53 protein-coding genes (2 of these 53 running past the window's edge) are annotated in these 57,330 nt (G+C 61.6%); 20 read left to right on the forward strand and 33 right to left on the reverse strand.

Going from position 1 to position 57,330, the window contains the following annotated elements; all coding sequences use genetic code 11:
• The 4 genes from dgcA to etfB form a co-directional block, all read left to right on the forward strand.
• Positions 1-49, forward strand: the final stretch of a protein-coding gene (gene dgcA / locus FIV39_RS16945; protein ID WP_053130936.1) for a dimethylglycine demethylation protein DgcA. The gene continues 2,012 nt to the left of window position 1, outside the view; only the last 49 of its 2,061 coding nucleotides appear in the window; the start codon falls outside the window, past its left edge; its stop codon occupies positions 47-49.
• Positions 50-162: 113 nt separating this feature from the next.
• Positions 163-2,106: a dimethylglycine demethylation protein DgcB gene (dgcB, locus tag FIV39_RS16950; protein WP_090401730.1), complete on the forward strand. Its 1,944-nt coding sequence runs from the start codon at positions 163-165 to the stop codon at positions 2,104-2,106.
• Positions 2,106-3,326: an electron transfer flavoprotein subunit alpha gene (gene etfA / locus FIV39_RS16955; RefSeq protein WP_090401731.1), complete on the forward strand. Its 1,221-nt coding sequence runs from the start codon at positions 2,106-2,108 to the stop codon at positions 3,324-3,326. The genes dgcB and etfA overlap by 1 nt, the downstream gene beginning before the upstream one ends.
• Positions 3,327-3,336: 10 nt before the next feature.
• Positions 3,337-4,107 carry an electron transfer flavoprotein subunit beta gene (etfB, locus tag FIV39_RS16960; protein ID WP_090409857.1) on the forward strand — a complete coding sequence of 257 codons (771 nt, stop codon included), beginning with the start codon at positions 3,337-3,339 and terminating at the stop codon, positions 4,105-4,107.
• Between the two features lie 136 nt (positions 4,108-4,243).
• On the opposite strand, the gene FIV39_RS16965 is transcribed toward etfB, so the two are convergent.
• The 14 genes from FIV39_RS16965 to gbcA form a co-directional block, all read right to left on the reverse strand.
• Positions 4,244-6,163, reverse strand: a complete 1,920-nt coding sequence (locus FIV39_RS16965) for a secretin N-terminal domain-containing protein (RefSeq protein WP_090401732.1) — start codon at positions 6,161-6,163, stop codon at positions 4,244-4,246.
• A 17-nt stretch (positions 6,164-6,180) separates the two neighbouring features.
• Positions 6,181-6,672, reverse strand: coding sequence for a hypothetical protein (locus FIV39_RS16970; RefSeq protein ID WP_090401733.1), 492 nt, complete (start codon positions 6,670-6,672; stop codon positions 6,181-6,183).
• Complete coding sequence (locus FIV39_RS16975) at positions 6,669-7,205, reverse strand: hypothetical protein (protein ID WP_090401734.1); 537 nt, start codon at positions 7,203-7,205, stop codon at positions 6,669-6,671. The genes FIV39_RS16970 and FIV39_RS16975 overlap by 4 nt, the downstream gene beginning before the upstream one ends.
• Positions 7,206-7,211: 6 nt before the next feature.
• Complete coding sequence (locus FIV39_RS16980; RefSeq protein ID WP_090401735.1) at positions 7,212-7,769, reverse strand: hypothetical protein; 558 nt, start codon at positions 7,767-7,769, stop codon at positions 7,212-7,214.
• Positions 7,766-8,491, reverse strand: a complete 726-nt coding sequence (locus FIV39_RS16985; RefSeq protein WP_090401736.1) for a hypothetical protein — start codon at positions 8,489-8,491, stop codon at positions 7,766-7,768. The genes FIV39_RS16980 and FIV39_RS16985 overlap by 4 nt, the downstream gene beginning before the upstream one ends.
• Positions 8,472-10,109: a GspE/PulE family protein gene (locus FIV39_RS16990; RefSeq protein ID WP_090401737.1), complete on the reverse strand. Its 1,638-nt coding sequence runs from the start codon at positions 10,107-10,109 to the stop codon at positions 8,472-8,474. The genes FIV39_RS16985 and FIV39_RS16990 overlap by 20 nt, the downstream gene beginning before the upstream one ends.
• Before the next feature lie 4 nt (positions 10,110-10,113).
• The gene (locus tag FIV39_RS16995) at positions 10,114-11,298 is read right to left on the reverse strand and encodes a type II secretion system F family protein (protein WP_090401738.1); all 1,185 of its coding nucleotides are present in this window, start codon (positions 11,296-11,298) and stop codon (positions 10,114-10,116) included.
• Entirely contained in the window at positions 11,295-11,759 is a 465-nt protein-coding gene (locus FIV39_RS17000; RefSeq protein WP_090401739.1) for a transglycosylase SLT domain-containing protein, read from the reverse strand. The genes FIV39_RS16995 and FIV39_RS17000 overlap by 4 nt, the downstream gene beginning before the upstream one ends.
• Positions 11,760-11,765: 6 nt before the next feature.
• Complete coding sequence (gene gspG, locus FIV39_RS17005; protein ID WP_090401740.1) at positions 11,766-12,197, reverse strand: type II secretion system major pseudopilin GspG; 432 nt, start codon at positions 12,195-12,197, stop codon at positions 11,766-11,768.
• 209 nt (positions 12,198-12,406) lie between these two features.
• Complete coding sequence (locus FIV39_RS17010) at positions 12,407-13,906, reverse strand: lytic polysaccharide monooxygenase (RefSeq protein ID WP_090401741.1); 1,500 nt, start codon at positions 13,904-13,906, stop codon at positions 12,407-12,409.
• Between the two features lie 72 nt (positions 13,907-13,978).
• Positions 13,979-14,485 carry a type II secretion system protein gene (locus FIV39_RS17015; protein ID WP_186731534.1) on the reverse strand — a complete coding sequence of 169 codons (507 nt, stop codon included), beginning with the start codon at positions 14,483-14,485 and terminating at the stop codon, positions 13,979-13,981.
• Entirely contained in the window at positions 14,472-14,852 is a 381-nt protein-coding gene (locus FIV39_RS17020) for a type II secretion system protein (protein WP_146371561.1), read from the reverse strand. The genes FIV39_RS17015 and FIV39_RS17020 overlap by 14 nt, the downstream gene beginning before the upstream one ends.
• A complete protein-coding gene (locus tag FIV39_RS17025) occupies positions 14,827-15,321 on the reverse strand; it encodes a prepilin-type N-terminal cleavage/methylation domain-containing protein (RefSeq protein ID WP_090409862.1) in 495 nt (164 codons plus the stop codon). The genes FIV39_RS17020 and FIV39_RS17025 overlap by 26 nt, the downstream gene beginning before the upstream one ends.
• An 883-nt stretch (positions 15,322-16,204) precedes the next feature.
• Positions 16,205-17,500, reverse strand: coding sequence for a glycine-betaine demethylase subunit GbcA (gene gbcA, locus FIV39_RS17030; protein ID WP_090401743.1), 1,296 nt, complete (start codon positions 17,498-17,500; stop codon positions 16,205-16,207).
• Positions 17,501-17,783: 283 nt separating this feature from the next.
• Here gbcA and gbcB point away from each other — a divergent pair, with 283 nt between their 5' ends.
• Positions 17,784-18,884 carry a glycine-betaine demethylase subunit GbcB gene (gene gbcB, locus FIV39_RS17040; RefSeq protein WP_090401745.1) on the forward strand — a complete coding sequence of 367 codons (1,101 nt, stop codon included), beginning with the start codon at positions 17,784-17,786 and terminating at the stop codon, positions 18,882-18,884.
• Between the two features lie 148 nt (positions 18,885-19,032).
• Here gbcB and FIV39_RS17045 read toward each other — a convergent pair whose 3' ends face one another.
• Complete coding sequence (locus FIV39_RS17045; RefSeq protein WP_090401746.1) at positions 19,033-20,073, reverse strand: threonine aldolase family protein; 1,041 nt, start codon at positions 20,071-20,073, stop codon at positions 19,033-19,035.
• A gap of 90 nt (positions 20,074-20,163) precedes the next feature.
• Between FIV39_RS17045 and FIV39_RS17050 the strand changes: the two genes are divergently transcribed.
• From FIV39_RS17050 to fdhA, 8 genes are all read left to right on the forward strand, one after another.
• Positions 20,164-20,892: a TraX family protein gene (locus FIV39_RS17050; protein ID WP_090401747.1), complete on the forward strand. Its 729-nt coding sequence runs from the start codon at positions 20,164-20,166 to the stop codon at positions 20,890-20,892.
• Between the two features lie 251 nt (positions 20,893-21,143).
• Positions 21,144-22,397 (forward strand): serine hydroxymethyltransferase, encoded by a 1,254-nt coding sequence (glyA, locus tag FIV39_RS17055; RefSeq protein ID WP_090401748.1) that lies wholly within the window; start codon positions 21,144-21,146, stop codon positions 22,395-22,397.
• Between the two features lie 22 nt (positions 22,398-22,419).
• Positions 22,420-23,670, forward strand: a complete 1,251-nt coding sequence (locus FIV39_RS17060; protein WP_010207084.1) for a sarcosine oxidase subunit beta — start codon at positions 22,420-22,422, stop codon at positions 23,668-23,670.
• 15 nt (positions 23,671-23,685) lie between these two features.
• A complete protein-coding gene (locus tag FIV39_RS17065) occupies positions 23,686-23,988 on the forward strand; it encodes a sarcosine oxidase subunit delta (RefSeq protein ID WP_090401749.1) in 303 nt (100 codons plus the stop codon).
• Entirely contained in the window at positions 23,985-27,002 is a 3,018-nt protein-coding gene (locus FIV39_RS17070; RefSeq protein ID WP_090401750.1) for a sarcosine oxidase subunit alpha, read from the forward strand. Before FIV39_RS17065 ends, FIV39_RS17070 begins: the two co-directional genes overlap by 4 nt.
• A 129-nt stretch (positions 27,003-27,131) precedes the next feature.
• Positions 27,132-27,764 carry a sarcosine oxidase subunit gamma gene (locus tag FIV39_RS17075; protein WP_090401751.1) on the forward strand — a complete coding sequence of 211 codons (633 nt, stop codon included), beginning with the start codon at positions 27,132-27,134 and terminating at the stop codon, positions 27,762-27,764.
• A 168-nt stretch (positions 27,765-27,932) separates the two neighbouring features.
• Entirely contained in the window at positions 27,933-28,790 is an 858-nt protein-coding gene (gene purU / locus FIV39_RS17080; protein ID WP_005792124.1) for a formyltetrahydrofolate deformylase, read from the forward strand.
• Positions 28,791-28,911: 121 nt separating this feature from the next.
• A complete protein-coding gene (gene fdhA / locus FIV39_RS17085) occupies positions 28,912-30,111 on the forward strand; it encodes a formaldehyde dehydrogenase, glutathione-independent (RefSeq protein WP_090401752.1) in 1,200 nt (399 codons plus the stop codon).
• 404 nt (positions 30,112-30,515) lie between these two features.
• Here fdhA and FIV39_RS17095 read toward each other — a convergent pair whose 3' ends face one another.
• The 3 genes from FIV39_RS17095 to FIV39_RS17105 all read right to left on the reverse strand — a co-directional run bounded on the left by FIV39_RS17095 (position 30,516) and on the right by FIV39_RS17105 (position 32,732).
• Positions 30,516-31,490: a hypothetical protein gene (locus tag FIV39_RS17095; RefSeq protein WP_090401754.1), complete on the reverse strand. Its 975-nt coding sequence runs from the start codon at positions 31,488-31,490 to the stop codon at positions 30,516-30,518.
• 118 nt (positions 31,491-31,608) lie between these two features.
• Entirely contained in the window at positions 31,609-31,869 is a 261-nt protein-coding gene (locus FIV39_RS17100; protein ID WP_244176259.1) for a hypothetical protein, read from the reverse strand.
• A 404-nt stretch (positions 31,870-32,273) separates the two neighbouring features.
• Complete coding sequence (locus FIV39_RS17105; protein ID WP_090401756.1) at positions 32,274-32,732, reverse strand: anti-sigma factor; 459 nt, start codon at positions 32,730-32,732, stop codon at positions 32,274-32,276.
• 137 nt (positions 32,733-32,869) lie between these two features.
• On the opposite strand from FIV39_RS17105, the gene FIV39_RS17110 reads away from it, so the two are divergent.
• Positions 32,870-33,442: a DUF2780 domain-containing protein gene (locus tag FIV39_RS17110; RefSeq protein WP_090401757.1), complete on the forward strand. Its 573-nt coding sequence runs from the start codon at positions 32,870-32,872 to the stop codon at positions 33,440-33,442.
• On the opposite strand, the gene FIV39_RS17115 is transcribed toward FIV39_RS17110, so the two are convergent.
• On the reverse strand, positions 33,439-34,326 hold the full coding sequence (locus FIV39_RS17115) for an acyltransferase (RefSeq protein WP_090401758.1): 888 nt from the start codon (positions 34,324-34,326) through the stop codon (positions 33,439-33,441). The genes FIV39_RS17110 and FIV39_RS17115 overlap by 4 nt on opposite strands.
• Positions 34,327-34,498: 172 nt before the next feature.
• Here FIV39_RS17115 and rloA2 point away from each other — a divergent pair, with 172 nt between their 5' ends.
• From rloA2 to creD, 4 genes are read left to right on the forward strand one after another with little or no spacing between them, the layout of a single operon-like run.
• Entirely contained in the window at positions 34,499-34,999 is a 501-nt protein-coding gene (rloA2, locus tag FIV39_RS17120) for a retropepsin-like aspartic peptidase RloA2 (RefSeq protein ID WP_090401759.1), read from the forward strand.
• Positions 35,000-35,008: 9 nt separating this feature from the next.
• Positions 35,009-35,677 carry a two-component system response regulator CreB gene (gene creB, locus FIV39_RS17125; protein ID WP_090401760.1) on the forward strand — a complete coding sequence of 223 codons (669 nt, stop codon included), beginning with the start codon at positions 35,009-35,011 and terminating at the stop codon, positions 35,675-35,677.
• Positions 35,677-37,116: a two-component system sensor histidine kinase CreC gene (gene creC, locus FIV39_RS17130; protein ID WP_090401761.1), complete on the forward strand. Its 1,440-nt coding sequence runs from the start codon at positions 35,677-35,679 to the stop codon at positions 37,114-37,116. The genes creB and creC overlap by 1 nt, the downstream gene beginning before the upstream one ends.
• A gap of 51 nt (positions 37,117-37,167) precedes the next feature.
• Positions 37,168-38,541 (forward strand): cell envelope integrity protein CreD, encoded by a 1,374-nt coding sequence (gene creD, locus FIV39_RS17135; RefSeq protein ID WP_090401762.1) that lies wholly within the window; start codon positions 37,168-37,170, stop codon positions 38,539-38,541.
• 186 nt (positions 38,542-38,727) lie between these two features.
• Here the strand turns inward: creD and FIV39_RS17140 are convergent, their stop codons facing one another.
• The 8 genes from FIV39_RS17140 to FIV39_RS17175 all read right to left on the reverse strand — a co-directional run bounded on the left by FIV39_RS17140 (position 38,728) and on the right by FIV39_RS17175 (position 47,826).
• On the reverse strand, positions 38,728-39,357 hold the full coding sequence (locus tag FIV39_RS17140; RefSeq protein WP_090401763.1) for a glutathione S-transferase: 630 nt from the start codon (positions 39,355-39,357) through the stop codon (positions 38,728-38,730).
• A 174-nt stretch (positions 39,358-39,531) separates the two neighbouring features.
• Positions 39,532-39,714, reverse strand: coding sequence for a hypothetical protein (locus FIV39_RS17145; protein ID WP_090401764.1), 183 nt, complete (start codon positions 39,712-39,714; stop codon positions 39,532-39,534).
• Positions 39,711-40,814, reverse strand: a complete 1,104-nt coding sequence (locus tag FIV39_RS17150; protein ID WP_090401765.1) for a PepSY-associated TM helix domain-containing protein — start codon at positions 40,812-40,814, stop codon at positions 39,711-39,713. Before FIV39_RS17150 ends, FIV39_RS17145 begins: the two co-directional genes overlap by 4 nt.
• 150 nt (positions 40,815-40,964) lie before the next feature.
• Positions 40,965-43,397, reverse strand: coding sequence for a TonB-dependent siderophore receptor (locus FIV39_RS17155; RefSeq protein ID WP_090401766.1), 2,433 nt, complete (start codon positions 43,395-43,397; stop codon positions 40,965-40,967).
• A 218-nt stretch (positions 43,398-43,615) separates the two neighbouring features.
• Entirely contained in the window at positions 43,616-44,584 is a 969-nt protein-coding gene (locus FIV39_RS17160) for a FecR domain-containing protein (RefSeq protein WP_090401767.1), read from the reverse strand.
• A complete protein-coding gene (locus FIV39_RS17165; RefSeq protein ID WP_053131018.1) occupies positions 44,581-45,099 on the reverse strand; it encodes an RNA polymerase sigma factor in 519 nt (172 codons plus the stop codon). The genes FIV39_RS17160 and FIV39_RS17165 overlap by 4 nt, the downstream gene beginning before the upstream one ends.
• Positions 45,100-45,199: 100 nt before the next feature.
• On the reverse strand, positions 45,200-45,907 hold the full coding sequence (locus FIV39_RS17170) for a 3'-5' exonuclease (RefSeq protein WP_090401768.1): 708 nt from the start codon (positions 45,905-45,907) through the stop codon (positions 45,200-45,202).
• On the reverse strand, positions 45,904-47,826 hold the full coding sequence (locus tag FIV39_RS17175; protein ID WP_186731539.1) for a putative nucleotidyltransferase substrate binding domain-containing protein: 1,923 nt from the start codon (positions 47,824-47,826) through the stop codon (positions 45,904-45,906). The genes FIV39_RS17170 and FIV39_RS17175 overlap by 4 nt, the downstream gene beginning before the upstream one ends.
• Before the next feature lie 247 nt (positions 47,827-48,073).
• Here FIV39_RS17175 and FIV39_RS17180 point away from each other — a divergent pair, with 247 nt between their 5' ends.
• Positions 48,074-48,520 carry a response regulator gene (locus FIV39_RS17180; protein WP_090401770.1) on the forward strand — a complete coding sequence of 149 codons (447 nt, stop codon included), beginning with the start codon at positions 48,074-48,076 and terminating at the stop codon, positions 48,518-48,520.
• A gap of 174 nt (positions 48,521-48,694) precedes the next feature.
• Here FIV39_RS17180 and FIV39_RS17185 read toward each other — a convergent pair whose 3' ends face one another.
• Positions 48,695-50,872, reverse strand: a complete 2,178-nt coding sequence (locus FIV39_RS17185; RefSeq protein ID WP_090401771.1) for a malate synthase G — start codon at positions 50,870-50,872, stop codon at positions 48,695-48,697.
• 266 nt (positions 50,873-51,138) lie between these two features.
• Here FIV39_RS17185 and FIV39_RS17190 point away from each other — a divergent pair, with 266 nt between their 5' ends.
• Entirely contained in the window at positions 51,139-51,651 is a 513-nt protein-coding gene (locus FIV39_RS17190; protein WP_090401772.1) for a glycine cleavage system protein R, read from the forward strand.
• A gap of 219 nt (positions 51,652-51,870) precedes the next feature.
• On the opposite strand, the gene rarD is transcribed toward FIV39_RS17190, so the two are convergent.
• The 5 genes from rarD to FIV39_RS17215 all read right to left on the reverse strand — a co-directional run.
• Positions 51,871-52,755: an EamA family transporter RarD gene (gene rarD, locus FIV39_RS17195; RefSeq protein WP_090401773.1), complete on the reverse strand. Its 885-nt coding sequence runs from the start codon at positions 52,753-52,755 to the stop codon at positions 51,871-51,873.
• Positions 52,756-52,948: 193 nt separating this feature from the next.
• Positions 52,949-53,923, reverse strand: a complete 975-nt coding sequence (locus FIV39_RS17200; protein WP_090401774.1) for a serine/threonine protein kinase — start codon at positions 53,921-53,923, stop codon at positions 52,949-52,951.
• A 179-nt stretch (positions 53,924-54,102) separates the two neighbouring features.
• Positions 54,103-56,001: a PhoX family protein gene (locus FIV39_RS17205; RefSeq protein WP_090401775.1), complete on the reverse strand. Its 1,899-nt coding sequence runs from the start codon at positions 55,999-56,001 to the stop codon at positions 54,103-54,105.
• A gap of 79 nt (positions 56,002-56,080) precedes the next feature.
• The gene (locus tag FIV39_RS17210; RefSeq protein ID WP_090401776.1) at positions 56,081-56,845 is read right to left on the reverse strand and encodes a TOBE domain-containing protein; all 765 of its coding nucleotides are present in this window, start codon (positions 56,843-56,845) and stop codon (positions 56,081-56,083) included.
• 52 nt (positions 56,846-56,897) lie between these two features.
• Positions 56,898-57,330: the 3' portion of a ComF family protein gene (locus tag FIV39_RS17215; RefSeq protein ID WP_090401777.1), read on the reverse strand. It continues 305 nt past the right edge of the window; 433 of the gene's 738 nt are visible here — the last part of the coding sequence; its start codon lies beyond the right edge, outside the window — the gene reads right to left on this strand; its stop codon occupies positions 56,898-56,900.

Genomic DNA, 57,330 nt, shown 5'->3' on the forward strand with positions numbered 1-57,330 from the left:
TACCCATGCCGCCATCTATGACGCACTCCGGCTTTGCAAGGATTTTTGACGGCATAGCTACGAGCCGCAAGCTACGAGCTGCAAGAGCAAAGCCCGGTGCCTGGCACTGCTTTAGCTTGCGGCTTGAAGCTTGTCGCTGTTGCTCACCTAAGGTGCTTCCGCATGTTGAACACTGTGCTTCCTATCCTTCTCTTTACGGCTGCTTCTCTTGCCGTTCTTGGCGCCCTGCGCCGGGTGAACATGTGGCGCCGTGGCCGTGCCTCCAAGGTCGACCTGCTCGGCGGCCTGCTGGCCATGCCCAAGCGCTACATGGTCGACCTGCACCATGTGGTCGCCCGCGACAAATACATCGCCAACACCCACGTCGCCACCGCGCTGGGCTTTGTGCTGTCGGCGCTGCTGGCGGTCCTGGTGCATGGCTTTGGCCTGCATAACCGTATCCTCGGCTACGCCTTGCTGCTGGCGTCGGTGTTGATGTTTGTCGGCGCCACCTTCGTTTACCTGCGTCGGCGCAACCCGCCGTCGCGCCTGTCGAAAGGCCCGTGGATGCGCCTGCCGAAAAGCCTGATGGCGTTCTCGGTGAGTTTCTTCCTGGTGACGCTGCCGGTGGCCGGGATCCTGCCCGCTGACTTTGGCGGCTGGCTGCTGGCCGCGCTGCTGAGTGTGGGTGTGCTATGGGGCGTGTCCGAAATGTTCTTCGGCATGACCTGGGGCGGCCCGATGAAGCACGCCTTCGCCGGTGCGCTGCACCTGGCCTGGCACCGTCGCGCCGAACGCTTTGGCGGTGGCCGTTCCACCGGTTTGAAACCGCTGGACCTGAGCGACAAAACCGCGCCCCTGGGCGTGGAAAAACCCAAGGATTTCACCTGGAACCAACTGCTCGGCTTTGACGCCTGCGTGCAGTGCGGCAAGTGCGAAGCGGCGTGCCCGGCCTTCGCCGCCGGCCAGCCGCTGAACCCGAAAAAGCTGATCCAGGACATGGTGGTCGGCCTGGCCGGTGGCACCGATGCCAAGTTTGCCGGTAGCCCTTATCCGGGTAAACCGATTGGCGAGCACAGCGGCAACCCGCACCAGCCGATCGTCAACGGCCTGGTGGACGCCGAGACCTTGTGGTCGTGCACCACCTGCCGCGCCTGCGTGGAAGAGTGCCCGATGATGATCGAGCACGTCGACGCCATCGTCGACATGCGCCGCTACCTCACCCTGGAAAAAGGCGCGACCCCGAACAAGGGCGCCGAAGTCCTGGAAAACCTGATCGCCACCGACAACCCCGGCGGCTTTGCACCGGGCGGTCGCCTGAACTGGGCGGCCGATCTGAACCTGCCGCTGCTCAGTGACAAGGGCACCACCGACGTGTTGTTCTGGGTCGGCGATGGCGCCTTCGACATGCGCAACCAACGCACCTTGCGTGCGTTCGTCAAAGTGCTTAAAGCGGCCAAGGTCGACTTCGCCGTACTTGGCCTGGAAGAGCGCGACAGCGGCGACGTAGCGCGGCGCCTGGGCGATGAGGCGACCTTCCAACTGTTGGCTTCACGCAATATCCAGACGCTGGCCAAGTACAGCTTCAAGCGCATCGTCACCTGCGATCCGCACAGCTTCCATGTGTTGAAAAACGAGTACGGGGCCTTCAACGGCAACTACCGCGTACAGCACCACAGCACCTTCATGGCCGAGCTGATTGGCGAGGGCGCGCTGAACCTGGGCCAGCACAAAGGCAACAGCGTGACCTACCACGACCCGTGCTACCTGGGCCGCTACAACGGTGAGTACGAGGCCCCGCGCCAAGTGCTGCGTGCCTTGGGCATTGAGGTCAAGGAGATGCAACGCTCGGGCTTCCGCTCACGCTGCTGCGGCGGCGGTGGCGGGGCGCCGATCACCGACATTCCCGGCAAGCAACGTATTCCCGACATGCGCATGGAAGACATCCGCGAAACCGGTGCCGAGCTGGTGGCGGTAGGTTGCCCGCAGTGCACGGCGATGCTCGAAGGTGTGGTTGAACCGCGCCCGTTGATCAAAGACATCGCCGAGCTGGTGGCCGATGCATTGCTCGAAGACGTCGCACCGGCCAAAGCTCCCAACAAGCGTGAACCTGCGGAGGTGCACTGATGAGCGACATTATCCGCCGCGACCCACGGGCCGAATGGATCGCCCGTAACCGCCTGCACCCGTTGCATGCGGCGATGCAGCCAGTGCAACACAGTTGGATGGGGCCCAACGGCATCATCCGCAAGAACGTGCATGGCGTCGGTTTTATCGGCCCCAACGGCATCAAGCGCATCGACCGCAGCGGTGCCCAACAGGGCGGTGCGGCCAAGCGTACGGCGGCGCTTGAAGTGCAGTTGCCGCTGCATCAGGTGCCGGCGCCTGCGTTCTACATCAACGTGGTGCCGGACATGGTCGGCGGCCGCTTGAGCAGCCACGACCGCGACCTGCTCGGCCTGGCGCGGCAACTCGCCGGCAGCGACGGCGCAGTGTTGGCGGTGGTGTTTGGCGAGCATAAGGAAAGCGCGTTTGCCACGGCTGGTGTCGATCGCCTGCTGGTGCTGGACGGCCATGAATTCGACGGTTATTCACCGGAGCAACGCGTGCAGGGTTTGCGCGCTGTGGATAACCAGTTCAACCCGCGCCATTGGTTGCTGCCCGACAGCCGCAGTGGTGGCGGTGAGTTGGGTCGGCGTTTTGCCGCCAGCCTCAAGGAACGCCCGGCCACTCGCGTTTGGCAGATCAAGGGCGACGAGTGCATCGGCCGCGCCGGTGCGGGCCGGGAGGACTTGGCACGGCCGCTGCCACGCCTGATTCTGGCCGCCGCCGAATGTGCCGATCCGGTCAGCGACACGCGCCATGAAGTATTGCCTGTGGAGTTATCCACAAGCCTGGCGCGCAGCCTGCCGCGTATCGAGGATCTCGGTGCGGTGGCGGTGGACCCGGCGGCGATTCCCATGGCCGAGGCCGAGTTTATTTTCTCCGGCGGCAACGGCGTGAAGGACTGGGCGCTGTTCCACCAGACCGCCGCGGCATTGGGCGCCACCGAAGGCGCCTCGCGGGTAGCGGTGGACGACGGCTTCATGGCCCGTGATCGCCAGGTCGGCGCCAGCGGTACGTGGGTGACGGCGCGGGTGTATGTGGCCGTGGGGATTTCCGGGGCGATCCAGCACCTGCAAGGCATCGGTGCCTGCGACAAGGTGGTGGCGATCAACCTCGACCCGGGTTGCGACATGATCAAGCGTGCCGACCTGTCGGTGATCGGCGAAAGCGCCGCGATTCTGCAAGCCTTGATCGATGCGGTCGAGGCCTACCGCAACGGCGCCAAGCGCGATGCGGCTTGAGGACATGACCATGACCACGAATGTAATCAGCCTGGTGTCCATCGGCGCCCACCCCACCTCCGGTCGGCCACGCCGCGCCGAACAGGATGCGCGCGCGGTCGAGCTGGGCCTGCAAATGGCCGGGGATAAGTTGCAGGTGTTGCACGCCGGCAATATCGCCGAACCGACCCTGCGCAGCTACCTGGGCATGGGGTTGCCGCAACTGCATGTGCTGGAGCAACCGGCCGGCGCGGATGCGTTGCCGGTGCTCAGTGACTACCTGCGCGAGGCCGGCGCCCAGGTGGTGCTCACCGGCAGCCAGGCCGAAACCGGTGAAGGTTCGGGCATGCTGCCGTTCCTGCTCGCAGAACAATTGGGCTGGCCGCTGATTGTCGGGTTGGCGGAGGTGGAGTCCATCGACGGCGGCGTTGCTCATGTGCTGCAAGCCTTGCCGCGTGGGCAGCGGCGGCGCTTGAAGGTGCGCTTGCCGTTTCTGGCCACGGTGGACAACGCCGCGCCCAAGCCTCGGCAGAGCGCCTACGGCCCGGCGCAGCGCGGTGAGTTGGCGGCCCATGAGGTCGAAATTGAAGCCGATGAGTTATTCACAGGCGCGGTGCTGCAACCGGCTAAGCCTCGTCCCAAGCGCCTCAAGGTGATCAAGGCCAAGAGCGGCGCCGACCGCATGAAGGCGGCCACGGCCAAGGCCAGTGGCGGCGGTGGGCAGGTGCTCAAGGGTGTAAGCGCCGAGGAAGGCGCCCAAGCCATTCTCAAGTTGCTCATAGAAGAAGGCGTAGTGCGCTAACCCACCAACACTGCAAAACCAATGTGGGAGGGGGTTTGCCCCCGATAGCGGTGGATCAGTTACAGCTACTGAGACTGACACACTGCAATCGGGAGCAAGCCCCCTCCCACAGTTTGATCTCCATCAGGATCTGAGGTTACGGGGCAGCCGGTGCCGGTTTGGGCACCAGGTCCGGCAGCGGTGGCGGCAGGGGTTGCCAGGTGGCATCCGGCTGTTGCATCGGCGGTGGCAGCGCCGGTGTAGGGTCGCCCCCAATCGGCTTGAGGATCATTTTTTCGGTGGTGTCGCGCAGGATCATGCCCTGGGTCGAACTGCGCGCTTCGGTGCCGCTGTGGAAGGTACTGATCTGGGCAATCGGCAGGTCCAGGTTGCGTTCGATCCTCGGCGTCAGCAGCAGGATGATCTCGGTTTTCTGCTGGGTGTTCTGGTTGGTGCCGAACAGCTTCTTGCCGATCCACGGGATCTGGCTCAACCACGGCAAACCCGAGCCCTCGTCGACATCCGCCGTGCGGATCAGCCCCGAGACGATCTGGGTTTCATTGTTGCGCGCGGTCAGCAAGGTCTTGGTGGCCCGTGAGCCGAGTTCGAAAGTAGCCGGTACATGTTCCGAGCCGGGAATGCGCTTGGTGATATGGCTCATTTCCACGTTCAACTCCAGGTTCACCTCATCGCTCAGGCTGATGTTGGGCTTGACGGTGATCTGCAGCCCCACGTCCTGGTAAGACACCGACGAGGTGGTGATCTGGTTGGCGGTGGTGGTGGTGACCACCGGGATCTTGTCGCCGATGTTCACCTGGGCCTCTTCACGGTTGCGCACCCGCACCCTGGGGTTGGCCAGGGTTACGGTGTTGCCGCTGCGTTGCAGCATATTGATACGTGCCGAGGTGCTACCCGAATCGAGCAGGATGTTGTCGCCATTGATCCCACGCAACGCGCTGAGCGGGATGCCCGCCATGCCGGCAGGTACGTTGGCGAGGTTGCCCACGGATAAGCCGATGCTCTCCGGGTACTGGATGCCCAGGTTCAACTCGTCGGTCAGGCTGACCTCCAGCACCTGGATGTCGATGGTCACTTCCGACTGCGCGATATCAATGGCTTCCACCAGTTTTTCCACGGCGCTCAGGGTGTCCAGGCCATCGCGCACAATCACTGCGTTGAGGCGTTCGTCCACCAACACCTCCTTGGGCTTGAGCACTTGCTTGATCTCGGCGGCGATGACCTTGGGGTCGCCATGGCTGAGGTAGAAGGTGCGTACGGCCAACTCGCGGTATTCGCGTTCTTTGTCCGGGCGTCGGGGGTAAACCAGGATGGTGTTGGCGTTGAGGATTTTCTTGTCCAGCCCTTGGGTGGTCAGCAGCAGGTTCAGCGCGTCTTCGGCGGTGGTTCGACTTGCGGTCATGCTCGCGGAGGCACTGGGGTTGACGTCTTTGTCGATGACAAAATTGACCCCTGACAGGCGCGCAATGGTCTCGAAAATCGTGGTCAGGCTTTGCGCGCTGAATTCCAGGCTCAAGGGTTTGCGCATGGCCTCGGAGAGATCGGCGCTGAGGTAGTCGGCGCTCACCAGTTCGCGGGTCAGGGCATTGCGAAAGTCCAGGGCCTCGCGGTAGTTGGGCTTTTGCGCGATGATCCGGCGCACCAGGTTGAGTGCTTCCACCGGGTTGGAGCGCTTCATTGCGTAGGCCTGTGCCAGTTGCGGGCGCAGCTGTTTCATCGCCTGGATGTTCTGGATTTCCTGGCGCGCCCCGAGATTGCTGGGGTCGTACTTGAGGATGGTTTCCAGGGCGCGAATGGCGCTGGCATCGTCGCCACGCATCAGCGCGGTGCTGGCCTCGCGGCTGTATTGGGCGACCAGCAATTCCAACTTGCTGAAGTTGGCGGTGCGCAATTGCACGTCGTCGGGGGCTTGTTTGGCTTCGGCTTGCAGCACTTCGACCGAGCGGATGATGTCGCCCTTCTGGCGCAACTCGTCGCTTTCCTCGATCGCCCGTTGGGTCTGGCAGGCGCTGAGCAAGGCCATGGCCAGGCTCAAGGGAATCCACGTACGTATCGCCATGATCGTGTCCTGCCCGGTCAGTGAGTGTCCAGCCGCAAGATGCTGACATGCTTGAGCGGCATGTAGGTCAGCACCACGGTGGTATCGGTGAGTTTGTCGAGCCGGTAGTGCGCGTCGAGCATCTTGCCGGGCACGATGCGACCGGGTACCGCACAGCGGTTGCACAGCGTGTACTGGCTGCCATTGCCGCGCAGTACGACGATTTTCGCTTGGTTCTCGTAGCGCCACTGCGCGCTCACGGTGAAGGGCAGCGGGGGTGGCTTGGGCGCTGAGGTGTCGACCGGTATGGGCGGTGGTGCAGGTGTCCAGGTCTGGGCGGGGAACAGGTCGACGGCTTCAGCCACCGCCGCCGGGGGGGCGGCGACCGGTGCCGAGGGCGCTTGCACAGGCCGGGCGATCACTGGCACCGGGGAGTGTGTGGGACTGTCCGCAGTGTCCTGCCAGAACAGCCAGCCGCAGCCGATCAAGGTCAGCAGCAACAGCACGCGCAGATACAGTGGCAACCTCATTCCACCACCCCCAGCACACTCACCTTGAGGTTAATGTTCAACATGCCGCTGGTGATTTCCTTGCGCTCCAGGGTCAGGCGTTCGATGCGCACGGCTGGCTCATTGGCGACGTCGACCAGGGCATCGCGCAGCAAGATGTAGGGGCCGCTGAGGGGAATGTCCACGTCCAGGCGTTGCAGCCCGGTGTCGCCGGGGGCGGAGTAGGCGAGGGTGGTCTGTTCGATGATAAAACCGTGTTGAGTAAGGACGCCCAGCAGCTTTTCCAGGCGTGGAGCAAAGTCCTCTGCACTGGGCAGGCGCTCGACCACGGTCGGTTCGGTCACCTGCACATCCTCGGGTTGCTCGGCGATCCCGGCCTCCAGTTCCTGGCGCCGTTGACTGTCGGCAATGCCTGCCGGGTGAATCACTGTGACTTCGATCAGCAACGTTGTCGCCATCAGCCCCAATGCCAGCAGCCCCCAAAAGCCCAGGCGTTGCTGCCATTGCATCAGGTGCCAGCGCAGGCGCGGGAGATGGCGAGTCAGTACGTCCATGGGCGACTACCCTGCGCCAACGGCGAGTTTGACCTGCACCGGGTGTTGCGGGTCATTGGTCTTGCGTGCGCTTTGCTGCAGGTTCACGTGCACCCCTGGCTGGGCCTCGAGCCGTTCGACAAATCGAAAGGCATCGCCCAGCACCTTGGCCTCCAGTTCCAGGTGAATCAGTTGGGCCTGGGTGTTGATCTCCACGCGCGTCAGCGCAACTTCCCCGGCCCAGGCCTGGGCCACGGCGTCCATCAGCGCGAAGGGGGTGTCCCGTTGTCGGGAAAAGGCTGCCAGTTGTTGTTTCTGCTGGGGTGACAAGCGAATCGCGGCCTGGATCAATTGCTCCTGGCGACGTGTCAGTTGGATGAAGCGTTGCTCCAGTACGTCGGTCTGATGTTGCTGATGCTCCATGCGCTGCCAGTGTTGCCAGGTGACGAAGGCAAGCCCTGCGGCGACCAGCCACAACGTGCTCACCAGCGGCCGGGAGAGGGCGTCGGGATGCAGGAAGTCGACGCCGGGCGCATGCCGCTGTTGCCAGGCAGCGGCGAGGCGTGATTTCAGGCGAGCAATCATGCCGGCGGTTCTCCCAACCAGGGATGCAGCGGCCCCAGCCAATGTTCAGTGGGGTGATTGGCGACGACCCAGGTGGCCGCCGCGTGCCGCTGCGCGAGCAGGTCGGCGGCGAACAGGTTGTCGCTCAAGTGGCTGTCGGGCGGGGTTTGCAGCACGCACACTTGATGAGCCACACCCTGCTGCCGGTAAAGGCAGCTAAGACCGTGCCGCTCGGGCACCGCCAGCACGCAGTCGTCGCTCAATTGTTGCCAGTACCGTTGTGCCACGGCCGTCAGCAGTGGCGTGCATGTCACCAGCGGCAGGTGGCGCTGTTTGAATAGCTCTCGCAGGTCCTGCAGCAAGTCCCGTGACGTCGCTACCGCCAGGCGTTCATGTCCAAAGGCGCTGTTGGCGACTTGCACGTGCCATTGTTCGGGGTCGATGCCCGCCTGTTGGCTGAAGGTCGCTTCGGCAAAACCTTGCCAGTCGGCCTGGCTGTACAAACCCGTTTGCCACGCCAACATCAGGTAGTGCACATGGGGAAAGCCCAGCAGCACCGTGGCGCGGTCCAGAAACCCCACACGACCGCGCGGCGCCTGTTCCAGCAGTTCGGCACAGGCGCCCAATGGCTCGCCGGCCTGTTGCGCACGCCAGACGGTTGCGTCACGCCAGCGCGGTCGTGCGGCCCATTCGGCGCCCTCGCTGTGCAGCCACACCACATGCTCAATAAAGGGAAATGACACGGTGGATCTCCTTGAGCGTGGTGTCGCCCTGGGCGGCATGGGCCAGGGCGATATCGCGGATAAACACGTGGCCGGCTTCACGGGCCAGTTCGCGCAGGGTGGAGGCCGAACTGCGGTTGAGCAGGCCCTCCTTGATGCTGTCGGTCAGCGTCAGCACTTCGGCCAGGGCGAGCCGGCCGCGATAACCGGTGTGGCGGCAGGCTTCGCAGCCTTTGCCTACGCGGTAGTGGCCCTGTTGGCGCTGGGCATCGGAGAGTTGGGCGAGGTGGGCGATGTCGGGGTCGGGCTCGGCATCTACCCCGCAGTCCGGGCAGATGCGCCGCACCAGGCGCTGGGCGACCACGCCGTTAAGGGCTTCGACAAAGCTGGCCGGGTCAACGTCCATGTAGGTAAAGCGCTCGAGCACACTGAACGCGCTGTTGGCGTGCACCGACGACAGCACCAGGTGCCCGGTCAACGCGGCTTGCACCGCAATGCCGGCCGTTTCACCGTCGCGGATTTCCCCCACCAGGATGGTGTCCGGGTCGTGGCGCAGGATTGAGCGCAGGCCACGGGCGAAGGTCAGGCCCTTCTTGTCGTTCACCGGGATTTGCAGGACCCCGGGCAGTTCGTATTCCACCGGGTCTTCGATGGTGATGATTTTTTTCTCGCCGGTATTGGTCTCCGACAGGGCGGCATACAGCGTGGTGGATTTGCCGCTGCCGGTGGGGCCGGTCACCAGCAACATGCCATAGGGTTCGCTGGCCAACACACGGATGCGCGCGATGGTATCGGCGTTCAAACCCAGGGTTTCCAGGCTCAGGGATTCGCCGCGCTGGGATTTGTCGAGAATCCGCAGCACCGCGTCTTCACCGTGGATGCTGGGCATGATCGACACACGAAAGTCCACCTCGCGAGCCTGGATTTTCATCTTGAAACGCCCGTCCTGGGGGACCCGCCGCTCGCCGATGTCCAACTCCGACAACACCTTGATCCGCGACAGCGCCTGCTCGGCCATGTCCATCCCGCTGGCCTGGCCCATCTGCTGCAACACGCCGTCGATGCGGTACTTGATCACCAGGCCCTGGGGCGTGGTTTCCACATGGACATCGCTGGCGCGGCTTTGCAGGGCATCGAACAGCATGGAGTTGACCAGGCGCACCACCGGGTTGTCGTCGCGGGCGATGCTGCTCAGGGAAATTTCCTGGGCGACCTGGCCGACGCGGGCATTTTCGTCGTCCTCGCCGAAAGGTTGCATCACCCGTTGGCTGGCTTCGGCCAGGGTCAACTGGGCCTTGACCGCGCCGGGCAGGCTCATGGCCAGGGGCAGTTGGCGCAAGGTCTTGGAGGACTGCAGCCAGTGCCGGCTGGCCAAGGTGAAAGGGTCTCCCAGTACCAGGCACGGCTGGCCGTGGTTATCCACAGGCAGCACGTTATGGATCAGCGCCTGGGGCAGTGGCAGCAGATCGAAACGCCAGTCTTCACCGAGGTTTTCCGGGGCGATGGCGAGCAGGCCCAAGGGCTGGGCGATCGTGGGTAATTGGTCGGGCGCCTTGTCCAGCACCTCCAACAGGTAGTTGGACAAGCTCATGCCCCGTTGTGCCGCAAGCGCTTGCCATTGCCGTGTCTGTTCGCTCATCGCGCTACCCCTGGATGGAACCTGCCAGTTCGAAAATCGGCATGTACAGCATGAATACGATCAAGCCGATCAGCCCGCCTACCACCAGCATCAACAGCGGCTCGAAGACCTTGCTGAACAGTTCGATGGCGCGCTCCAGCGCTTCATCGTGAAACTGCGCGATGCGCTCGCACATCGCCGCTAACTCACCGCTTTGCTCGCCCACACGCAGCAGGCGTTCGGCGACAGCGGTGGTCAATTGATGGCGGGCGAGGGCGGTGGACAGTGGCTGACCGGCCTGGATATCGGTTATGGCTCGGCGCAGATCGCTTTGGCGCTCCACGGGCAGCAACGCACCGGACAGCTGCACCGCGGTCACCACCGGCATGCCGCCCATCAACAACATGCCGGCCGTGCGGTAAAAGCGCGCGAGGATAAACAGCGTGCGCTGTGCGCCCAGGCTGGGGATCTTCCAGAACAGATGAGCGATGCGGCGCTTGAAAGCGGCGCTGCGCAACAACAGCACCAGTACGGCAATCGCCAGCACCAGGCCGATCAGCAACTCCATGCCACGCGCGTCCACCAGCGCGCCCCACCACACCATGAAGCGTGCGGTGGCCGGCAGGTCGGTGACTGCGTCGAACACCGAGGCGAAGCGCGGAATCACGAAAAACAGCAGGAACAGCAGGATCAACGCGCCAACGCTGAGCACCACCAAGGGGTACATCAGGGCGCCGCTGACGCGCTTTTTCACGGTTTCCAGATGCGTTTCAAAATGATGATAACGGCGCAGGGCCACGGCCAATTGGCCGCTGTGTTCCGAGGACGCCACGGTGGCAATCAGCAGTGAAGGAAAGGTCTGCGGCTTGAGCTGCATCGCCTTGGACAGTGAATGGCCTTCGTACATAGACGCGAGCAGATCGCTCATGACCTGGCGGTTGATACCTGCGGGAGCCTTGTCGCGCAGGGTTTCCACCGCTTCCACCAGCACCAGGCCGGCGTCGAGCAGCACCACCAGTTCCTGGATGAACAGGCCCAGTGCGAACGTGCTGCGGCGACGGGGCAGTGTGAGTGGGCGGCGGGCTTTCAGCGAGATGACCTGGGCTCCGTCGGCCTGCAGTTGCTGGCGCGCCTGGGCGACGTCGAGGGCTTGCAGGCGCAGGGTCTGTAAATGGCCGTCGCGGATGATGCGGGCGTCGATGTCGATCATGGTGTTTGCCTGGCCAGTTGCTGGCGCTGCTGCAACAACGCACCGTAGTAACGCCACACTGCCAGGGCGTAGCGTGAGCGCCGTGTTTCCCGGTCTGGCTTGGCCCCGGCGTTATAAGCGCCCACGGCCTGCCAGCCATAACCCTGTTCGCGGATAAAGCCGGCGAGAATCCACGCACCCACCATGACGCTGGTGCAGGGCTGGGTGATCAAGTGCTGTTCGGTGATGCCGAACCGGGCCAGTGCGGGCAAGTGGCGGCTGTTGATTTGCATCAGGCCGATGTCCTGGCTGCCATCGCTGTTGAGGTTACGGGCGCGGGGGTCGAGGCCGGATTCGACCTTGGCAATGGCATACAGCAACAGCGGGTCGACATGATAGCGGCTGGCTGCCAACTGCCAGCAGTCGGCCTGGGCGATGCCCGTGAAGAACAGCAAGGCGAGGGCCATCCGCAGCGGCTGCATGGTCGGTCACAGCCCGTACACGATGTCGGCGTAGGTATTCTCTCCGCCGGCCTTGCCATCGCGGCCCAGGGAGATGATTTCTGCGTCGTTGGGCGGTGTGCCGGGGTTCTTGAAAAGGTAAGGGTTGCCCCAAGGGTCTGGTGGTAATGACTTGAGGTACGGCCCCTGCCAATTGCCGGCATTGGCCGGACGTGTCGTGAGTGCATTCAGGCCGAGTGTTTCGTCGGGGTAGTTGCCGCTGTCCAGGCGGTACTGGTTCAGGGCATCGGCCAGGGATTTCATCTGGCCCTGGGCGGTTTGCACCTTGGCCAGCTCCAGGCGATCGAACATCTTCGGGCCGACATAGCCGGCGAGCAGGGCAATGATCAGCAGGACGACCAGCAGCTCCAGCAGCGTGAAGCCACGGTATGGGGCGTGGGTAAATGAATGTGCGCGCATGGAGATACCCTGTTGGGAGTGCCAAGGTACGGCGGTTGTGTATAACTCTCCCGGCCCGTTGTTAAGCGGGCACCGCCGGTAGGACTGCGTTAGAACCTTTTCAACTCAAGTACATCTTCAACTGTAGCGTTGCTCGATATAAGGCGCCGTGAGGCGCCCTATAACGTTTGGCTCTTGGGGTTATCGAGTTCGTGCATATGCCCTAGGGCTCATTGCACCTCTTCCCAGGCCTGGTCCCACGCGGTGCCGGTCCCCGGTGCATAGGCCCATGCCGCGCCGGCGCACCAGGCGGTGAACGGATGCGGTTTGCAGCGGTAGTTCTTGCCGCGGTTGCTCACGGTGTCCCCGGCTTTATACGGCGTGCCCTCCTTGTAGGCCGGATACTCTTCACCGCCGCTGTCCGGCACCACCGTGAAGTCAAACTCCGCTTGGTCGGTTTTGCCGTTTTGCTGGTCGCGAACATTCAAGCGTGCCTTCAAGGGTGTGGGCTGAGTGACCTTGTAGGCTCGGCCGCTGGCGGTATTACCGTTCTGTGGGCCCTCAAGTCCGGGGATACTCCATTGAAAGAGCAGGTGTCCATTGGCTCCAGTTGATCGCGCGCCACTGAATGTAAAGGCTTGCCCCGAGTTCAAGGAGGTAGGGCCGGTGATACGGGCAACCGGTGGCGCGGGGTTCACCGGGGTTTCGCCGCCGGCGATGATCGCCATGGCTTTGGAGTAACCATTGACCGATACGAATACCGAATTGGCTTGGGGGTCCGTTGTATTGAACACAATGTTGTTGCCGTCTTTCTCCCCGATTTTGGCGATGCCAGGAGGGAGCTGATCCGCCAGTTGCTTGCCCCAGATGTTTGGGGCCAGGTTGTTCGCGGTGATCGGCAGGGTGATGTCCACCACTTCCTTGGCCGCCGGTGAGTTATCGAGGATGCGGAAGTGGACCGAGTCACCCGCTTTGAGGGTGTCCATGATCGAGTCGATGAATTGGCCAAGATTGACCCACTGCTCCGGAATCCCGGCACCGATGAGGTTGATGTCGCTGCAGTTATAGAACCCTTCACCCGCTGGATCGATACGCTGCCACTGCACGAACAGCGTGGCTTTGCCCGTTTGCGTCGAAGGAATCGGCACTGGGAACTTGAAGTACCCGGAAGCGCCGGAAATGATGGGAGGATCGTTGCCCCAGTTGGTTTGTGCGACGCTGAACTGCTCGGAATGGATGAGTGTCAGGTCGTTCCAGGTCAACGGCGACTTGGTCGGGTCAAAACCCGGTTTTGTGAGAAAGACCTTCACAAAACTGGGAACGTGCGGGGCAGTCCCGATGATGCGCACGTCCATCATGCCGTTGGAGGGTGTTACGTCAGTACGGTGCCAGTCATCCGAGACAATGTTCAGGCCATCCTTCTTACTGTCGGCCGCCGAGCACAGTTGGCCGTCGGGCACTTCTCTTTTGACGATCTCCGGATCGTTGTAACCAGGTGCCTTGATCAAATGCGCGACTTCATTCCATTGCTGGCCTGGGTACTGTCCACTTTTTGCAGACAAGGCTGCGCAGCCGTTATCGCTGGGGCTCCCTGACCAGAAATCCGGGAGCGTCTTGCAATAGACCTGCCGTGCGATGGGCTTGTCCACTGCACCGTGGGCCATGACCAGCGTCGGTGCCAACAACACCGCCGCCAACAACCATTTCGTTAAACGCTGTAAGTTACTCATGCTTGATCCACCTTAATTCAGATAAACAAGTTCCGAACGGCTGGAACGATCAGTGTGTCGAGTGTGTGAGCGTCATCGGGTCAGTTGATCTCCCATGGGAGTGACGCGGGTTGCAGGGTTGTTCTGCCCAGGGCCAAACAGAAACACCCACCCTTGATAACTGCCTTGTCCTGTAAAGCTCTGATTGATGACTGAAAAGTTGCCTTGTTTGAATGGCGTGCCCTTGGCCGTGCTGAACACGCCCATGATGGTTTCGCCGGGCCCGGCTACCATGCCCCACTCGGCGCTGCCGGTCAGCGGGTCTGCATAGGCACGGCGCAGGTAGCGCTTGACGGTCGGTTGGCGACGGTCGAGCTCCAGGTCTGCGAGGGACTTGGGGTAGGTGTTGCCGGCGGCGTAGTACAAGCCGATTGCCCGGCGGATTTGATTGCCCCGCGCCAGCAGTTCCAACTCGCGTTCGCGCTGCAGCACGCTGGACCACAGGGTGCCGACTTCCATCAACATCACGGCCACCACGGCCACCGTCACCAACATGCCCATGAACACCGAACCCTGCTGGGGGCGTTTACCAGTCGGCATAGGCACTCCCGTTCGTATCGGTGCCGGAAGCGCCGCTGCGTACGTCGCCCAGGCCTTGTTCGTCGGAAGGTTGCAGTTGCCAGGTGTCGCGCTGGCCGGTCAGTGGGTCCACGGGGATTTCGCGCAGGTAGCGGCGGTCGACCAAGGCTTGCAGGGGCTCGGGATTGGTGCCGTGGTCTTCGCGGTATTGGTCCAGGGCCTGGCGAATGGAGGACAGGTTATGGCGCAGCACGGTTTCCTGGGCCTTGGCGTGCTGGCGAAAGTATTGGGGGGTGACCAGCGTCATGAGCGTGGCAATGATGGCCATGACCACCAGCAACTCGATCAGGGTGAAACCCCGATTACCACTGGCTGTATAACGTTCCATTCAAACTCTCCCGGGTGCTTCGGGATGAAACGTCAAATACATCTTCTCCCTCTTGTGGATTATCCGCAGTGCTTTTGTAGCTGCGCAGCTGCCAGGTTTCTGCGGGCGCACGTTCAGGGCACTCGCACACGGGATCGCGGGGAATGCGGCGTAGGAAATAGAGTTTGTTGCCCTGAAGGTTGGTCTTGTCCGTCACCCCCTCGACCAATACATGCAGGGAGGGGGGATAACCGCTGTCAGTGATGCTCTTTTCAATGCGGCCATCGTCACTGGCGTCTTTGTAGGCATCGATCGCACGCCGGATTTCCCGCAACGAACGTTGCAGGTCCAGTTCTCGATCACGTTTACCCATCAATGCTGTCAGCGGATAAGCCACTGTCGCAAGCGTGGCCAGCAGGGCCAGCGTCAGTAGCAATTCAATCAGCGTAAAACCTTTGGCGCAGTGATGGCTGGGCTTGCCCTGCCATATCACCGTTCTACCTCCCGATCAGGCTGCCAAGGACTTCCGCGTTAACCCAGGCCATGGAATTGACTGCAAGGGTGAGTGTAGATGCAGAGTGTTTTTTGTACAGGCTGCGTGGTTACCCACAAACACTGTGAGCGCAGCTGTGGATAAGGTGTTCGTGGGTGTCCACAAGGCCCGTGAATCAACGCCTGCAAGTCGCTGTATGAAAATTGATCAAGCTAAGTCACGGTTTTTTGGTGCTTTTTTGTGTGGATAAGCTTGAAGCAACGGTTGGACTTGCCCCCAAAGTCTGTTGGCGCTTCTGTGGATAAGATGTTTGCTATCCGCTACAAGCCTTATAAATAAAGGCTTTCAATCGCTTGGTTGTTTATTGATCAAATTGCCCCTGAAACCGAATAATGCGGCTGAAACCCTCGGTTTATGAAGGTTTGGCACGGTTTTCCACAGCGTCGCAGAAGTTGCCCCCAAAGTCTGTTGGCGGTTCTGTGGATAAGGTGTTTGCGTACCGCTACAGGTCATGAATTACGTGGCCTGTAAGGTTTTGATCAATAAATGATCAATGCGTCGCGGGAACCGTCAACTTGAATAAGTCACGGATTTTCTTCAATTAATTTTGATTGGATAGCAGAGTTGCCCACAATTGCTGTGGGTGGCTTTGTGGATAAGTTGTTGGGTAAAGGCTGGAGGGCAGGCTGCGAGGGGTCTACAGCAGATTTGATTAAGTTTTGATCAGTAGAGAGGGTTGGAGTAGATACCGTGTTATCCAACACCGCGCAAATCCGTAGCAGCTGACGAGCCCCGGCGAGGCTGCGTCAGCGGTGAGTCAGGCAGGCCGCAAACGCGTCTCGCCGGGGTTCGACAGCTGCTACGCAATAAGTGGCTTCAATTACTCGTGGGCGGCCACACCCTTGAGGTAAGGCGCCGGCGCTGCACCGAGGTTGTTCAACATGCGCTCGCTGTACCAGTCCACAAAGTTCACCACGCCGAACTCATAGGTCTTGGAGTACGGCCCTGGCTGGTAAGCGGTGGAGTTGATGCCGCGCTGGTTTTCTTCGGCCAGGCGACGGTCCTGGTCGTTGGTGGCGTCCCACACCTGGCGCATGCGCTCCACGTCGTAGTCCACGCCTTCCACGGCGTCCTTGTGCACCAGCCACTTGGTGGTGACCATGGTTTCCTGGGCGCTGATCGGCCACACCGTGAACACGATGATGTGGTCGCCCATGCAGTGGTTCCACGAGTGCGGCAGGTGCAGGATGCGCATCGAGCCCAGGTCCGGGTTCTTGATGCGGCCCATGAGTTTTTTGCAGCCCTGCTTGCCGTCCAGGGTCATCGACACGGTGCCCTTGAGCAGCGGCATGCGCACGATACGGTTACGCAGGCCGAAGCTGGCGTGGGCGTAAGGGATCTTCTCGGCGTCCCAGGCGGCAGCGGAAGCGGCCACGTGGTCCTTGAAGGCCTGGTCGGCGCGTGGGTCGGTGACGTCGTCCCACTCCAGCAGGGTTTTCAACAACTCGGGGTGCGATGCGTTGCAGTGGTAGCACTCGCGGTTGTTTTCCAGCACCAGTTTCCAGTTGGCTTTTTCCATCAAGGTGGTTTGCACCGCCACCTTGGTGTTCTCCATGTCGTACGGTTCCATGTAGTGGGTCAGCGTCGACAGGAAATCATCGATGGCCGGCGGGTTCTCGGCCAGGCTGATGAAGATGTAGCCGCCGGCGGTCTTCACGTTCACCGGTTTGAGGCCGTACTGCTTCATGTCGAAGTCGGCGCCCATCTCGGTGCCGGCAAACAGCAGGCGCCCGTCCAGCTCGTAGGTCCACTGGTGGTAGTGGCACACCAGTTTGGCGACCTTGCCCTTGTCGCTGGTGCACAGGCGCGAACCCCGGTGGCGACACACGTTATGGAACGCATGCACCACGCCTTCGGCGCCACGGATCACGATGATCGGGTTCTTGCCCACTTGCAGGGTCAGGTAGTTGCCCTTGGTGGGGATTTCGCAGGTCATGCCGGCGATCAACCACTCTTTCTGGAAGATCTCCTGCATGTCGATATCAAACAGCCGCTCGTCAGAGTAAAACGGCTGCGGCAGCGAAAAGGTGCGCTCGCGCTCTTGCAGCATTTGCGCGGTGGCCTTGCGTGCGGGTTCCAGCGGATCGCCCAAGCTTAAGGTTGCGGTGACGTCCATCGTGTGTGTCCTCATGGCCATTCTGTGTGGCCGGCGAATAGTGGCTACGGTTGTTGCAGTGCAAGGCGTAAAGAAAGCGTCGTTGTTGGGAGCGAGTGTGGGGCTGCTGATGCACGGAACCTTATCCATGAGCGACATGGCCCACTCTGTTCCCGACGCGCAACCCCCGTGGTATGGGGGCTGGTCGCGATAAGTATGTGAATGTCGCAGATAGGTAAATGGGCGGTTCTCGCGTTACGCAGAATCGCCACCATAAGGCCGACTATCGGCGGTGGAGAACAGCATGTCCAACAGCTTCCTGAATCCGGTAACCACCCAGACCTGGGCCAATGGTCGGCACATCGTCCGTTGTGTCAAAGTCATCCAGGAAACCTGGGACGTGCGCACCTTCTGCTTTATGGCCGACCAGCCGATCCTGTTCTTTTTCAAGCCGGGGCAGTTCGTCACCCTGGAGCTGGAAATCGACGGTCAGCCGATCATGCGCTCGTACACCATTTCCAGTTCGCCGTCGGTGCCCTACAGCTTCTCGGTGACCATTAAGCGCGTGCCGGGCGGCAAGGTGTCCAACTGGCTGCACGACACACTGCATGAAGGGCAGGAGTTGGCGGTGCACGGGCCGGTCGGGCTGTTCAACGCCATCGACTTCCCGAGCCCGAAAGTCTTGTACCTCAGCGGCGGCGTCGGTATTACGCCGGTGATGTCCATGGCCCGCTGGTTCTACGACACCAATGCCAACGTCGACATGACGTTTATCCACAGCGCCCGTTCGCCCAAAGACATCATCTACCACCGCGAGCTGGAGCATATGGCGTCGCGGATCGACAACTTCAGCCTGCACCTGATCTGCGAGAAGCACGGCCTGGGTGAGCCTTGGGCGGGGTATCGCGGCTACTTGAATCACAAGATGCTCGAGCTGATGGTGCCCGACTTCCTTGAGCGTGAAGTGTTCTGCTGCGGCCCTACGCCGTATATGAATGCGGTGAAGCGCCTGCTGGAGGCGGCCGGTTTCGACATGGCGCGGTACCACGAGGAATCCTTCGGGGCCACGCCACCGGAAGCCCGCGCCGATGCGGTGGAGCAGGCCGAACAGGCCGCCGATGCACCGGAAATCGACCTGGCGGATTTGCATCAGGTGGAGTTCCTTGCCTCCGGCAAGAGCATTCGCGTCGCGCCGGGCGAGACCGTCCACGCGGCGGCGGCCAAGCTTGGGCTGATGATCCCGAAAGCCTGCGGCATGGGCATTTGCGGAACGTGCAAGGTGATGAAGCTGGGCGGGGAGGTGGAGATGGAGCACAACGGCGGGATCACCGAGGAAGACGAAGCCGAAGGCTACATCCTCTCCTGCTGCAGTGTGCCGAAGGGTGATGTGCGCATCGATTTCTGATTGCTCAAGCAGGCACAACACAATCCAAATGTGGGAGGGGGCTTGCTCCCGATAGCAGAGTGTCAGCCACTGTATGTGCTAGCTGACCCACCGCTATCGGGAGCAAGCCCCCTCCCACTTTTGTTTTATGTACATCAGTGAGTCATTGTCAGGCACCCATGACTTCGCGGATATCTGCTGCCAATTCCCGCACGCGCTCTTCGTCGGTATCCCACGCGCACATGAACCGCGCGCCGCCTTTGCCGATGAAGGTGTAGAAGCGCCAGCCCTTGGCCGTCAGCGCGGTAATCGCCGGTTCCGACAGTTGCAGGAACACGCCGTTGGCTTGCACCGGGAACATCAGCTCCACTCCCGGAATGTCCGCCACCAGGCTGCTGAGCAATTGTGCGCAGTGGTTGGCGTGGCGCGCATGTTTGAGCCAGGCGTCGTTTTCCAGCAGGCCTACCCACGGGGCGGACAGGAAGCGCATCTTCGAGGCCAGTTGGCCGGCCTGTTTGCAGCGGTAGTCGAAGTCTTCGGCCAGCGCGCGGTTGAAGAACAAGATTGCTTCACCCACGGCCATGCCGTTTTTGGTGCCGCCAAAGCACAGTACGTCCACCCCGGCTTTCCAGGTCAGGTCCGCCGGTGAGCAGCCGAGGAATGCGCAGGCGTTGGAGAAGCGTGCGCCGTCCATGTGCAGGTTCAGGCCCAGTTCCTTGCAGGTGACGCTGATCGCCCGGATTTCTTCCGGGGTGTAGACGCTGCCGACTTCGGTGGCTTGAGTCAGGGTCACTACGCGGGGTTTGGGGTAATGAATGTCTTGGCGCTTGAGGGCGATCTCGCGGATCGATTCCGGGGTCAGCTTGCCGTTCTCGGTACGGGCGGTGAGCAGCTTGGAGCCGTTGGAGAAAAACTCCGGTGCGCCGCATTCGTCGGTCTCGACGTGGGCGGTTTCCGAGCAAATCACGCTATGGTAGCTCTGGCACAAGGAGGACAGCGCCAGGGAGTTGGCGGCCGTACCGTTGAAGGCGAAGAACACTTCGCAGTCGGTTTCGAACAGGTTGCGGAAACCGTCGGCGGCGCGGTGGGTCCATTCATCATCACCGTAGGCGCGTTGATGACCCTGGTTGGCTTGTTCCATGGCGGCCCAGGCTTCCGGGCAAATGCCCGAATAGTTGTCACTGGCGAATTGTTGGCTCTTGTCGGTCATGGCCCATTCCTGTGGTCGATGTTGGTGCGCACTTTAACCAAGATTGTCGGGCGTGCGCACGCACTGTAAATGCAAAGTCACTGGGGAATTATGCACGGTTCTGAAACGATGGCTGTCGGACGCGTCCGTGATGGCGCTTTGGATTTGCTCAAGTGGCTGGCGCTGCTGAGCATGGTGCTCGACCACCTGCGTTATGTCGGTCTGAACCTCGATGGCCTGTATGTGCCGGGGCGCCTGGCGTTCCCGTGGTTTTGCCTGGCGATTGCGGCGAATCTGCACCGCGCCCGAGACCTACCGGTGAGCGGTCAGTGGCGTTACCTGGGCTGGCTGTTGCTGTTCAGTGTGATCAGCGAAGTGCCGTATCGGCTGTTTATCGAGGATGCCGATACGTTAAACGTGTTACCCACCTTGGCGCTGGGTCTGCTGGTTGCCCGAGGTTGGCAGCAGAAGGCGTTTATTGATCGAGGATTGGCGTTGATCGCTGTCACGATAGCGGCTTTGTTTTCATCCCACTTAATGTTCGGTTTCTTTGGTGTATTGCTGCCATTGGCGATGCTGCTGGTGTTTCGTCGGCCTTGGTATTTCAGTGTGTTGCCGGGATTGGTCTGCGTGGCCGCCAATCAATGGCAAATCCTGCTCAATAGCGGCACGCCGGTGGCGCTGTTGGGGTTGGCGACCTGCCTGATTGCGCCATTGGCGGGTTTGGTCTTATTGCGACATGCCCACAGCACCTCGCCGCCAGCAATGCGCCGCTGGGCCTACGCCCTGTATCCCATGCACTTCCTCCTGCTGCTACTCCTGCGCCACATCATCGCCTAACCCCTGTGGGAGGGGGCTTGCCCCCGATAGCGGTGTGTCAGCCACAGCATGTGCAAGCTGATCCACCGCTATCGGGAGCAAGTCGAACCGTCGCACCGCCCCTCCCACATTTATTTGGTGTTGTTCCGGCAATGTCGTAAACGCACCTTTGCGTGGCGTCCGTAGGCATTTGACCTGCCTGCGCCGGCCCTACCATCGCATCAAAGGGCCCTGCACGGGCCTCAACAATACGAAAGGCTGGGAGAGACGCGATGTTCAGCAAACAAGACCAGATCCAGGGATATGACGACGCACTGCTGGCGGCCATGAATGCCGAGGAGCAGCGTCAGGAAGATCATATCGAGCTGATCGCGTCGGAGAACTACACCAGCAAGCGCGTGATGGAAGCCCAGGGCAGTGGCCTCACCAACAAATACGCCGAAGGCTACCCGGGCAAGCGCTACTACGGTGGCTGCGAGCACGTGGACAAGGTCGAAGCCCTGGCCATCGAGCGCGCCAAGCAGCTGTTCGGCGCCGACTACGCCAACGTGCAACCGCACTCCGGTTCCTCCGCCAACAGCGCGGTGTACCTGGCACTGTTGAACGCCGGCGACACCATCCTCGGCATGAGCCTGGCCCACGGCGGTCACCTGACCCACGGCGCCAAAGTGTCGTCCTCGGGCAAGCTGTACAACGCGGTGCAATACGGCATCAACACCGACACCGGCCTGATCGACTATGACGAAGTCGAGCGTCTGGCCGTGGAGCACAAGCCGAAGATGGTCGTGGCCGGCTTCTCCGCGTACTCCAAGACCCTGGATTTCCCACGCTTTCGCGCGATCGCCGACAAGGTCGGTGCGCTGCTGTTTGTCGACATGGCCCACGTCGCCGGCCTGGTCGCCGCTGGCCTGTACCCGAACCCTCTGCCGTACGCCGACGTGGTCACCACCACTACCCACAAGACCCTGCGTGGTCCACGTGGCGGCTTGATCCTGGCCAAGGCCAACGAAGAGATTGAAAAGAAACTCAACGCAGCCGTATTCCCTGGCGCCCAGGGCGGCCCGCTGATGCATGTGATCGCCGGCAAGGCCGTGTGCTTCAAGGAAGCTCAGGAGCCAGGCTTCAAGGCCTACCAGCAACAAGTGATCGACAACGCCCAGGCCATGGCCAGCGTGTTTATCAAACGCGGCTACGATGTAGTGTCCGGCGGCACCGATAACCACCTGTTCCTGGTCAGCCTGATCCGTCAGGGCCTCACCGGCAAAGAAGCGGATGCCGCCCTCGGTCGCGCCCACATCACCGTCAACAAGAACGCCGTGCCGAATGACCCGCAGTCGCCGTTCGTGACCTCGGGCCTGCGTATCGGCACCCCGGCGGTGACCACGCGCGGTTTCAAAGTGCCGCAGTGCATCGAGCTGGCCGGTTGGATCTGCGACATCCTCGACAACCTCGGCGACGCCGATGTCGAGGCCAACGTGGCCAAGCACGTGTCTGCCCTGTGCGCTGATTTCCCGGTTTATCGCTGAGCGCGGTTTTGGAGTAATGACTATGCAACGCTACTCGGGCTTCGGCCTTTTCAAGCACTCACTCAGCCACCACGAAAACTGGCAGAAGATGTGGCGCACGCCGACCCCCAAGAAGGTCTACGACGTGGTCATCGTCGGCGGCGGCGGGCATGGTCTGGCAACCGCCTATTACCTGGCCAAGGAGCACGGCATCACCAACGTGGCCGTGGTCGAGAAAGGCTGGCTGGGCGGCGGTAACACCGCGCGCAACACCACCATCGTGCGCTCCAATTACCTCTGGGACGAGTCGGCGCACCTGTACGAGCACGCGATGAAACTGTGGGAAGGCCTGTCCCAGGACCTCAACTACAACGTGATGTTCTCCCAGCGTGGCGTCTACAACTTGTGCCACACCCTGCAAGACATTCGTGACTCCGAGCGTCGCGTCAGCGCCAACCGCCTCAACGGCGTGGACGGCGAGTTGCTGAATGCCAAGCAAGTGGCCGACGAGATTCCGTACCTGGATTGCTCGAAAAACACCCGCTACCCGGTCCTCGGCGCCACCGTGCAACGGCGCGGCGGCGTGGCCCGTCACGATGCCGTGGCCTGGGGCTTTGCCCGTGCCGCCGACGCACTCGGCGTGGACTTGATCCAGCAGACCGAAGTGATTGGTTTCCGCAAGGAAAACGGCGTGTGCATCGGCGTGGAAACCAACAAGGGCTTTATCGGCGCCAAGCGCGTCGGTGTGGTGACGGCGGGTAACTCCGGTCACATGGCTTCGCTCGCCGGTTTCCGCCTGCCGATCGAATCCCACCCGCTGCAAGCGTTGGTGTCGGAGCCGATCAAGCCGATTATCGACAGCGTGATCATGTCTAACGCCGTGCACGGCTACATCAGCCAGTCCGACAAGGGCGACCTGGTGATCGGCGCCGGTATCGACGGCTACAACGGCTATGGCCAGCGCGGCTCGTACCCGGTGATCGAACACACCATCCAGGCCATCGTCGAGATGTTCCCGGTGCTGTCGCGGGTGCGCATGAACCGTCAGTGGGGCGGCATCGTCGACACCACGCCGGACGCCTGCCCGATCATCTCCAAGACCCCGGTGCCGAACATGTTCTTCAACTGCGGTTGGGGTACCGGTGGCTTCAAGGCCACGCCGGGCTCAGGCAACGTGTTTGCTGCCAGCCTGGCCAAGGGTGAAATGCACCCGTTGGCGGCACCTTTCTCCATCGACCGTTTCCACAACGGTGCGTTGATCGACGAACACGGCGCTGCGGCCGTCGCCCACTAACAGGAGAAATTCCCTATGTTGCATATCTTCTGTCCTCACTGTGGCGAACTGCGCTCCGAAGAGGAATTCCACGCGTCCGGCCAAGCGCACATCCCGCGCCCGCTGGACCCGAATGCCTGCACCGACGAGCAGTGGGGCGACTACATGTTCTTCCGCGACAACCCGCGCGGCCTGCACCACGAACTGTGGATTCACGCCGCCGGTTGCCGCCAGTATTTCAACGCCACGCGCGACACCGTGACCTACGAAATTCTTGAAACCTACAAGATTGGCACCAAGCCGCAATTCACCGCCAAGGCTTCTGGAGAGAAGGTATGAGCCAGATCAATCGCCTGTCCAACGGTGGCCGCATCGACCGTAACAAAGTCCTGACCTTCAGCTTCAACGGCCAGAGCTACAAAGGCTTCGAAGGCGACACCCTGGCCGCTGCATTGCTGGCCAACGGTGTCGACATCATCGGCCGCAGCTTCAAGTACTCGCGCCCACGCGGCATCTTTGCTGCCGGCGCCGAAGAGCCGAACGCGGTGCTGCAGATCGGCGCCACCGAAGCCACCCAGATTCCCAACGTGCGCGCCACCCAACAGGCGTTGTACCAAGGCTTGGTCGCCACCAGCACCAACGGCTGGCCGAGCGTCAACAACGACATGATGGGCATTCTCGGCAAGGTCGGCGGCAAGCTGATGCCGCCGGGTTTCTACTACAAAACCTTCATGTACCCGCAATCGTTCTGGATGACCTACGAGAAGTACATCCGCAAGGCCGCAGGCCTGGGTCGCTCGCCGACCGAGAACGACCCGGACACCTACGACAACTTCAACCGTCACTGCGACGTGTTGGTAGTGGGCGCAGGCCCTGCCGGCCTCGCTGCCGCACTGGCCGCAGCACGCAGCGGTGCGCGCGTGATCATCGCCGATGAACAGGAAGAGTTTGGCGGCTCCTTGCTCGACTCCCGTGAAAGCCTCGACGGCGAGCCGGCTACTGAATGGGTCGCCAGCGTCATCGCCGAACTCAAAGCGCTGCCGGACGTGGTGCTGCTGCCCCGCGCCACCGTCAACGGCTACCACGACCATAACTTCCTGACCATTCACGAGCGCCTCACCGATCACCTGGGTGACCGTGCGCCGATTGGCGTGGTGCGCCAGCGTATCCACCGCGTGCGTGCCCAGCGTGTGGTCCTGGCGACCGGTGCTTGCGAGCGTCCGCTGGTGTACGGCAACAACGACGTGCCGGGCAATATGCTCGCGGGTGCGGTGTCCACCTACGTGCGCCGCTACGGTGTGGCACCGGGCAAGAAACTGGTGCTGTCGACCAACAACGACCACGCCTACCGCGTGGCACTGGACTGGCTCGACGCCGGCCTGCAAGTCGTGGCGGTGGCCGATGTGCGCCACAACCCACGCGGTGCATTGGTTGAAGAAGCCCGCGCCAAAGGTATTCGTATCCTCACCGGCAGCGCCGTGATCGAGGCTCGTGGCACCAAACGCGTGACCGCTGCGCGTATCGCCGCGATTGACGTCAAGGCGCATAAAGTCACCAGCCCTGGCGAGTGGCTGGACTGCGACCTGGTGGCCAGTTCCGGCGGTTACAGCCCGGTGGTCCACTTGGCCTCGCACCTGGGCGGCAAGCCGACCTGGCGCGAAGACATCCTCGGTTTTGTACCGGGCGAAGCACCGCAGAAACGTGTGTGCGTCGGCGGCATCAACGGTGTCTACGGCCTCGGCGATTCCCTGGCGGATGGTTTTGAAGGCGGCGTACGCGCGGCCAGCGAAGCCGGTTTTGCCCCGGTGGAAGGTACGCTGCCAAAAGCCTTGAGCCGTCTGGAAGAGCCGACCCTGGCGCTGTTCCAAGTACCTCACGAGAAAGCTACCGCACGGGCGCCGAAGCAATTTGTCGACCTGCAAAACGACGTCACCGCCGCCGCCATCGAACTCGCCACCCGCGAAGGTTTCGAGTCGGTTGAACACGTCAAACGCTACACCGCGCTGGGCTTCGGCACCGACCAGGGCAAGCTCGGTAACGTCAACGGCCTGGCAATTGCCGCGCGCTCGCTGAACGTGACCATCCCGCAGATGGGCACCACCATGTTCCGTCCCAACTACACGCCGGTGACCTTCGGCGCGGTAGCGGGCCGGCACTGTGGGCACATCTTCGAGCCGGTGCGCTACACCGCGCTGCAAGCCTGGCACGTTAAAAACGGTGCCGAGTTTGAAGACGTCGGCCAGTGGAAACGTCCGTGGTACTTCCCGCGCAACGGTGAAGACCTGCACGCTGCGGTGAAACGCGAATGCCTGGCCGTGCGCGACAGCGTCGGCCTGCTGGATGCGTCCACCCTCGGCAAGATCGACATCCAGGGCCCGGATGCGCGTGAGTTCCTCAACCGCATCTACACCAACGCCTGGACCAAGCTCGACGTGGGCAAGGCGCGCTACGGCCTGATGTGCAAGGAAGACGGCATGGTCTTCGACGACGGCGTCACCGCCTGTCTCGCCGACAACCACTTCCTGATGACCACCACCACCGGCGGCGCCGCGCGCGTGCTGCAGTGGCTGGAAATCTACCAACAGACCGAATGGCCGGACCTCAAGGTGTACTTCACCTCGGTCACCGATCATTGGGCGACCATGACCCTGTCCGGCCCCAACAGCCGCAAGCTGCTGGCCGAAGTCACCGACATCGACCTGGACAAGGACGGCTTCCCGTTCATGACCTGGAAAGAAGGCCTGGTGGGCGGCGTACCGGCGCGGGTGTTCCGTATCTCGTTTACCGGTGAGCTGTCGTACGAAGTCAACGTGCAGGCCGACTACGCCATGGGCGTGCTCGAACAGATCGCCGCGGCCGGCAAGAAGTACAACCTGACCCCGTACGGCACCGAGACCATGCACGTACTGCGGGCCGAGAAGGGCTTCATCATCGTCGGCCAGGACACCGACGGCTCGATGACCCCGGACGACCTGAACATGGGCTGGTGCGTAGGCCGCACCAAACCGTTCTCGTGGATCGGCTGGCGCGGCATGAACCGGGAAGACTGCGTGCGCGAAGAACGCAAGCAGCTGGTGGGCTTGAAGCCGATCGACCCGACCGTGTGGCTGCCGGAAGGCGCGCAACTGGTGTTCGATCCGAAGCAGACGATCCCGATGAAGATGGTCGGCCACGTCACCTCGAGCTACGCGCATAACTCGCTGGGCTATTCGTTTGCCATGGGCGTGGTCAAGGGCGGCTTGAAGCGCATCGGCGAACGGGTGTTCTCGCCCCAGGCCGATGGCAGCGTGATCGAAGCGGAGATTGTGTCTTCGGTGTTCTTTGATCCTAAGGGTGATCGGCAGAACATCTGATAGACCGCGGCGCGGCCATCGGGAGCAAGCCCCCTCCCACATTTTGATGTGTGAATACCTTCAAATGTGGGAGGGGGCTTGCTCCCGATGAGGCCAGAACAGTCACCACAGAATTCAAACAGGTGCTTTATGACAGCAGCCAATGTTTACCAACAACGCCCCACCACCGGCGCCAAGGCCGAGTCCTCGCTGCATCACGCCGACCTCGCCAGCCTGGTCGGCAAGGGCCGCAAGAACGCCGGTGTGACCGTGCGTGAAAAGAAACTCCTCGGCCACCTGACCCTTCGTGGCGATGGCCACGATGCAGCGTTTGCCGCTGGCGTCCACAAGGCCCTGGGCATCGAATTGCCCGGCGCCCTGCAGGTCATCGTCAAAGGCGAAACCAGCCTGCAATGGCTCGGCCCGGATGAGTGGTTGCTGATCGTGCCAAGCGGTGAGGAATTCGCCGCCGAACAAAACCTGCGCGCCGCGCTGGGGGACCTGCATATCCAGGTCGTCAACGTCAGCGGCGGCCAGCAGATCCTTGAGCTGAGCGGCCCGAATGTGCGCGACGTGCTGATGAAGTCCACCAGCTATGACGTGCACCCCAACAACTTCCCGGTGGGCAAGGCGGTGGGCACGGTGTTCGCTAAGTCGCAACTGGTGATCCGCCACACCGCTGAAGACACCTGGGAGCTGGTGATTCGTCGCAGCTTCTCGGATTACTGGTGGTTGTGGTTGCAGGACGCCTCGGCCGAATTTGGCCTGAGCGTTCAAGCCTGATCGAGTGGGCGCTTTTGTGGCGAGGGGGCTTGCCCCCCGTTGGAGCGCGCAGCGGTCCCAATAAGGTCAGCGCATTTTTTCTGCAATAACCGAGTGGCGGGTTTTGGAGCTGCTTCGCAGCTCAACGGGGGACAAGCCCCCTCGCCACAAGGGCCTGAGGATTCCAGTATGAGCCGCGCACCCGATACATGGATTTTGACCGCCGACTGCCCCAGCGTGCTCGGCACGGTGGACGCGGTTACCCGCTACCTGTTCGAACAGGGCTGCTACGTCACCGAGCACCACTCGTTCGATGACCGCCTCTCGGGCCGGTTTTTTATTCGCGTGGAGTTCCGTCAGCCGGACGGCTTCGACGAGCAGGCTTTTCGCGATGGCCTGGCCACGCGCGGTGAAGCCTTTGGCATGATCTTCGAGCTGACGGCGCCGAACTACCGGCCAAAAGTGGTGATCATGGTCTCCAAGGCCGATCACTGCCTCAACGACCTGCTGTACCGCCAGCGTATCGGTCAGCTGTCGATGGACGTGGTCGCAGTGGTGTCCAACCATCCCGATCTCAAACCTTTGGCCGACTGGCATCAAATTCCCTACTACCATTTCCCCCTCGACCCTAACGACAAACCGTCCCAGGAGCGTCAGGTGTGGCAAGTGGTGGAAGATACCGGCGCCGAATTGGTGATCCTTGCGCGCTACATGCAAGTGCTGTCGCCGGAGCTGTGTCGCAAGCTGGACGGCAAGGCCATCAATATCCACCACTCGTTGCTGCCGGGGTTCAAGGGCGCCAAGCCGTATCACCAGGCGTACAACAAGGGGGTGAAATTGGTCGGCGCCACGGCGCATTACATCAATAACGACCTGGACGAAGGCCCGATCATCGCCCAAGGTGTGGAGGTGGTGGATCACAGTCACTATCCCGAGGATTTGATTGCCAAGGGGCGGGACATCGAAGGGCTGACATTGGCTCGGGCGGTGGGGTATCACATCGAAAGACGTGTGTTCTTGAACGCTAACAGGACGGTCGTTCTTTAGTGGCAAGTTGCAAGCTTCAAGCCGCAAGAAAAAGCGGTACTGCACACTTCTTGCGGCTTGTAGCTTGCCGCTTGAAGCTCACTCCACTCTCTCAACAACGATAAATATAGAGGTGACTGACATGTCTGGTAATCGTGGTGTCGTGTATCTCGGCAACGGCAAGGTCGAAGTACAGAAAATCGACTATCCCAAAATGCAGGACCCCCGTGGCAGGAAGATTGAGCACGGGGTCATCCTGCGCGTGGTCTCCACCAACATCTGCGGCTCCGACCAACACATGGTGCGCGGCCGCACTACCGCCCAGACCGGCCTGGTGCTCGGTCACGAGATCACCGGTGAAGTGATCGAGAAGGGCAGCGACGTCGAAAACCTGAAGATCGGCGATCTGGTCTCGGTACCGTTCAACGTCGCCTGCGGCCGGTGCCGCTCCTGCAAGGAACAACACACCGGCGTGTGCCTCACCGTCAACCCGGCCCGTGCCGGCGGCGCCTACGGCTATGTCGACATGGGTGACTGGACCGGCGGCCAGGCCGAGTACGTGCTGGTGCCGTACGCCGACTTCAACCTGCTGAAACTGCCGGACCGTGACAAGGCCATGGAGAAAATCCGTGACCTGACCTGCCTCTCCGACATTCTCCCCACCGGCTACCACGGCGCCGTCACTGCCGGCGTTGGCCCTGGCAGCACCGTCTACATCGCCGGTGCCGGTCCTGTCGGCCTGGCGGCGGCTGCCTCCGCACGCCTGCTCGGCGCTGCGGTGGTGATCATCGGCGACGTCAACCCGATCCGTCTGGCTCACGCCAAGGCCCAGGGTTTCGAAATTGCCGACCTGTCCACCGACACCCCCCTGCACGAACAAATCGCCGCGTTGCTCGGCGAGCCCGAAGTGGACAGCGCCGTTGACTGCGTGGGCTTCGAAGCACGCGGCCACGGTCACGACGGCGTCAAGGCCGAAGCCCCGGCTACGGTGCTCAACTCACTGATGGGCGTGGTGCGTGTGGCGGGCAAGATCGGTATCCCCGGCCTGTACGTCACCGAAGATCCAGGTGCTGTGGATGCCGCCGCGAAAATGGGCAGCCTGAGCATTCGCTTCGGCCTGGGCTGGGCCAAGTCCCACAGCTTCCACACTGGGCAAACGCCAGTGATGAAGTACAACCGCCAACTGATGCAGGCGATCATGTGGGACCGTATCAATATTGCCGATATCGTCGGTGTGCAGGTGATCAGCCTGGACGATGCACCGCGCGGGTATGGCGAGTTCGATGCGGGCGTGCCGAAGAAGTTTGTGATTGATCCGCATAAGTTGTTCAGTGCGGCGTAGGTGATAGATAAGGGCGACTTAGAGTCGCCCTTGTTTTATGGAGATCAGGCTTTTATTAACAGCCAACTGATAAACATCGTCAGGGCTGATAGATGGGTAATGAGTGAGGGTATAACCATCCAGCATCTGAGGCGTCTTGGGATCTTTTCAACATCCTCCGTGAGTATCAGGTTTCTCCATTGAAATAATTTTGGCAGAAGAATAACCGTGGCCACGACATATAGGCGCACGTGTCTACCCTCAAAGGGCAAACGGCGCAGAGTATGTCGAGTCCCCACGATGTATGTGCTGGATTGCAGATAATGTTCTGCTGCATCGAGCTTATCGAACATGACATAAAAGTTGAGTGGGAGGGTGAGTAGCATGATGGCTCCTGACAACATACCGATAAATATCGGATCCATTTAGCCTCCCCAGGTTTTGTAGAGAAAGGTGCCCGCTTCTTTACCTACGTCGCTTGCGGCGGAGCCTAGGGCAAACCCTCCAGCAGCGCCTCCTACGATTGCGCAGGCCAGGGCTCCGGCGCCCGCTGTAGGTATGCCAAAAACAAGCATGCAGGCACCGATCCCGATAGCCGCGCCAATGTTTCCTCCTGCGTATGCACCGCCAACGGCAAACACCAATTTACCTCCTTCAACATACTTCGCTTGCGTACATTCTTGCTCACGCCCGGTGGAGCAAGCCTCCGCTATCTCCAGCGCAGTCGCTCCAATATCCAGAGCGATCCCGATATAGGTGCCTTTTTTCAACATCTCCGAGGCCCTGGCTACTCGCTTGACCGTCTCTTCATACCCCCGAATCTCCCCATGATGCCAATAGCTCTTACTGGAAATCCCCAGCATTTTTTTAATCGAGCCTTCGTTTTTCAAGCCCGTCCCCAACCGCGCCAACCCTGAAAGTTGACCATCCAGCTTCGCAAACAATGTCCTGCGCTTAGCCAGAAACTCATTCCTCGCACTTGCGGTACCAGTCCTCAGGTACTGCTTATGCAACTCATCGATTTCCTTGAGCGTCTCTTCAATCTGCGTCAGGTGCTTGCTCCAGGCACTGGTCACGCTGCCGATCCCTAGGGAGGCATGGGACATGATGGCCTGTAACTGATCGTAGTTTTTGATCAGGAATTGATCCGTGGCGGAATGTGTGAACAAAGCATGTTTGATGTTGGCGGCCGATTGCATCAAGCGAGCCTCTTCAGCGGTACAGGCAGCTGTTCGGCTGTCTCCGATAATGACTAACTGACCAGGCAGCACGACAGTGTTGCGAATGTGCTGGTTGAGGATGTCGAACTTGGTTTGGGTAGTTGGGTTGAGCGAAAGGCTCAGTTTGAGCAACGGATAAGGCTGCGGCCGTTCATTGATAAATGCATAGGCTCCCTGCATCGCTTACACCTCCAAGGCTGTGGCGCACGACTATAAGAAGGCGCTACAAGCGAGGTAAGACGCATGCAGGGGCGGTTTTAACGTTTCGGAAATGGACTACTTAAGTCCAGGCACGTGCCTACGATTGCAACCGGCGGCTAATCACATCCAGCAAATCACAGCCATCACGCAACGGAATGGCGCAGAGCAGGGCGAAGTCTTGAAGGACGATGTTGTCGGTGTCCAGGCCTTCGCGAAAAGCGAGGTTTTCCATGACTTGGGTGACGGCGCGGATGCGGTAGAGCGCAGCGTCGTGGAGCACGTCCAGCGGGACTTGGGTGTCGATGAGCAGGGAAGGTGTGGTGCTGTCGTGGCCGGTGAGGGGCATGTATCGGTTCATGTTTTAGCCTTCATTTCAGAGAGTGTGGCTACCACTCACACGTCGCCAAACGAATGGGTGGCAGCTGTACGCAGGTTGGCGAACCGGTGAAATAAAGCAAAGCCGGCAGACCCGAAGGTCTCCCGCGCACAGCCGCCATAGAGCAGCTTTACGCGTACAAAAAAACCTGCAAAGGAGCAGGTGCTTTTTGCATGCATTATTTCAATCGGGTCGCCAAACCCGTGTCGCCATGTGGACGACCGCCGAACTATAAGCGCCATCCTCCGCCATGAGCAAGGCGTCCAGCCGATGAAGATCAAATGTGGGAGGGGGCTTGCTCCCGATGACGGTGGGTCAGTTACACATAGGCTGCCTGACACACTGCTATCGGGAGCAAGCCCCCTCCCACATGGGTTTTGGCACTGTCAGCGACTAGCCAGTGCGCCTTGATAGACCGTCGGCCCTGTCGGCTGCCGGGTCACCGAGCCGCCCTTGGTCTCCGAACTCACCATCAACTCCACCGGCTGGCTGATGCTCGCCTGCTGCCTTGGGCTCAAGCCAATGATGCCTTCGCCATCCTCCGGTATCAGTCCAAGTGACACGGGCTTGCCGCCTTCGGGAATCGCCCACAGTTCCAGGCTCTGGTCCGGGGCGGGTGCGGTGATGGCGATGGGTTGCACTTCCAGGTAATCCTTGTGCGCCATGATCTGCGCCGCCGGCTGTTGGGTGGTGGTGATCAGGGTGGCGGCGGACTTGACGTTGTCCTGGGTGTAAAACGCGCCGCCGAGGCCGGCGACAATGGCTATGCAGGCGCCGATAAACAGGCGTGGACGGCTCCAGAAGGGTGGCTTTGGGTCAATCACGGGTGGGCGGGTCGCGCTCATGGAATTGTTCCTGACAAGTTTTGGAGTCATTTCATTGACTCTGAGCCTGCCATTGGGTTCCTGGGACGCCCTGGAACAATGTGCCGGATGCCCAGTCAAACGCCTGCGTTCACCCCCTACACCCAGAGGTTGTTTCAATGAAGATTTCACGCGGTTTCGCCCTTTCCTGCCTGATGAGCCTGGTCGCCACCCCGGTGTTTGCCGCAGGGTTCAGCCTTGGCGACGCGGCCAATGCCATCTCCGGCATGCAAGGGGGCAACAACAAGGCCGCAGCCGCAGCGCCGTCGTCCGAGACGGCTGGCCTGCTCAGCGCCCTGACCTCGCAACTGAACATCACCCCCGAACAAGCCGTAGGCGGTACGGGCGCCATGCTGGGCCTGGCCAAGAACAAATTGAGCGGCAACGACTATTCGCAACTGGGTAACAGCGTGCCGGGCCTCGACCAACTGTCGGGCAACAATGCATTGGGCAGCCTCGGGGCCTTGAGCGGGATGCTCGGCCAGACCGGCGGTAGCAAGACCAGCGGCCTGGACGGCTTGCTGGGCAACGTGAAGACCACCAACGACCTCAACACCGCGTTCAGCGCATTGGGGATGGACAGTGGGATGGTCGGCCAGTTTGCCCCGGTGATCCTGCAATACCTGGGCGGGCAGGGCGCCAATAGCTCGCTGCTGGGTAAACTGGCCCAGGCCTGGGGCACCGGTAGCTAAATACGCCCCGCACGCAGTTGTTCGATGCGTGCGTCCTTCTGCGTCCAGAGCTGGTTGACCCAGTTCTGGACGGTCTGGCGAAACGCCGGATCATTCTCGTAATCCCCCTGCCACAACGCCGGGTCCAGCTCACGGGTCTGGATGTCGATGATCACCTTGGGCACCGCGCCGCTGATCAAGTCCCAGAACCCCGGAATCTTTTGCTGCGGATACACCACGGTCACGTCGAGCACGGCGTCCAGCTGTTCCCCCATCGCCGCCAGTACAAACGCCACACCGCCCGCTTTGGGCTTGAGCAAACGAGTGAACGGCGAATCCTGCTGCTTGCGCTTGGCCTCGCTGAACCGCGTGCCTTCCAGGTAATTGACCACCGTCACCGGCTGGCGCTTGAACAGTTCGCAGGCCTCTTTGGTGATCTTCAAGTCCTGCCCCGCCAGCTCCGGGTGCCTGGCCAGGAACGCCTTGGTGTAGCGCTTCATGAACGGGTAATCCAATGCCCACCAGGCCAGGCCCAGGAAGGGCACCCAGATCAGTTCTTTTTTCAGGAAGAATTTGAAGAACGGTGTACGGCGGTTGAGGGCCTGGATCAGCGCCGGGATGTCCACCCACGATTGGTGGTTGCTGATCACCAGGTAGCTGGTGTCGCCGCGCAGCTCATCGCCGCCGCGAATGTCCCACTGGGTGGGGATGCACAAGGAGAAAATAAGCTTGTCGATCTCGGCCCAGGTCTCGGCGATCCACATCACCGCCCATGAGGCATAGTCCCGATAGCGACCAGGCGCCACCAGTTTGAGCAGGGCAAACACCAGCAGCGGTCCGATCAGGACCAGGGTGTTGAGCAACAGCAGCAGTGAGACAAAACAGCCGGTGAGCAGGCGGCGCATAAGTAACTCTTGGAATCTTGTGGGCGCGCCATCATAAGCAAGCTGAGTCTAGAGGCCAAATCGCAAATGGCCGTACGAATGTTTCACAATGTGGCGGTTATGGTGGGGTGACTAACTAAGTGCTGTCTTTGCGGTCTAGAATCCGCCTACTTCTTTCCGAGGAACTCACTTCGTGAAACTGCTTCTTGCCTCCCTTGCCCTGGTTGCCCTGCCCGTCATGGCCGCCGAACCGACCCTTTACGGTCGCTACGAATACATCCAGTTGCCGGAGATCGGCGAAACCTTCAAGGCCAAGATGGACACCGGCGCGCTCACGGCCTCGCTGTCGGCCCGTGATATCGAGACCTTTACGCGTGATGGTGAGGACTGGGTGCGCTTCCGCCTCGGCGGTAAGGGCGCTTCCAACAAAGTCTACGAACACGAGGTGTCGCGCATCAGCAAGATCAAGAGCCGCGCCGACGAAGACGACGAAAAAGACGAAGCCTCTGTGACCAAGCGCCCGGTGATCGACCTGGAAATGTGCCTGGGCAACGTCAAGCGTACCGTCGAGGTCAACCTCACCGACCGCAGCAGCTTCAATTACCCGTTGCTGATCGGCGCCAAGGCCTTGCGTGAATTTGGCGCAGCAGTAAACCCGGCCCGTCGTTACACTGCCGACAAACCGGACTGCTGATTTGAACCCATGCCCCACATCCTGATTGTCGAAGACGAAGCGGCGATAGCCGACACGCTGATATTCGCCCTGCAAGGCGAGGGCTTTACCACCACCTGGCTGAGCCTCGGCCAGGAGGCGTTGGCCCATCAGCGCCAGACCCCCGCCGACCTGATCATCCTCGACATCGGCCTGCCGGACATCAGCGGTTTTGAAACCTGCAAGCAATTGCGCCGTTTCAGTGAAGTGCCGGTGATGTTCCTCAGTGCGCGGGATGGCGAGATCGACCGCGTAGTGGGGCTGGAGATCGGCGCCGACGATTACGTGGTCAAGCCGTTCAGCCCACGGGAAGTGGCGGCGCGGGTGCGGGCGATCCTCAAGCGCGTCGGCCCCGGTGTGGCGCCGGCGCTGTTCCAGGTTGATCTGGAACGCATGCAAATCAGCTATCGCGGCCAACCCCTGAGCCTGACCCGGCATGAATTCCGCCTGCTGCAAAGCCTGCTGGAGCAACCCGAGCGAGTGTTCAGTCGCGAGCAGTTGCTGGACGCGTTAGGCGTGGCGGCCGACGCCGGTTACGAGCGCAATATCGACAGCCACATCAAGAGCCTGCGCAGCAAACTACGCAGCGTGGCCGCCGATGCCGAGCCGATCCAGACCCATCGCGGCCTCGGCTACAGCTACAGCCCGAGCAACAGCTGATGCGCCTGGGGCTGCGGATTTTCCTGGTGTATGCGCTGTTTATCGGCCTTACCGGTTATTTCGTGCTCAGCACGGTGATGAAGGAAATCCGCCCCGGCGTGCGCCAGTCCACCGAAGAAACCCTGGTGGACACCGCTAACCTGCTGGCCGAGATCCTGCGCGAAGACGTGAAGAACGGCACTCTCGGGCAGAGTCACTGGCCGGCGCTGCTCAAGGCCTACGGCAGCCGCCAGCCGGGCGCGACCATCTGGGGCCTGCCGAAAAACCAGGTCAACCACCGTATCTACGTCACTGACGCCAAAGGCACCGTGCTGCTCGACTCCACGGGCGAAGCCGTGGGCCAGGACTACTCCAAATGGAACGACGTCTACCTGACCCTGCGCGGCGAGTACGGCGCGCGTTCCACTCGCAGTGCAGCGGATGATCCCACCTCATCGGTGATGCACGTCGGCGCGCCGATCCGCGATAACGGGCGGATCATCGGCGTGGTCACCGTGGCTAAACCGAACAGCTCGCTGCAGCCGTATGTCGACCGCACTGAACGCCGCCTGCTGTGGTACGGCGCGGGCCTGGTCATCCTCGGCCTGTTGCTTGGCGCGTTGTTGTCGTGGTGGCTGAGCGTTGCACTGCGTCGCCTGACCGCTTACGCCGAAGCCGTCAGTGAAGGCCGAAGGGCTGAGCTGCCGCATTATCGTGGCGGCGAGCTGAAGCAGTTATCCACCGCCGTCGAGCACATGCGCACGCAGTTGGAGGGCAAGGCTTACGTCGAACACTACGTACACACCCTGACCCATGAATTGAAAAGCCCGCTGGCGGCGATTCGCGGCGCGGCCGAGCTGTTGCAGGGCGATATGAGCCGCGAACAGCAGCAGCGTTTCGTCGGCAATATCGACAGTGAAAGCGCACGCCTGCAGCAGTTGATCGAACGCCTGCTGAATCTGGCGCAGGTAGAGCAGCGCCAGGGGTTGGAAGAGCAGGCGAGTATCCCGCTGGCGGCTTTGGTCGACGCTGTACTCAACGCCCAATGTGCGCGAATCGAAGGCGCTGGGCTGCACGTCGAGCAGACGATTGCCGCTGATGTGAAGGTGTTTGGCGAACCCTTCCTGCTGCGCCAGGCCCTGGGCAACTTGCTGGACAACGCGCTGGACTTCACACCGCCCGGTGGCGTGTTGAGATTCAGCGCACAGACGCTGCACAACGACGTGCAGGTGAGCCTGTTCAATCAGGCCGCGCCGATCCCCGACTACGCCCTGCCGCGTCTCAGCGAGCGCTTCTACTCCTTGCCGCGCCCGGGCAGCGGGCGCAAAAGTACCGGCCTGGGCCTCAATTTTGTCGAGGAAGTCATGAAGCTGCACGGCGGCACCCTGCAGATCGGCAATGTGCCTGGCGGCGTGCACGTGGTGCTGCATCTCCACACAGTCTCCACATTGCCCACATAAATCCCCCACACAGGCTGCCCAGACTCTCCCCATCAAAACCGGGAGAGACCCATGAACCGCAGCCTGCTTTTCAAACTTGGCGCGATTGCGCTGCTGATCCTGCTGTTGCTGATTCCGTTGCTGATGATCAACGGCATCATCAGTGACCGCCAGCAACTGCGCGACGGCGTCCTGATGGACATCGCGCGCAGCTCCAGCTATGCCCAGCGCCTCACCGGCCCGGTGATGGTGGTGCCGTATCGCAAGACCGTGCGCGAGTGGAAGCTCAATGAAAAGCTCAACAAGCGCTACGAGGTCACCCGTGAAGAGCGGGGGCGTTTGTATTTCCTGCCGGACCGTTTTGAGCTGGATGGCAAGGTGCAGACCGAACTGCGCGCACGGGGGATTTACCAGGCTCGGCTGTTTCATGCCGACAACCGTATCAGTGGGCGTTTCGAGCTGCCTGCGCAGTTGGGCGTCACCGAAGACTTTGCCGACTACCGCTTTGAGCCGGCGTTTCTGGCGGTGGGTATCAGTGATATTCGCGGCATCGAAAATGCGCTGAAGCTGGAGCTGGGCAGCCAGCGCCTGGAGTTCGAACCGGGCTCCCAAGTGGACTGGCTGGGGGAGGGCGTGCATGTGGCATTGCCGGAGCAGGACAGCAAAAAACCGGCGGTAGTGGACTTCGCCTTCGACCTGCGCCTGCAAGGTACCGAGCAACTGCAAGTGGTGCCGGTGGGCAAGACCAGTCAGGTGACCCTGGCCTCCAACTGGCCGCACCCCAGCTTTATCGGCAACTTCCTGCCGGCCCGGCGCGAAGTGACTGACAACGGTTTCACGGCCAACTGGCAGACCTCATTCTTTTCCACCAACCTCGAACAAGCCCTGCAAACCTGCCTGGACGGCCAGGGCTGCAACGACTTCAACAACCGCAGCTTCGGCGTGAACTTCATCGACCCGGTGGACCAGTACCTCAAGAGCGACCGGGCGATCAAATACGCGCTGCTGTTCATTGCCCTGACCTTTGCCGGTTTCTTCCTTTTCGAAGTGCTCAAGAGCCTGGCGGTGCACCCGATTCAATACGCATTGGTGGGCGTTGCGTTGGCGTTTTTCTACCTGCTGCTGTTGTCGTTGTCCGAGCACGTGGGCTTTGCCTTGGCCTACCTGATTTCGGCGAGTGCCTGCGTGCTGTTGATCGGGTTCTACGTGTGCCACGTGCTGCGCAGCGTTACCCATGGCCTGGGGTTTTCGGCGGGGTTGGCGGCGCTGTATGGCTTGCTGTACGGGCTGTTGAGTGCCGAGGATTACGCACTGCTGATGGGCTCGCTGCTGCTGTTCGGGCTGCTGGGTACGGTGATGGTGCTGACGCGCAAACTGGATTGGTATGGCGTGGGCAAGCGCAAGGCAGCCGAGCCGCTGCAGTTCGACCTGGAGGCGGTGCAATGATCGGGTTGCGCGAGGATCAGCAAGTAGGGGCGCAGTTAGCCGCAAGGATCGCCACATTCCTCACTACCGCCACCGTCCAATGTGGGAGTGGGCTTGCCCGCGATAGCGGTGGTTCAGAAACAGATGTACTGAATGACGTACCGCAATCGCGGGCAAGCCCGCTCCCCCATTGGGTCGGTGTGAGTGTCAGGCGGGCGGCTGGGTCTCCAGCATCGAAGGCCGCTGGCTGACCTCGGCGTACCAGGCGGCAAGCTTGGGGTTATCCAGGCGCCATTGCATGTCCGGATGACGAAAGTCGAGGTAGCCGAGGGCGCAGGCCACGCTGATCGAAGCGATGTCGAAGTGGCTGGTCAGCTCGGCGATGGCGTCCTGTTCCAGCTCGGCGAGGGTGCGGCGGATCTTGTTGCGCTGCTCATCGAGCCACGGCGCCCAGTGTTTTTCCGCCGGACGCAGGGCGGTCTCGTAACGCACCAGCACAGCGGCATCCATGATGCCGTCGGCCATCGAAGCCAGGGTCAGGCGCCGCCAGCGGGCCGAGCCATCGCGAGGGATCAGGGGATTGCCGACGTGCTGGTGATCGAAGTAATCGAGGATCACCCGGCTGTCGTGCAGCACGGTACCGTCGGCCAGGCGCAGGGCCGGGATCTTGCCCACGGGATTGTCTTGCACCAACTGCACATCGGGGTTGACCGGTGTCGGCATGCAGCCGTGCAGGGCGACGCGATCCTGCTGGCCGGTCTCGGCCAGCAGCACGCGAACCTTACGAACGAACGGTGAAGCGGGGTTGTGGAACAAGGTCATGCTGGGAGTGGACATGGGCAAACCTCAAAATTGACTGTGGCTAGCCTAGAGGGTTGCGCGGTGGCTGGCGAGGGGGAGTGCGGGTGTTTTTGAGGGCCTCATCGGGGGCAAGCCCCCTCCCACATGTGTCCCGCGTTCGTCATAACCACGCGGTCAACTGTGGGAGGGGGCTTGCCCCCGATAGCGCCCTCAGCCACGTCGCTTGAACAACGCCCAAATACCAATGGCAGCCGGTATGCCCAACCCCAGCCAACTCAACGAATCCCACAGCCCATCCCCCAGCAACGCCGCAAACAACCCGGCGGCGCTGAGCAGGCCAATCCCCAGCGGAATGCCAAATACCTTCCAGAAACTCGACTGCCTTGGCTTCATGCCTTGCCCGCCCTGCGCCGGACGATCCATAAGTAAATCCCGCTCACCAGCACGATGATGGTCAGCACATCCAGCGCCGCCCAGAGGATCTTCATCGGCATGCCGCCGTAGTCACCAAAGTGCAGCGGCTGTGACATGCCCATGGCGTCCATGTACCACGGCCGTTCGGCGATGGCGGTGACGGCCAGGGTGCTGGCGTCGATCAGGACCGGCGTGAGCAAGTGCGAGGTCAGGTGCGTGCTGCCCTTCATGAACACCGCGTAATGGTGCTCGCTGGAAAAGCGCGTGCCGGGGAAGGCGATGAAGTCCGGCTGCATGCCGGGTGCTGCCTTGGCGGCGATGTTCAGCAGCTCGCTGGCCGGTGCGCGTTGGGCCAGAGGCGGGGCGTTTTTGTAGGGTTCGATCATTGCGCTGAGGCTGTCGGTGCGCCAGGCGGCGATGATCAAGTCGGCACAGGCGCTGATCACGCCGGTCACACCCACCACCAGCGCCCACGTCAGGGTGATCACGCCGATCAGGTTATGCAGGTCGAGCCAGCGCAGGCGCGTGGATTTGTCCTGGCGCACGGTGGCGAACTTCAAGCGGCGCATGAACGGCAGGTACAGCACCGTGCCCGAGACAATCGCGAGCACAAACAGAATGCCCATGAATGCCAGCAGCAACTTGCCCGGCAGGCCGGCGAACATATCCACGTGCAGGCGCAGCAGGAACAGGGTAAACCCGCCATTCGCCGACGGCATCTCGACCGCATCACCGGTGCGTGCGTCGAGCATGAAAGTGTGGGATGAATTGGGCTCGGTGCCCGCTGTGGCGGCCATGATCGCGATCACGCCGTTCTTGTCGTCTTCATCCCACGCCAGGTATTGCATGGCCTCGCCTGGGCGATGGGCCTGGGCCTTGGTCACCAACTGCTCAAGGTTGAGCTGTGGCGTATCGGCGGGCATCCGCGCCAGTTCAGGCTCGTTGCCCAGCAGGTGGTCGATCTCATGGTGAAACACCAGCGGCAGGCCGGTGAGGGCGAGCAGCAGCAGGAACACCGTGCAGATCAGGCTGGTCCAGGTGTGGATGAAGGACCAGCGGCGGATGGTTTTGCTTTTCATTTTCTAGCCTTGTAGCAGCTGACGAGCGCAAGCGAGGCTGCGTTTGCGTTATGCCTGACACACCGCAAACGCAGCCTCGCCAAGGCTCGACAGCTGCTACGCATTAGCCTATCGAAGTTGTGTAGAGACGCATGCTTCAAAAGCGGTCGATTACCACTGGTAGGTGGCGCTGGCGACGACGCTGCGCTGGTCGCCGAAGTAGCAGTAGTTGCCATCACAAGTAGACAAGTAGTCCTTGTTGAACAGGTTGGTCGCATTCAACTTGACCGACGCGCCCTTGAGGCTGTTGTCCAGGCGGCCCAGGTCGTAGTGCACCGCACCGTCAAACACGGTGTAGGCATTGGCCTTGCCCAGCCAGGTGTTGGCTTGGTCGCCGTAGGTGTTGCCGGTGTAACGGGCGCCAAAGCCGATGCCGAAACCGTCAAGCACACCGGTGTGCCAGGTGTAGTCGGTCCATAGCGAGGCTTGCTGGTTGGGCATTAATGTCAGGCGGTTGCCTTTGTAGATGCCTTTCTGCACTTCGGATTTTGCCAAGGTGTAGGCGGCGATGACCTTGAGGTTCTCGGTCACGTCGGACACGGCTTCCAGCTCCAGGCCTTTGACCTTCACTTCGCCGGTCTGGCTGTTGATTTGCTGGCCCCCGGCGCCGAGGGTGGTCACCTGCACATTCTTCTGGGTCAGGTCGTAGACCGCTGCACTCAGCAACGTATTGGAGCCGGGCGGCTGATACTTGACCCCCATTTCCCACTGCTTGCCTTCGGTGGGTTTAAACGTCTTGAGCGCGTTTGTATCGGCGTTGCTCGCCGGTTGGAACGACTCGGCGTAGGACAAGTAGGGTACGAAGCCCGAGTCGAATACATAGCTCAGCGCCGCGTTGCCACTGAAGTGCTTGATGCGGTCAGTGTTGGTCGCATCGCTGTCGTTGAAGTAGGTGGTGCCCTGGTGCACCCAATCTTCACGCCCGCCCAAGGTCAGGCGCCACTTGTCCAGGGCCATCTGGTCCTGCACGTATAGACCGGTCTGCACGGTTTTCTGGTTGTAGTCGTAAAAAGGTCGGACATCGGTCGGGCGCAGGGTCGGCTGAGTGTTGATCGGGTTGAAAATATTAGTTCCCGACGCAAGCCCGAATATCGCTCGATAGGAGGTATCGGTGCGCTGGTGGTCCAGGCCGAGCAGCAGGGTGTGGACGACATCGCCAGTGGCGAAGTCAGCCTGGAAGTTGTTGTCCACCGCGAACTGACCGATGTCCTCGTCGACGTTGGTGGTCGAGCGGCTGATATTGCCTGCGGCATCCGCCGGAGAAAAAGCGTAGGAACCCACGGTCAGTTGCTGGAACGACAGATCCGACTTGGTATAGCGCAGGTTTTGCTTGAACTGCCAGGTGTCGTTGAAACGATGCTCGAAGGCATAGCCCAGCGCGTAGTAGGTGCGGTCGTAGAACTCGTAGTCCGGGTCGCCCAGGTTCTTGTGGTGGGAGACCTCGCCCAGCGGAGATTTGATCTTGGTGCCCTGGATCGGCATGAACTGGCTGGTGGTCCCGGTATCGTCACGGGTGAACTGCGAGAGCAGGGTCAGCTTGGTGTCGGTATCGATGTTCCAGGTCAGGCTCGGCGCAATGTTGTAGCGCTTGTTGTCGATGTGATCGACCTGGGTGCCGGCATCGCGTACCACGCCGCTGAGGCCATAGAGGAATTGGCCTTCATCATCGATTTTGCCGGTGCTTGCGAAGTTGATCTGGCGGTAGTTGTCACTGCCGTATTGCACCTGGATGGCGTTGCTCGATTCTGCACTGGGGCGTCGGCTGACCATGTCCAGCAGGCCGCCCGGTGGGGTCTGGCCGTACACCGACGAGGCCGGGCCACGCAGCAGGGCGAGACGGTCGAGGTTCCAGGTTTCGGCTTTGGGGTTGGCGTACACGCCGCGCGGCAGTGGCAGGCCGTCGAGGAACTGGGTGGGCTCGAAGCCGCGCACGCGCATCCAGTCGTAGCGGGTGTCGCTGCCATAGCTGGCGGAGACGATGCCGGGCATGTACTTCACCGCGTCATCCAGGTTCTGCACGTTGCGATCCTGCATTTGCTCGCGGGTGGCCACGGAGATCGAACGCGGGGCCTCGACCAGGGCGGTGTCGGTCTTGGTGCCGGCGGCGGTGCGTGTGGCCAGGTAGCCTTGTACCGGGCCCCAGGCACTTTCCTGGTTGCCATCCTGCCCCGTGATGTTGGTCACCGGCAGCGCCATCACACCCTCCGGAACCGCCACCAACGTGTACGTCCCCGCGCTGCTTTGCTCCAGTTGCAACCCGGTGCCCCGCAAGGCTTCACGCAGTGCGCCCGGTGCGTCGAACTGGCCCTGGACCGGGGCCGAGGTCTTGCCCGAGGCCAGTGCCGGGTTGAGGGTGAGCGCGAGGCCGGCCTGGCTGGCGATCTGGTTCAGGGTGCTCGCGAGGGGCGCGGCCGGCAGGTTGTAGGCGCGCACGCTGGAAGCTTGTTCGGCGGCAATCAGCGCTGTGCTGGCCAGTGGGGCGCTGAGGGCAATGGCCACGGCTAACAGGCTGGGGCGCAACAAGGTGTCTAGCGTGCGGGACATGGGGCGGCTCCTGAATGGAAGTAATTCGCAATTGCCTATGTGCCGAACGAGAATTGAAAAGTGATAGGGCAGGATCAAAATATTTTGCGGTGGGTTTGAGGGCCTCATCGGGAGCAAGCCCCCTCCCACATTTGAAGGTATTCGCAAATCAACCTGTGGGAGGGGCGGTGCGACGATTCGACTTGCCCCTGATAGCGATCGCCCAGATGCCGCAGAACCTAAGGCTTACCCGTGACCGTCACCCACCACGGCGTGTGCTGTTCGATCTGCACCGGCAGGGTCGGCAGCAGCGCGTTGAGCGCCAGGGTGGTGTCGTGCAGCGGGAAGCTGCCGGTGATGCGCAGGTCGGCCACGTCTTTATCCACCCCGAGATGGCCTGTACGGTAGCGGCTGAGTTCCTGCACCACATCGCCCAGGCGGGCGTTGTCGACCACCAGCATGCCGCGCGTCCAGGCATCGGTGGCGGGCGTGACGGCCAGGGCAGGGCCGAGGCCGTCGCTGCGCATCAGCACTTGCTGGCCTTCCTTGAACACCTGTTCCTGCGCCAGCGCTTCGGGCTGGGCGCCCACCGCCGATTGCAGCACGCTCAGGCGCGTGGCGTCGTCTTCGCGCTTGACGATAAACCGCGTGCCCAGCGCGCGCAGGCTGCCGTCGCGGGTTTGCACATAAAACGGGCGCGCATCGTTGTGGCCGGTCTCGACGAGGATTTCGCCTTCCTGCAACACAATCAGCCGGCGCTTCTCATCGAAGCGCACGTCGATGGCACTGTGGGTGTTGAGGTTGATCAACGTGCCGTCCGCCAGTTTCAGCGTGCGCTGCTCGCCGGTGGCGGTGCGTTGGTCGGCCAGCCAATAGTGGATCGGCACGTAGCGTTCGCCGGCAAACAACGCCAGGCCGCACACCAGCGCAATACTCGCCAGGCCGCTGCCAAGCTTGCGCACACGCTGGCGAATGCCCTCGCGCGATTGCAACAACGCCGCTCGCGCCGGGCCCGAAGCCACGCTGAAACGCTGGTCGAGCATGCCCAGTTGGCGCCAGGCACGGGCGTGTTCTTCATCACTGGCCAGCCATTTGCTGAATTCTTCGTGCTCCACCGGGCTGCCGTCGCCCGAATCGAGGGACAACTGCCAGGCAATCGCCGCATCCAGCACGCGGGCCGACACCGGCTTGGCGCTGACAAAGGTCACAGTGGCTCGCCATACAGGGCGATGTAGCACTGGCGGATGCCCTGGGCCAGGTACTGGCGCACACGAGGCACCGACACGCCCAGGCGTTGGGCGATTTCGGCGTGGCCGAGGCCGTCGAGGCGGTTATACAGGAACGCGGCGCGGGCCTTGCTCGACAGCTTGCCGAGCAGGCGGTCGATGGCCTTGAGGTCTTCGAGGATCAGTTGCTGTTCTTCCGGCGAAGGGTGTTCGCTTTCCGGGATCAGCATCAATTCGGTGAGGTAGGCCTGTTCGAGGGCGGCACGGCGGAAGTAGTCGAACAGCAAGCCCTTGGCGATAGCCACCAGAAACGCTCGTGGCTCGCGGGGCTCGCGCAACTCGTCACGGCCCAGCAGGCGCATGAAGGTGTCCTGGCTCAGGTCTTCGGCACGGCTCGGGCAGGCCACATTGCGCCGCAGCCAGGCCAACAGCCAGCCACGATGGTCGCGATACAACGCACCAACAAGCTCACTGTGTGGGTTCTGGACCGACGACAAGGCATCACCGAATAAACAAAAGGTTTAAACTAACGAGAATTATTCGCGATTGTGTCAGAGGTGTGGGGCGGGCGCAATTAGCGTCTGTCGGGAGGTGACATTAAAACGATGGCGCGTGTTTACGCCGCTTCCATTGGCTCAAACGCTCTTGCAGCGCCTGAGGCGTGTCGATCTGCTGCTGGCGCGCGCGGCTGAACAGGATCAGCATCAGCTCCGCCGTGGCCAGGGCATCGGCGCTGGCGTGATGGCGTTCGCCCACGTGCAGGTTGAAGTGGTTGATCCAGTCGTCCAACCCGGCTTCGCGGATATGCGCCTCGGGGCACAGCAGCGGGGCGATGTCGGCCACATCGAGGAACGTATGGGCCAGGCGGTAGCCCAGGCTGTCCTTGAGGGCGCGGCCGAGCATGTGTTGATCGAATGGCGCGTGGAAGGCAAGCAGCGGGCTGTCGCCGACAAACTCCATGAAGTCCAGCAACGCCTCCACCGGGTCGCTGCCCGCCGCGATGGCGCTGGGGCCGAGGCCGTGGATCAGCACGCTGGGGCTGAGTTTGGTTTCGGCGCGGTGCAGGGTGCGCTCGAACAGTTGGGAAAAATCCACCGCGCCGTCCTCGATCACGACCGCGCCGATGGACAGCACCTGGTCACGGTTGAGGTTCAGGCCGCTGGTTTCCAGGTCCAGCACCACCCAGCGCTGGCTGCGCAACGCGTTGTCGCCCAATACAAGAGGCTTGGGGAGTTGCTCCAGGCGCCGTTGTTGCGCTGTATCCAGCCTGGGTTTGGTCGCGCGTAGCCAGTCAAACAAGCTCACAGTTGATACCGTAAGGTCAGGCTGCTTTGCAGGCGCTGGGCCTGGCGCAGGGACTCACGCAGGATACGGCGGTCCAGGTGGTTGAGGCTGTCGGGGTCGACGCGGTTGGAGTAAGGCTGGTTCTCGCGGGTCTGCAACTGATGCTGCTGCATGCGGGTTTGCTGGATGAAGTGATAGGCCTCTTCATAGGCGGCGCCGTCCAGGGGCTCGATCACTTCCTTGACCACCAGTTGGCGCAGGCGCTCCAGGGTGTTATTGGCATGGATGCCGTTGGCCAGGGCCAACAGGCGTGCGCCGTCGACAAAGGGGGTAAGCCCCTGCACCTTGAGGTCGAGGGTGGCCTTTTCCCCGCCTTTACGCGTCAGCACAAAATCGCGAAAGCGTCCTACGGGCGGGCGCTGGCGCAAGGCGTTCTCGGCCAGCATGCGCTGGAACAGCCGGTTATCCCCCACCTGGTCGAGAATGCCCTGGCGCAGTTGCTCGCAGCCACGTTCATCGCCCCACACGACGCGCAGGTCAAAATAGATACTCGACCCCAGCAGGTTTTCCGGCGTCGCCTCGCGAATAAACGCCGCAAACCGCCGCGCCCATTCCGCCCGCGACAGGCATAGCTCGGGGTTGCCGGCCATGATGTTGCCCTTGCACAGGCTGAACCCGCACAGTGCCAGGCTCTGGTTGATCTGCTGCGCCACGGGCAGCAGCCGCCCGCGAATCTCGGCGGCCTCCACCGCGTCCTTGGCCTCGAACAGGATGCCGTTGTCCTGGTCGGTGTACAGCGTCTGCTCGCGCCGGCCTTCGCTGCCGAAACACAGCCAACTGAACGGCACGCCGGGGTCGCCTTTTTCGGCCAGGGTCAACTCGATCACCCGGCACACGGTGTGATCGTTGAGCAGGGTAATGATGTGGGTGATCTGGGTAGACGACGCGCCATGGGCGAGCATGCGCTCCACCAGTTGGCCGATCTCGCCGCGCATCGCCACCAGGTTCTCCACCCGTGGCGCATTGCGGATGGTGCGGGCCAGGTGCACCAGATCGACCCGTTGCAGGGAAAACAGATCGCGCTCGGACACCACGCCGCACAGGCGCTGGTCCTTGACCAGGCAGACGTGGGCGATATGCCGCTCGGTCATGGCGATGGCTGCGTCGAAGGCGCTGTGGTCCGGCGATAAAAAGAACGGCGCCTGGGTCATGTGGCCTTCGATGCCCTGGCTGAAGTCGCCGGTGCCGTCGGCCACCACCTGGCGCAGGTCGCGCAGGGTGAAAATGCCCAGGGGCGCCTTGTGTTCGTCGACGATCACAATGCTGCCCACCTGCTGCTCATGCATCAGCGTTACCGCTTCACGCAGCGGCGTCTGCGGGCTGCAGGTGACCGGATGGCGCATGGCCAATTCGCCCAGGCGGGTGTTCAGGGAATATTGGGTGCCGAGGGTTTCCACGGCTTTTTGCTGCACTTGCTGGTTGACCTGGTCGAGCAGGCTGCTGACGCCACGCAAGGCGAAGTCGCGGAACGGGCTGGACAGCGCGAACAGCTTGATAAAGGCCGGCTTGTTCAGTTGCAGGCAGAAAGTGTCTTCAGCGGCCTTGTGTTCGGTGCGGGTGGCCCGTTCACCTAATAGCGCCGCGAGGGGGAAGCACTCACCGGTGGTAATTTCGAAGGTGGCTTGCGTGGCGTCCGGCCGTTCACCCACGACGCGGCCCTGCTTGACGATGTAAAAGTGCTCCACCGGCCCGCCCGACGGCTTGAGGATGCTCTCGCCGGGGCCGAAGAAGCGCAGTTGGCACTGTTCCACCAAAAACGCCAGGTGCGCGTTTTCCATCTGGTTGAACGGCGGAAAGCGTTGCAGGAACTGCAGGGTGCCGTGGATGTTCTGCATGACAGCAGTTTTTCCCGCCTGGGCGAAAGCATCAGCTTTACTCATAACCATGACCGCAATTTTTTTGTCGTTATCGTCCTGCATGGTCGACTCCTGAGCGGCGGGTGCCCATTGGACGTAAGTCTAGGTCGATGAAAACGCCGCAGAACTAAGGAAAAACCTTACACGACTATCGTCCAAACCCCGTAGAACACCCACTAGGCAAACTTTCCGACGAAGTGCACATTGATCGCCCTTCCGCAGATGTCTGACGAGTGTGACGGGGGGATTGATGAGAACTGCTGAGAAACGTATGTCCGACCACGATATTTTGAGTGATGCCGAGCGCGAGGCGCTGAGCGCCGTGATGCTGGAGCCTGATTTACCGCCACAACGCGTGTTGATTGTTGATGACGACAAGGACGCGCGTGAACTGCTGGCGGAGATCCTGGGCTTGGACGGTATTCGCTGCATGACTGCCGACAGTGGTGAGGCAGCGTGGGATTTATTGAAGTCCAGCAGCTCCATCGGTTTGCTGATCACCGACCTGCGCATGGCGCCGAGCAATGGCCTCGAGTTGATTCGCCAGGTGCGCGAATCCACTCGCGCTGCGTTGCCCATCATCATCATGTCGGGGGACGCGGAAGCGCCGGATGTGATTGATGCGATGCATTTGAGCGTGGTGGACTTTTTGCTCAAGCCGATCGATAGCGTGAAGTTGGCGAAGTTGGTGAAGCGGGAGTTGGGGATGGCTTCCTGATTTTGTGGTGTATGTACCGGCCTCATCGGGAGCAAGCCCCCTCCCACAGTTGACCGCATTACTACAGGATGTATCACGATCAACTGTGGGAGGGGGCTTGCCCCCGATGGCGCCTGTCCAGTCACCACAAGCCCCAAAGAAAAAGCCCTGATCTCACGATCAGGGCTTTTTCATTTACAGGCCGTTTTTAGCCTTGAACTCCCTCCGCCGACGGTGCAACACCGGCTCGGTATAGCCATTCGGCTGCTTAGTCCCTTCAATCACCAGTTCCACCGCTGCCTGGAACGCGATGTTGCTGTCGAAGTCCGGTGCCAGCGGACGGTACAGCGCATCCCCGGCATTCTGACGGTCCACCACCGGCGCCATGCGCTTGAGGCTTTCCATCACTTGGGCTTCGTTGACGATGCCGTGGCGTAGCCAGTTGGCGATGTGCTGGCTGGAGATGCGCAGGGTGGCGCGGTCTTCCATCAGGCCGACATCGTTGATGTCCGGCACTTTCGAGCAACCCACGCCTTGGTCGATCCAGCGCACGACATAGCCGAGGATGCCCTGGGCGTTGTTGTCCAGCTCGTTGCGGATTTCTTCGTCGGACCAATCGGTGTTGCTGGCCAGGGGAATGGTCAGGATGTCGTCCACCGATGCTCGTTCGCGCTTGGCCAGTTCGGCCTGGCGCGCGAACACGTCGACCTTGTGATAGTGCAGCGCGTGCAGTGCGGCCGCCGTCGGCGATGGCACCCAGGCGGTGTTGGCGCCGGCCAGTGGGTGGGCGATTTTCTGTTCAAGCATCGCCGCCATCAGGTCGGGCATCGCCCACATGCCTTTACCGATCTGTGCACGGCCTTGCAGGCCGGTGCTCAAGCCGATATCGACGTTCCAGTTCTCGTAGGCGCCGATCCATTTTTCTGCCTTCATCGCTGCCTTGCGCACCATCGCGCCCGCTTCCATGGAGGTGTGGATCTCGTCGCCGGTGCGGTCGAGGAAGCCGGTGTTGATAAACACCACGCGCTCGCTGGCGGCCTTGATGCAGGCCTTGAGGTTGACCGTGGTGCGGCGCTCCTCGTCCATGATCCCGACCTTGAGGGTGTTGCGTGGCAGGTTCAGCACGTCTTCGATACGGCCAAACAGCTCGTTGGTGAACGCGGCTTCTTCGGGGCCGTGCATCTTCGGCTTCACGATGTAGACCGAACCGGTGCGGCTGTTCTTGCGCGTGTTGTTGCCGTTGAGGCTGTGGATCGCCGCCAGGCTGGTGAGCAGGCCGTCGAGGATGCCTTCCGGTACTTCGTTGCCGTCTTTGTCGAGGATCGCGTCGATGGTCATCAAGTGGCCAACGTTGCGCACGAACAACAGCGAACGGCCGTGCAGCGTCACGTCCTGGCCGTCGACGCCGGTGTAGACGCGGTCGGCGTTCATGGTGCGGGTGAAGGTCTTGCCACCCTTGGCCACTTCTTCAGCCAGGTCGCCCTTCATCAGGCCGAGCCAGTTGCGGTAGATCACCACCTTGTCATCGGCATCGACGGCGGCGACGGAGTCTTCGCAGTCCATGATGGTGGTGAGTGCGGCTTCCATCAGTACGTCTTTGACGCCGGCGGCATCGGTCTGGCCGACCGGGGTGCTGGCGTCGATCTGGATTTCGAAGTGCAGGCCGTTGTGTTTCAGCAGGATCGCGATCGGCTCGGCAGCAGGGCCCTGGAAACCAATCAACTGGGCGTCGTCACGCAGGCCGCTGTTGCTGCCACCCTTGAGGCTGACGATCAACATGCCGTCGACGATCTTGTAGCCGGTGGAATCGACGTGGCTGCCGGCGCTCAGCGGCGCGGCTTCGTCGAGGAAGGCACGGGCGAAGGCAATCACCTTGTCGCCACGCACTTTGTTGTAGCCCTTGCCCTTTTCGGCGCCGTCGGCTTCGCTGATGGCATCGGTGCCATACAGTGCGTCGTACAGCGAGCCCCAACGTGCATTGGAAGCGTTGAGGGCGAAGCGGGCGTTCATCACCGGCACCACCAGCTGTGGGCCGGCCATGCGCGCGATCTCGTCATCGACGTTTTGGGTCGAGGCCTGGAAGTCTGCGGCTTCTGGCAGCAGGTATCCGATGTCTTGCAGGAAGGCTTTGTAGGCCACCGGGTCGTGGGCCTGGCTGGCGTGGGTCTGGTGCCAGGTATCGATCCGCGCCTGGAAATCGTCGCGTTTGGCGAGTAGGGCTTTGTTCTTCGGTGCCAGGTCGTGGATGACCTTGTCGGCGCCGGCCCAGAACTGGTCGGCAGTAATGCCGGTACCGGGAATGGCTTCGTTGTTCACGAAGTCGAACAGGACTTTGGCGACCTGCAGGCCACCGACTTGAACGTGTTCAGTCATTGCTTGCCTCACTCTGCGGAGCTTATGCGCTGATTCAGATTTTCATTATGTAGTGCACGGGAGGGCATACTACATGATGACTTGCGGTTGTGAAAATTAGACTAAATACGTCGTTTAGCGACCCACTTTGGTCGTACGGTCACAGCGGAGAACCGGATGTTCTCAAAAAACTATTGGATTGTTCCAGGTAAATATAAAAATGGTACACGATTTGTTTTCGAGGGCTTCCGAGTCCACCTTGTAGATTGAATTCAGAGGGCTTCGCCATGGACCATCTTGTACTCACTATTATCGCCGCCGACAAACCCGGCCTGGTAGAACGCATCGCGCAGAACATTGCGGCCCACGGCGGCAATTGGCTGGAAAGCCGAATGGCGCATATGGCCGGGCAATTTGCCGGGATCCTGCGGGTCAGCGTTCCAGCGGAAAACCGTCAGGCGTTGGTAGGGGCGCTGGAAGACTTATCCACCCACGGCATTCGCGTGCTGGTAGGCGAGGGCAGCACCGGGCAGGCATTCACTTCCAAACCGATTGTGATGACCTTGGTTGGCAATGACCGCTCGGGCATCGTACGTGAGATTACCGCGCTGTTGAGCAAGCAGGGCGTGAACCTGGAACGCCTGAGCACCGATGTACGGCCGGCCCCGATGAGCGGTGACCCGCTGTTCAGCGCGGAGGCGTTGTTGCAGGTGCCGTCGACGTTGTCTCTGGATAAGTTGCAGGCGTCGCTGGAAACACTGGCCGATGACCTGATGGTGGAGTTGCGCAGCGAGGAATAACCCCCAAGGTTATGCATGGAAATCTTGCATGGGCCTGTGGATAACCTGTAGAGACCCGGCGCCAGGCCACGCCGACCGGGCTTCTGCGCGGGCTGAGCAAAAAACGAGCAGTTTCAAGGGCTTGTGCACAAATGGCGGGGATCAGGTTGTGGATAACCTTGGGGTGGATCTCTGCAAGCCGGGCCGGCTGGGGCTTGCAGAGGTTTGTATGTTATTTGATCAGCGTTTGCGCACGGTCAACCACGCATCGACGCTGTAGACCACCAGCCCGGCCCAGATAAAGGCAAAGGCGAGCAGCGTGCTCGACGCCAGGTGCTCACCGAACAGCAGCACCGCTTCAAGCAGCACCAAGGTGGGCGCCACGTACTGCAAGAAGCCCAGCGCGGTGTAGGGCAAATGCCGTGCGGCGGCGTTGAAGCACACCAGCGGGATCAGCGTCACCGGGCCGGCGGCCACCAGCCACCAGGCTTCGGATGTGCTCCAGAACGCCAGTTGTGCACTGTGGGCCGACGGGTTGAACAGCAACCAGGCCACCGCAATCGGCACCAGCATCCAGGTTTCCACCACCAGCCCCGGCAGTGCCTTGACCGGCGCCTGCTTGCGGATCAGGCCGTAAAAACCGAAGGTCAGCGCCAGTACCAGCGATACCCACGGCAAGCTGCCCACCTGCCATACCTGTTGCGCCACACCCACCGCGGCCAGCCCGACGGCCACCCATTGCAGGCGACGCAGGCGCTCGCCGAGGAGCAGCATGCCCAGCAGCACATTCACCAGCGGGTTGATGTAGTAACCCAGGCTCGCTTCGAGCATGCGCCCGCTGTTCACCGACCATACATAGGTCAGCCAGTTACCGGCGATCAACGAACCGCTGAGTGCCAGGATCGCCAGGCGCTTGGGGTTGTCGCGCAGTTCGCGAAACCAGCCGGGGTGCTTCCACACCATCAACAGCAAACCACCGAACAGCGCCGACCAGAGCACCCGGTGCACGATGATTTCGGCGGCGGGCACACTGGCGATGGCTTTGAAGTAGAGCGGGAACAGACCCCAGATGACATAGGCGCTAAGGCCCAGGATGTACCCCTTGCGGGGGTTGGCGGGTTGCATTGCAGAATCCTTGCTTAGGCAGCTAACAAAGCGCGATTGTAAGGATATTTGTCAACCAATGGGACTGGCTTGGTAATGAGGTCTGCTTTGTGTGGGAGGGGGCTTGCTCCCGATGGCGGTGTATCAGCTAGCTTATCTGTAGCTGACACACTGCTATCGGGAGCAAGCCCCCTCCCACATAAAGCCAAAGCCGTCAGAAGAGTTTCAGCGGTTCTTCGTTGAGCGCTGAGAGTTGCTCACGCAGCGCCAGCACCTGGTCGCCCCAATACCGCTCGCTGCCGAACCACGGGAAGCTGTGGGGGAACGCCGGGTCATCCCAACGCCGTGCCAGCCAGGCGCTGTAGTGCATCAGGCGCAACGCGCGCAGCGGTTCGATCAACGCCAGTTCGCGCGGGTCGAAGTCGTGGAATTCCTGGTAGCCGTCCATCAGTTCCGACAACTGCCCCAGGCATTCCTGGCGATCACCGGCGAGCATCATCCACAAGTCCTGCACCGCCGGGCCCATGCGGCAGTCGTCGAGGTCGACGATGTGGAACATCTCATCGCGGCACATCATGTTGCCGGGGTGGCAATCGCCATGCATGCGGATGTTCTTGTGCGGCGTGGCCTTGTACACCTCCTCCACGCGCTTGAGCAGGTCGCGGGCCACGGACTCGTAGGCCGGCAGCAGGCTCTTGGGAATGAAGTTGCCTTCGAGCAGGGTGGTGAGGGAGTCGTGGCCGAAGTTCTTCACACCCAAGGCTTCGCGGTGTTCGAACGGGCGGGTAGAACCCACGGCGTGCAAGCGGCCGAGTAGCTGGCCGAGACGATAGAGCTGGTCAAGGTTGCCCGGCTCCGGCGCACGGCCGCCACGGCGGGGGAACAGGGTGAAGCGGAAGCCCGCGTGTTCGAACAGGCTTTCGCCGTTATGAATCATCGGCGCGACCACCGGCACTTCGCAGTCGGCCAGCTCGAAGGTGAAACGGTGTTCTTCGAGGATCGCTTCGTTGGTCCAGCGCTGGGGGCGATAGAACTTGGCGATCAGCGGTTCGGAGTCTTCGATGCCCACCTGATACACGCGGTTTTCGTAGCTGTTGAGCGCCAGAACGCGAGCATCGCTGAGGAAACCGATGCTTTCGACAGCATCGAGTACCAGGTCGGGTGTGAGGGTTTCAAACGGATGGGCCATGCGAACTCCTGCGCGCAGCAGGGCGCCGCGTCCGGCCGGGTATGGTAACGCACAAGGCTGGAGATAGGGGGCGAGTTGAGTATCGCCATCGGGGGCAAGCCCCCTCCCACACTGGACCGCATTCCTACAGGATAAACGCGGTCACCTGTGGGAGGGGGCTTGCCCCCGATGGCGGCCTATCAGGCGCCGACAATCCCACCATCATCCCGCCGAATCGCCATCACCGACGAACGCGGCTTGCCATTCGGCAGGTGTTCCGGCCAAGTCGAACCACCGGTTTCGCCTGGGTGCTGAATCCCCACAAACAGGGTTTTCTGATCCGGCGAGAAGCTGATGCCCGTCACCTCACACGCCACCGGCCCGACCATGAAACGGCGGATTTCCCCGGTGCTCGGGTCGGCGCAGAGCATCTGGTTATTGCCCATGCCGGCAAAGTCGCCGGCGTTGCTGTAGTCGCCGTCGGTAAGGATCCACAGGCGCCCAGCCTTGTCGAACCCCAGGCCATCGGGGCTGTTGAACATGTTCTGTGGGTTGATGTTCGACGAGCCGCCTTTTGGCGTGCCGGCATGCACGCCAGGGTTGCCGGCCACCACAAACAGGTCCCAGCTGAAGTCCGCTGCGCCATGGTCATCTGCGTTGGCTTTCCAGCGCAGGATCTGGCCGTAGACGTTTTTCTCACGCGGATTGGGCCCGCCCACCGGTTGACCATCTTCGCCGCGCTTGGCGTTGTTGGTCAGGGTGCAGTAGACCTGGCCGTCGGTGGGGCTGACCACGATCCATTCCGGGCGGTCCATGCGTGTGGCTTTCACCACACTGGCGGCCAGGCGTGCGTGGATCAGCACTTCGGCCTGGCTGGCGAAGCCTGTGCTGGCGTCGATGCCGTTTTTGCCATGGGTCAGCTCTACCCATTGCCCTTTGCCCTTCGGATGATCGGCGTTGCCATCGCCCGCATCGAAGATGGCCACGTACAAGGTGCCGTGGTCGAGCAGGTCTTTGTTGGCCTTGGGGTTCTTGTGGTTGATCTTGTCGCGGCTGACGAACTTGTAGATGAACTCGCCGCGTTCATCGTCGCCCATGTACACCACGGCGCGGCCGTCGCGGGTTTGCGCCAATGCGGCGTTCTCGTGCTTGAAACGGCCCAGGGCGGTGCGTTTGGCTGGGGTGGATTGCGGGTCGAACGGGTCGATTTCCACTACCCAGCCGTGGCGGTTGAGTTCGTTGGGGTTCTTGGCCATGTCGAAACGCGGGTCGTGCAGGTGCCAGTTGATTTCTTTGCTGGCGGCCACTACGCCGTAGCGTTTCTGCCCGGCATCGAACGCTTGCTGGGGGTTGCTGCTGCCGAAACAGTCGGTGAAGTTCTCTTCGCAGGTCAGGTAAGTGCCCCATGGGGTCTTGCCGTTGGCGCAGTTCTGGAAGGTACCGAGTACTTTTTTGCCGGACTTGTCAGCGCTGGTTTTCAACCATTCGTGGCCGGCGGCGGGGCCGCTCAGGCGGATCGGTGAATTGCCGTGGATACGCCGGTTGTAGCGCGAGTCCTGGACGAACTGCCAGGTATCGCCCTTGCGCCGTACTTCGATCACCGACACGCCTTCGCTGGCCTGGGCCTTGCGCACGTCTTCGGCCGATTGCGGTGCGCCGCCGTGGGCGTAGAGGTAGCGGTAGTTGGTGTATTCGTTGTTGATCGCCATCAGCGCGCGGTTGTCGTCGCCGGGGAAGGCGAACAGGCTCATGCCGTCATTGTTGTCGCCGAACTGTTGCTCTTGGGCTTTGGCGGTGCCATTGCCGGACGGGTCGAAGGCCGGGGCGCTTTTGTGCAGCGGCTGTCCCCAGCTGATCAGCACTGAAGCACTGTAGCCCGGCGGCAGGGTGATGGCGTCGCTGGTGGCTGCGGCGATGCTGGTAAAGCCCAGCAGCGGGCTGGCGGAGGCGACGTTGACGGCCAGGGCGCTGCGGCTCAGCAGGTTGCCGCCGAGGAACATCGCGGCACCGCACAGAGCGCCGGCACCGATGAAGCGGCGGCGGGTTAGGCCGACCATCTGTTCGAGGTCGGTGGCTTGGTTTTCTTCTAATAGGCTCATCTCAGGCTCCCTGCGGTTTTTGCAGACACCATAAGGAGCGGGCGTGACGAAATTGTTGCAGTTAGAAGATCCGCTCGGATTACACCGGCGTGCCGAGCAGTACATTGCTGGGGGCACATTGCACTTGGAGCATCCGGCCTGCGGCGGCGTCGAGGGCCTTGAGCACGGCGGGCTGCGCCAGGGCACATAAAACCTGGCCATTGGGCAGGGCGATGCGCACCTCGCTGGGGCCGTCCTCGGCGTCGAGAATCGCGTCGACGGTCCCGCTCATGCAATTGTGTCCAGGTGTTGCAGGTTTATCGAGCGCCAGCAATTCCAGCCAGCCGGCCTTGATCAACGCAACCACTTCCACGCCGATCTCCAGCTCCAGCCGTTGCGTACTGTCATGGGTGATTTGCGCCGCCAGGGTCAGCCCACCAGCGAGTTGCAAGTGAATCAGGTCGTTGCGGCCATGCTGTTCAATCGCAATGACCTGGCCATGCAACTGGTTACGGGCGCTGGTACGCAGCATCAAGCGGCCGAGCAGGTTGAAGTCGCTGGCGGCTTCGTCCGAGCCGAGCACTTCGGCCTGCAACACTTGCAGGCGTTGATAGAGGCGTAGCACCCGTTCGCCTTCGGCTGTGAGTCGGGCACCGCCGCCGCCCTTGCCGCCGACACTGCGCTCGACCAAGGGTTTTTGCGCCAGGTTGTTCAGCTCATCAATGGCGTCCCAGGCGGCCTTGTAGCTCAAGCCTGCACTTTTGGCGGCGCGGGTGATGGAGCCCTGCTCGGCGATATGCCCCAGCAGGGCGATCCGCTGGGGGCGGCGGACAATATGTTGGCTGAGCAAAGTCGGTAGAGACATGGGCATACGCTGTGTTGGGATGAGCGGACGTTGCGGCCGCGAGGCATGAGAGTCAAGTGCCAGGCTTAGGCGTGCGGGCCAGGCAGTACACGTCCACCTGTTGCGCCCCGGCGTTGATCAATAACCGCGCCAGGCTGTGGGCGGTGGCGCCGGTGGTGAGCACGTCGTCCACCAGCGCAAGGTGGCGGCCTTGCACCTGGGCGTCAGGGGCCAGGGCGAAGGCGTTGAGCAGGTTGCGTTTGCGCGTCCTGGCGTCGAGGTCTTGTTGCGCGACGGTTTCATGAGGGCGTAGCAACAGGTGTTCATCGTAGGGAAGGTTCAGGTTGGCGCTGAGCCAGCGCGCCAGCATCAGCGCCTGGTTATAGCCCCGTTCACGCAGGCGCCTGCGGGCCATGGGCACCGGCAGCAGAATGTCCGGGCGGGTGAGTTCGTTGTTGTCGAAGCGATGTTGCAAGTGCTGCCCCAGCAAGCGTCCCAGCATATGC

The sequence above is a fragment of the Pseudomonas grimontii genome, from assembly GCF_007858185.1.
In the GTDB taxonomy this organism is placed as follows: Bacteria; Pseudomonadota; Gammaproteobacteria; order Pseudomonadales; family Pseudomonadaceae; genus Aquipseudomonas; species Aquipseudomonas grimontii.

Coding starts and splice junctions, on each gene's coding strand:
- FIV39_RS17015 (WP_186731534.1), bottom strand. CDS start 14,485: ATGCCGACTGGTAAACGCCCCCAGCAGGGTTCGGTGTTCATGGGCATG.
- FIV39_RS17180 (WP_090401770.1), top strand. CDS start 48,074: ATGTCCGACCACGATATTTTGAGTGATGCCGAGCGCGAGGCGCTGAGC.
- FIV39_RS17105 (WP_090401756.1), bottom strand. CDS start 32,732: ATGAGCGCGACCCGCCCACCCGTGATTGACCCAAAGCCACCCTTCTGG.
- FIV39_RS17145 (WP_090401764.1), bottom strand. CDS start 39,714: ATGAAGCCAAGGCAGTCGAGTTTCTGGAAGGTATTTGGCATTCCGCTG.
- fdhA (WP_090401752.1), top strand. CDS start 28,912: ATGTCTGGTAATCGTGGTGTCGTGTATCTCGGCAACGGCAAGGTCGAA.
- creD (WP_090401762.1), top strand. CDS start 37,168: ATGAACCGCAGCCTGCTTTTCAAACTTGGCGCGATTGCGCTGCTGATC.
- FIV39_RS16980 (WP_090401735.1), bottom strand. CDS start 7,769: ATGATTGCTCGCCTGAAATCACGCCTCGCCGCTGCCTGGCAACAGCGG.
- FIV39_RS17050 (WP_090401747.1), top strand. CDS start 20,164: ATGCACGGTTCTGAAACGATGGCTGTCGGACGCGTCCGTGATGGCGCT.
- FIV39_RS17150 (WP_090401765.1), bottom strand. CDS start 40,814: ATGAAAAGCAAAACCATCCGCCGCTGGTCCTTCATCCACACCTGGACC.
- glyA (WP_090401748.1), top strand. CDS start 21,144: ATGTTCAGCAAACAAGACCAGATCCAGGGATATGACGACGCACTGCTG.
- FIV39_RS16975 (WP_090401734.1), bottom strand. CDS start 7,205: ATGGACGTACTGACTCGCCATCTCCCGCGCCTGCGCTGGCACCTGATG.
- FIV39_RS17200 (WP_090401774.1), bottom strand. CDS start 53,923: ATGGCCCATCCGTTTGAAACCCTCACACCCGACCTGGTACTCGATGCT.
- FIV39_RS16965 (WP_090401732.1), bottom strand. CDS start 6,163: ATGGCGATACGTACGTGGATTCCCTTGAGCCTGGCCATGGCCTTGCTC.
- dgcB (WP_090401730.1), top strand. CDS start 163: ATGTTGAACACTGTGCTTCCTATCCTTCTCTTTACGGCTGCTTCTCTT.
- FIV39_RS17190 (WP_090401772.1), top strand. CDS start 51,139: ATGGACCATCTTGTACTCACTATTATCGCCGCCGACAAACCCGGCCTG.
- gbcA (WP_090401743.1), bottom strand. CDS start 17,500: ATGGACGTCACCGCAACCTTAAGCTTGGGCGATCCGCTGGAACCCGCA.
- creB (WP_090401760.1), top strand. CDS start 35,009: ATGCCCCACATCCTGATTGTCGAAGACGAAGCGGCGATAGCCGACACG.
- FIV39_RS17175 (WP_186731539.1), bottom strand. CDS start 47,826: ATGAGTAAAGCTGATGCTTTCGCCCAGGCGGGAAAAACTGCTGTCATG.
- FIV39_RS17000 (WP_090401739.1), bottom strand. CDS start 11,759: ATGCAGCCGCTGCGGATGGCCCTCGCCTTGCTGTTCTTCACGGGCATC.
- etfB (WP_090409857.1), top strand. CDS start 3,337: ATGACCACGAATGTAATCAGCCTGGTGTCCATCGGCGCCCACCCCACC.
- FIV39_RS17110 (WP_090401757.1), top strand. CDS start 32,870: ATGAAGATTTCACGCGGTTTCGCCCTTTCCTGCCTGATGAGCCTGGTC.
- FIV39_RS17060 (WP_010207084.1), top strand. CDS start 22,420: ATGCAACGCTACTCGGGCTTCGGCCTTTTCAAGCACTCACTCAGCCAC.
- FIV39_RS17065 (WP_090401749.1), top strand. CDS start 23,686: ATGTTGCATATCTTCTGTCCTCACTGTGGCGAACTGCGCTCCGAAGAG.
- FIV39_RS16990 (WP_090401737.1), bottom strand. CDS start 10,109: ATGAGCGAACAGACACGGCAATGGCAAGCGCTTGCGGCACAACGGGGC.
- FIV39_RS16995 (WP_090401738.1), bottom strand. CDS start 11,298: ATGATCGACATCGACGCCCGCATCATCCGCGACGGCCATTTACAGACC.
- FIV39_RS17205 (WP_090401775.1), bottom strand. CDS start 56,001: ATGAGCCTATTAGAAGAAAACCAAGCCACCGACCTCGAACAGATGGTC.
- etfA (WP_090401731.1), top strand. CDS start 2,106: ATGAGCGACATTATCCGCCGCGACCCACGGGCCGAATGGATCGCCCGT.
- gspG (WP_090401740.1), bottom strand. CDS start 12,197: ATGCGCGCACATTCATTTACCCACGCCCCATACCGTGGCTTCACGCTG.
- FIV39_RS17185 (WP_090401771.1), bottom strand. CDS start 50,872: ATGACTGAACACGTTCAAGTCGGTGGCCTGCAGGTCGCCAAAGTCCTG.
- FIV39_RS17140 (WP_090401763.1), bottom strand. CDS start 39,357: ATGTCCACTCCCAGCATGACCTTGTTCCACAACCCCGCTTCACCGTTC.
- FIV39_RS17075 (WP_090401751.1), top strand. CDS start 27,132: ATGACAGCAGCCAATGTTTACCAACAACGCCCCACCACCGGCGCCAAG.
- FIV39_RS17020 (WP_146371561.1), bottom strand. CDS start 14,852: ATGGAACGTTATACAGCCAGTGGTAATCGGGGTTTCACCCTGATCGAG.
- FIV39_RS17045 (WP_090401746.1), bottom strand. CDS start 20,073: ATGACCGACAAGAGCCAACAATTCGCCAGTGACAACTATTCGGGCATT.
- FIV39_RS16970 (WP_090401733.1), bottom strand. CDS start 6,672: ATGAGGTTGCCACTGTATCTGCGCGTGCTGTTGCTGCTGACCTTGATC.
- rarD (WP_090401773.1), bottom strand. CDS start 52,755: ATGCAACCCGCCAACCCCCGCAAGGGGTACATCCTGGGCCTTAGCGCC.
- FIV39_RS17115 (WP_090401758.1), bottom strand. CDS start 34,326: ATGCGCCGCCTGCTCACCGGCTGTTTTGTCTCACTGCTGCTGTTGCTC.
- FIV39_RS17070 (WP_090401750.1), top strand. CDS start 23,985: ATGAGCCAGATCAATCGCCTGTCCAACGGTGGCCGCATCGACCGTAAC.
- FIV39_RS17100 (WP_244176259.1), bottom strand. CDS start 31,869: ATGAACCGATACATGCCCCTCACCGGCCACGACAGCACCACACCTTCC.
- gbcB (WP_090401745.1), top strand. CDS start 17,784: ATGTCCAACAGCTTCCTGAATCCGGTAACCACCCAGACCTGGGCCAAT.
- FIV39_RS17210 (WP_090401776.1), bottom strand. CDS start 56,845: ATGTCTCTACCGACTTTGCTCAGCCAACATATTGTCCGCCGCCCCCAG.
- FIV39_RS17095 (WP_090401754.1), bottom strand. CDS start 31,490: ATGCAGGGAGCCTATGCATTTATCAATGAACGGCCGCAGCCTTATCCG.
- FIV39_RS17010 (WP_090401741.1), bottom strand. CDS start 13,906: ATGAGTAACTTACAGCGTTTAACGAAATGGTTGTTGGCGGCGGTGTTG.
- FIV39_RS17155 (WP_090401766.1), bottom strand. CDS start 43,397: ATGTCCCGCACGCTAGACACCTTGTTGCGCCCCAGCCTGTTAGCCGTG.
- purU (WP_005792124.1), top strand. CDS start 27,933: ATGAGCCGCGCACCCGATACATGGATTTTGACCGCCGACTGCCCCAGC.
- creC (WP_090401761.1), top strand. CDS start 35,677: ATGCGCCTGGGGCTGCGGATTTTCCTGGTGTATGCGCTGTTTATCGGC.